The sequence below is a fragment of the Pseudovibrio ascidiaceicola genome, from assembly GCF_900114245.1.
Classification (GTDB): domain Bacteria; phylum Pseudomonadota; class Alphaproteobacteria; order Rhizobiales; family Stappiaceae; genus Pseudovibrio; species Pseudovibrio ascidiaceicola.
Window position 1 is genome coordinate 56,828 of record NZ_FOSK01000002.1, and the last position, 57,671, is coordinate 114,498.

Annotated in this window: 49 protein-coding genes and 2 tRNA genes (2 of these 51 running past the window's edge); 21 read left to right on the plus strand and 30 right to left on the minus strand. The window is 51.2% G+C overall.

Annotated elements, in window-relative coordinates; all coding sequences use genetic code 11:
* From hisD to BM231_RS04525, 4 genes are all read right to left on the minus strand, one after another.
* Positions 1-1,159 carry the 5' portion of a histidinol dehydrogenase gene (gene hisD / locus BM231_RS04510; protein WP_093517169.1) on the minus strand. It extends 137 nt beyond the left edge of the window, so only the first 1,159 of its 1,296 coding nucleotides appear in the window; it begins with the start codon at positions 1,157-1,159; its stop codon lies beyond the left edge, outside the window.
* 126 nt (positions 1,160-1,285) lie between these two features.
* Positions 1,286-1,732: a DUF2948 family protein gene (locus BM231_RS04515; protein WP_057464980.1), complete on the minus strand. Its 447-nt coding sequence runs from the start codon at positions 1,730-1,732 to the stop codon at positions 1,286-1,288.
* Between the two features lie 206 nt (positions 1,733-1,938).
* A complete protein-coding gene (gene murA / locus BM231_RS04520; protein WP_063310018.1) occupies positions 1,939-3,228 on the minus strand; it encodes a UDP-N-acetylglucosamine 1-carboxyvinyltransferase in 1,290 nt (429 codons plus the stop codon).
* Between the two features lie 304 nt (positions 3,229-3,532).
* Positions 3,533-3,748: a hypothetical protein gene (locus BM231_RS04525; RefSeq protein WP_093517170.1), complete on the minus strand. Its 216-nt coding sequence runs from the start codon at positions 3,746-3,748 to the stop codon at positions 3,533-3,535.
* 190 nt (positions 3,749-3,938) lie between these two features.
* Between BM231_RS04525 and BM231_RS04530 the strand changes: the two genes are divergently transcribed.
* The 3 genes from BM231_RS04530 (at position 3,939) to BM231_RS04545 (ending at position 4,821) form a co-directional block, all read left to right on the plus strand.
* Positions 3,939-4,013, plus strand: a tRNA-Thr gene (locus BM231_RS04530).
* 32 nt (positions 4,014-4,045) lie between these two features.
* Positions 4,046-4,120: transfer RNA gene (locus tag BM231_RS04535), tRNA-Thr, on the plus strand.
* A 518-nt stretch (positions 4,121-4,638) separates the two neighbouring features.
* Positions 4,639-4,821 carry a hypothetical protein gene (locus BM231_RS04545; protein ID WP_057464977.1) on the plus strand — a complete coding sequence of 61 codons (183 nt, stop codon included), beginning with the start codon at positions 4,639-4,641 and terminating at the stop codon, positions 4,819-4,821.
* Positions 4,822-4,899: 78 nt separating this feature from the next.
* On the opposite strand, the gene BM231_RS04550 is transcribed toward BM231_RS04545, so the two are convergent.
* On the minus strand, positions 4,900-5,409 hold the full coding sequence (locus BM231_RS04550; protein WP_084403607.1) for a response regulator: 510 nt from the start codon (positions 5,407-5,409) through the stop codon (positions 4,900-4,902).
* A gap of 301 nt (positions 5,410-5,710) precedes the next feature.
* On the opposite strand from BM231_RS04550, the gene hemA reads away from it, so the two are divergent.
* Complete coding sequence (gene hemA, locus BM231_RS04555; protein ID WP_093517172.1) at positions 5,711-6,988, plus strand: 5-aminolevulinate synthase; 1,278 nt, start codon at positions 5,711-5,713, stop codon at positions 6,986-6,988.
* Positions 6,989-7,145: 157 nt separating this feature from the next.
* Here hemA and ccoS read toward each other — a convergent pair whose 3' ends face one another.
* The 9 genes from ccoS to BM231_RS04600 all read right to left on the minus strand — a co-directional run bounded on the left by ccoS (position 7,146) and on the right by BM231_RS04600 (position 16,710).
* Positions 7,146-7,334 (minus strand): cbb3-type cytochrome oxidase assembly protein CcoS, encoded by a 189-nt coding sequence (gene ccoS, locus BM231_RS04560; RefSeq protein WP_063295663.1) that lies wholly within the window; start codon positions 7,332-7,334, stop codon positions 7,146-7,148.
* Positions 7,335-7,342: 8 nt separating this feature from the next.
* The gene (locus tag BM231_RS04565; protein WP_093517173.1) at positions 7,343-9,562 is read right to left on the minus strand and encodes a cation-translocating P-type ATPase; all 2,220 of its coding nucleotides are present in this window, start codon (positions 9,560-9,562) and stop codon (positions 7,343-7,345) included.
* A gap of 12 nt (positions 9,563-9,574) precedes the next feature.
* Positions 9,575-10,102 (minus strand): FixH family protein, encoded by a 528-nt coding sequence (locus BM231_RS04570; protein WP_063295661.1) that lies wholly within the window; start codon positions 10,100-10,102, stop codon positions 9,575-9,577.
* A gap of 124 nt (positions 10,103-10,226) precedes the next feature.
* Entirely contained in the window at positions 10,227-11,627 is a 1,401-nt protein-coding gene (gene ccoG, locus BM231_RS04575) for a cytochrome c oxidase accessory protein CcoG (protein WP_093517835.1), read from the minus strand.
* Between the two features lie 171 nt (positions 11,628-11,798).
* Positions 11,799-12,674, minus strand: a complete 876-nt coding sequence (gene ccoP / locus BM231_RS04580; protein WP_093517174.1) for a cytochrome-c oxidase, cbb3-type subunit III — start codon at positions 12,672-12,674, stop codon at positions 11,799-11,801.
* Positions 12,674-12,832 carry a cbb3-type cytochrome c oxidase subunit 3 gene (locus tag BM231_RS04585; protein WP_057464970.1) on the minus strand — a complete coding sequence of 53 codons (159 nt, stop codon included), beginning with the start codon at positions 12,830-12,832 and terminating at the stop codon, positions 12,674-12,676. Before BM231_RS04585 ends, ccoP begins: the two co-directional genes overlap by 1 nt.
* 10 nt (positions 12,833-12,842) lie before the next feature.
* Positions 12,843-13,577 carry a cytochrome-c oxidase, cbb3-type subunit II gene (gene ccoO / locus BM231_RS04590; RefSeq protein ID WP_093517175.1) on the minus strand — a complete coding sequence of 245 codons (735 nt, stop codon included), beginning with the start codon at positions 13,575-13,577 and terminating at the stop codon, positions 12,843-12,845.
* A 14-nt stretch (positions 13,578-13,591) separates the two neighbouring features.
* Positions 13,592-15,238, minus strand: coding sequence for a cytochrome-c oxidase, cbb3-type subunit I (gene ccoN / locus BM231_RS04595; RefSeq protein ID WP_093517176.1), 1,647 nt, complete (start codon positions 15,236-15,238; stop codon positions 13,592-13,594).
* Between the two features lie 359 nt (positions 15,239-15,597).
* On the minus strand, positions 15,598-16,710 hold the full coding sequence (locus BM231_RS04600; protein WP_093517177.1) for an AbrB family transcriptional regulator: 1,113 nt from the start codon (positions 16,708-16,710) through the stop codon (positions 15,598-15,600).
* 215 nt (positions 16,711-16,925) lie between these two features.
* Here BM231_RS04600 and hemN point away from each other — a divergent pair, with 215 nt between their 5' ends.
* The gene (hemN, locus tag BM231_RS04605) at positions 16,926-18,275 is read left to right on the plus strand and encodes an oxygen-independent coproporphyrinogen III oxidase (RefSeq protein ID WP_093517178.1); all 1,350 of its coding nucleotides are present in this window, start codon (positions 16,926-16,928) and stop codon (positions 18,273-18,275) included.
* A gap of 151 nt (positions 18,276-18,426) precedes the next feature.
* On the opposite strand, the gene BM231_RS04610 is transcribed toward hemN, so the two are convergent.
* The 5 genes from BM231_RS04610 to BM231_RS04630 all read right to left on the minus strand — a co-directional run bounded on the left by BM231_RS04610 (position 18,427) and on the right by BM231_RS04630 (position 22,910).
* Positions 18,427-19,146, minus strand: a complete 720-nt coding sequence (locus tag BM231_RS04610; RefSeq protein ID WP_057464965.1) for a Crp/Fnr family transcriptional regulator — start codon at positions 19,144-19,146, stop codon at positions 18,427-18,429.
* Positions 19,147-19,381: 235 nt separating this feature from the next.
* The gene (locus BM231_RS04615) at positions 19,382-19,717 is read right to left on the minus strand and encodes a response regulator (protein ID WP_057464964.1); all 336 of its coding nucleotides are present in this window, start codon (positions 19,715-19,717) and stop codon (positions 19,382-19,384) included.
* Positions 19,718-19,889: 172 nt separating this feature from the next.
* On the minus strand, positions 19,890-20,492 hold the full coding sequence (locus tag BM231_RS04620; protein WP_181952038.1) for a response regulator transcription factor: 603 nt from the start codon (positions 20,490-20,492) through the stop codon (positions 19,890-19,892).
* Positions 20,493-20,544: 52 nt separating this feature from the next.
* A complete protein-coding gene (locus BM231_RS04625) occupies positions 20,545-21,651 on the minus strand; it encodes a two-component system sensor histidine kinase NtrB (RefSeq protein WP_093517179.1) in 1,107 nt (368 codons plus the stop codon).
* 533 nt (positions 21,652-22,184) lie between these two features.
* Complete coding sequence (locus tag BM231_RS04630) at positions 22,185-22,910, minus strand: hypothetical protein (RefSeq protein WP_093517180.1); 726 nt, start codon at positions 22,908-22,910, stop codon at positions 22,185-22,187.
* Between the two features lie 160 nt (positions 22,911-23,070).
* Between BM231_RS04630 and BM231_RS04635 the strand changes: the two genes are divergently transcribed.
* Positions 23,071-26,604 carry a PAS domain-containing hybrid sensor histidine kinase/response regulator gene (locus BM231_RS04635; protein WP_208860088.1) on the plus strand — a complete coding sequence of 1,178 codons (3,534 nt, stop codon included), beginning with the start codon at positions 23,071-23,073 and terminating at the stop codon, positions 26,602-26,604.
* A gap of 85 nt (positions 26,605-26,689) precedes the next feature.
* On the opposite strand, the gene BM231_RS04640 is transcribed toward BM231_RS04635, so the two are convergent.
* Positions 26,690-27,364, minus strand: a complete 675-nt coding sequence (locus BM231_RS04640; RefSeq protein WP_014284470.1) for a response regulator — start codon at positions 27,362-27,364, stop codon at positions 26,690-26,692.
* A 473-nt stretch (positions 27,365-27,837) separates the two neighbouring features.
* On the opposite strand from BM231_RS04640, the gene BM231_RS04645 reads away from it, so the two are divergent.
* The 3 genes from BM231_RS04645 (at position 27,838) to BM231_RS04655 (ending at position 30,353) form a co-directional block, all read left to right on the plus strand.
* Positions 27,838-28,134: a hypothetical protein gene (locus BM231_RS04645; protein WP_208860089.1), complete on the plus strand. Its 297-nt coding sequence runs from the start codon at positions 27,838-27,840 to the stop codon at positions 28,132-28,134.
* The gene (locus BM231_RS04650; RefSeq protein ID WP_093517181.1) at positions 28,131-29,843 is read left to right on the plus strand and encodes a sodium:solute symporter family transporter; all 1,713 of its coding nucleotides are present in this window, start codon (positions 28,131-28,133) and stop codon (positions 29,841-29,843) included. Before BM231_RS04645 ends, BM231_RS04650 begins: the two co-directional genes overlap by 4 nt.
* Positions 29,844-29,990: 147 nt before the next feature.
* Positions 29,991-30,353: a hypothetical protein gene (locus tag BM231_RS04655; RefSeq protein WP_063310005.1), complete on the plus strand. Its 363-nt coding sequence runs from the start codon at positions 29,991-29,993 to the stop codon at positions 30,351-30,353.
* A gap of 13 nt (positions 30,354-30,366) precedes the next feature.
* On the opposite strand, the gene BM231_RS04660 is transcribed toward BM231_RS04655, so the two are convergent.
* The gene (locus tag BM231_RS04660; RefSeq protein WP_208860132.1) at positions 30,367-30,771 is read right to left on the minus strand and encodes a secondary thiamine-phosphate synthase enzyme YjbQ; all 405 of its coding nucleotides are present in this window, start codon (positions 30,769-30,771) and stop codon (positions 30,367-30,369) included.
* 204 nt (positions 30,772-30,975) lie between these two features.
* Between BM231_RS04660 and BM231_RS04665 the strand changes: the two genes are divergently transcribed.
* Together BM231_RS04665 and BM231_RS04670 are read left to right on the plus strand one after the other, a co-directional pair.
* Positions 30,976-31,941, plus strand: a complete 966-nt coding sequence (locus BM231_RS04665) for an alpha/beta hydrolase (RefSeq protein WP_167550267.1) — start codon at positions 30,976-30,978, stop codon at positions 31,939-31,941.
* A 69-nt stretch (positions 31,942-32,010) separates the two neighbouring features.
* Positions 32,011-32,880: an acyl-CoA thioesterase gene (locus tag BM231_RS04670; RefSeq protein ID WP_093517184.1), complete on the plus strand. Its 870-nt coding sequence runs from the start codon at positions 32,011-32,013 to the stop codon at positions 32,878-32,880.
* A 61-nt stretch (positions 32,881-32,941) separates the two neighbouring features.
* Here the strand turns inward: BM231_RS04670 and BM231_RS04675 are convergent, their stop codons facing one another.
* The 3 genes from BM231_RS04675 to BM231_RS04685 form a co-directional block, all read right to left on the minus strand.
* Complete coding sequence (locus BM231_RS04675; RefSeq protein WP_093517185.1) at positions 32,942-33,466, minus strand: hypothetical protein; 525 nt, start codon at positions 33,464-33,466, stop codon at positions 32,942-32,944.
* A gap of 143 nt (positions 33,467-33,609) precedes the next feature.
* A complete protein-coding gene (locus tag BM231_RS04680) occupies positions 33,610-34,233 on the minus strand; it encodes a 2-hydroxychromene-2-carboxylate isomerase (protein WP_093517186.1) in 624 nt (207 codons plus the stop codon).
* Between the two features lie 300 nt (positions 34,234-34,533).
* Positions 34,534-34,926 carry a DUF4440 domain-containing protein gene (locus tag BM231_RS04685; protein WP_057464953.1) on the minus strand — a complete coding sequence of 131 codons (393 nt, stop codon included), beginning with the start codon at positions 34,924-34,926 and terminating at the stop codon, positions 34,534-34,536.
* Positions 34,927-35,276: 350 nt separating this feature from the next.
* On the opposite strand from BM231_RS04685, the gene BM231_RS04690 reads away from it, so the two are divergent.
* Together BM231_RS04690 and pdeM are read left to right on the plus strand one after the other, a co-directional pair.
* Positions 35,277-37,805 (plus strand): ligase-associated DNA damage response DEXH box helicase, encoded by a 2,529-nt coding sequence (locus BM231_RS04690; protein ID WP_093517187.1) that lies wholly within the window; start codon positions 35,277-35,279, stop codon positions 37,803-37,805.
* A 68-nt stretch (positions 37,806-37,873) separates the two neighbouring features.
* Entirely contained in the window at positions 37,874-38,545 is a 672-nt protein-coding gene (gene pdeM / locus BM231_RS04695) for a ligase-associated DNA damage response endonuclease PdeM (protein ID WP_181952037.1), read from the plus strand.
* Positions 38,546-38,606: 61 nt separating this feature from the next.
* Here pdeM and BM231_RS04700 read toward each other — a convergent pair whose 3' ends face one another.
* From BM231_RS04700 to BM231_RS04710, 3 genes are all read right to left on the minus strand, one after another.
* Positions 38,607-39,392 carry a TIGR02186 family protein gene (locus BM231_RS04700; RefSeq protein ID WP_093517188.1) on the minus strand — a complete coding sequence of 262 codons (786 nt, stop codon included), beginning with the start codon at positions 39,390-39,392 and terminating at the stop codon, positions 38,607-38,609.
* Complete coding sequence (locus tag BM231_RS04705) at positions 39,389-40,318, minus strand: sulfite exporter TauE/SafE family protein (RefSeq protein ID WP_057465030.1); 930 nt, start codon at positions 40,316-40,318, stop codon at positions 39,389-39,391. Before BM231_RS04705 ends, BM231_RS04700 begins: the two co-directional genes overlap by 4 nt.
* A 157-nt stretch (positions 40,319-40,475) precedes the next feature.
* Complete coding sequence (locus BM231_RS04710; protein WP_093517189.1) at positions 40,476-45,059, minus strand: peptidoglycan-binding protein; 4,584 nt, start codon at positions 45,057-45,059, stop codon at positions 40,476-40,478.
* 477 nt (positions 45,060-45,536) lie between these two features.
* On the opposite strand from BM231_RS04710, the gene BM231_RS04715 reads away from it, so the two are divergent.
* On the plus strand, positions 45,537-45,983 hold the full coding sequence (locus BM231_RS04715; RefSeq protein ID WP_063309998.1) for a MerR family transcriptional regulator: 447 nt from the start codon (positions 45,537-45,539) through the stop codon (positions 45,981-45,983).
* A gap of 140 nt (positions 45,984-46,123) precedes the next feature.
* Here BM231_RS04715 and BM231_RS04720 read toward each other — a convergent pair whose 3' ends face one another.
* Entirely contained in the window at positions 46,124-46,432 is a 309-nt protein-coding gene (locus tag BM231_RS04720; RefSeq protein ID WP_063309997.1) for an antibiotic biosynthesis monooxygenase family protein, read from the minus strand.
* 29 nt (positions 46,433-46,461) lie between these two features.
* Positions 46,462-46,782, minus strand: a complete 321-nt coding sequence (locus tag BM231_RS04725; protein ID WP_063287326.1) for an NIPSNAP family protein — start codon at positions 46,780-46,782, stop codon at positions 46,462-46,464.
* A gap of 135 nt (positions 46,783-46,917) precedes the next feature.
* Here BM231_RS04725 and BM231_RS04730 point away from each other — a divergent pair, with 135 nt between their 5' ends.
* The 6 genes from BM231_RS04730 to BM231_RS04755 all read left to right on the plus strand — a co-directional run bounded on the left by BM231_RS04730 (position 46,918) and on the right by BM231_RS04755 (position 55,511).
* Positions 46,918-47,598 carry an ArsR/SmtB family transcription factor gene (locus BM231_RS04730; protein ID WP_167550268.1) on the plus strand — a complete coding sequence of 227 codons (681 nt, stop codon included), beginning with the start codon at positions 46,918-46,920 and terminating at the stop codon, positions 47,596-47,598.
* A gap of 245 nt (positions 47,599-47,843) precedes the next feature.
* Complete coding sequence (locus BM231_RS04735) at positions 47,844-49,640, plus strand: acyl-CoA dehydrogenase C-terminal domain-containing protein (RefSeq protein WP_093517191.1); 1,797 nt, start codon at positions 47,844-47,846, stop codon at positions 49,638-49,640.
* 100 nt (positions 49,641-49,740) lie between these two features.
* Positions 49,741-50,379 (plus strand): glutathione S-transferase family protein, encoded by a 639-nt coding sequence (locus BM231_RS04740; protein ID WP_057464945.1) that lies wholly within the window; start codon positions 49,741-49,743, stop codon positions 50,377-50,379.
* A gap of 21 nt (positions 50,380-50,400) precedes the next feature.
* Entirely contained in the window at positions 50,401-51,609 is a 1,209-nt protein-coding gene (locus BM231_RS04745; RefSeq protein ID WP_093517192.1) for an acetyl-CoA C-acetyltransferase, read from the plus strand.
* Between the two features lie 14 nt (positions 51,610-51,623).
* A complete protein-coding gene (locus BM231_RS04750) occupies positions 51,624-53,837 on the plus strand; it encodes a 3-hydroxyacyl-CoA dehydrogenase NAD-binding domain-containing protein (RefSeq protein ID WP_093517193.1) in 2,214 nt (737 codons plus the stop codon).
* A gap of 165 nt (positions 53,838-54,002) precedes the next feature.
* A complete protein-coding gene (locus BM231_RS04755) occupies positions 54,003-55,511 on the plus strand; it encodes a DUF1963 domain-containing protein (RefSeq protein WP_159437950.1) in 1,509 nt (502 codons plus the stop codon).
* 56 nt (positions 55,512-55,567) lie between these two features.
* Here the strand turns inward: BM231_RS04755 and BM231_RS04760 are convergent, their stop codons facing one another.
* Entirely contained in the window at positions 55,568-57,343 is a 1,776-nt protein-coding gene (locus BM231_RS04760) for a GNAT family N-acetyltransferase (RefSeq protein WP_208860090.1), read from the minus strand.
* A gap of 209 nt (positions 57,344-57,552) precedes the next feature.
* Between BM231_RS04760 and BM231_RS04765 the strand changes: the two genes are divergently transcribed.
* Positions 57,553-57,671: the 5' portion of a DUF6460 domain-containing protein gene (locus BM231_RS04765; RefSeq protein ID WP_063295637.1), read on the plus strand. The gene runs 154 nt beyond the window's last position; the window shows 119 of its 273 coding nt (coding positions 1-119); it begins with the start codon at positions 57,553-57,555; its stop codon lies off the right edge, out of view.

Sequence of the window (57,671 nt, forward strand, 5' to 3'; positions counted from 1 at the left end):
CCAGCGTAGAAAGGCCAGAGGAGAAACGGGCCGAGCGAGCTGTCGGCAGCACATGGTTTGAACCGCCCACATAATCGCCGATCGCTTCTGGAGTGTAACGCCCAACAAAGACAGCACCAGCATTTCTCATTTTTGGCAGCAGCGCATCAGGGTCATCAACACACAGTTCAAGATGTTCCGGTGCAAAACGGTTGGAGAGCACCATAGCGTCATCCAAATTGTCGACGGTGATGATCGCGCCGAAATCATTCCAGCTCTGACGCGCAACATCTGCACGTGGCAGCGTGGTGAGCTGACGCTCAACGGCCTCTTCTACAGCTCCCGCCAACTCTTCGCTATCCGTGATGAGAATGGACTGTGCCACCGGATCATGCTCTGCCTGAGAGAGCAGATCGACGGCGACCCAGTCCGGGTTGTTATCTTTGTCAGCTACAACGAGGATTTCGGATGGGCCGGCGATCATGTCGATGCCGACAGTTCCGAATACACGGCGCTTTGCTGCTGAAACGTATGCGTTGCCAGGGCCAACAATCTTGGAGACCGGTGCAATCGTTTCTGTGCCGTATGCCAGTGCACCAACAGCCTGAGCGCCGCCTACGCGGTAGATCTCGGAGACGCCGGACATCTTAGCTGCAGCCAACACGAGTGGGTTGAGCACATCATCAGGGCTTGGAACCACCATTACGATCCGTTCAACGCCAGCCACTTTCGCAGGGACAACGTTCATAAGGACGGAGGATGGATAGCTGGCAAGACCACCGGGGACATAAACACCAACGGCTTCCACTGCAGTCCAGATGGCACCCAGCTCTACGCCGATGGCGTCTTTGTAGGTGTAGCTTTCAGGCAGCTGCTTTTGATGGTGGGAACGAATACGATCATGGGCAAGCTGCAAGGCTTCCAGTGTTTCAGCAGGGATTTGCGCAACAGCTGCCTCAATCTCTGCTTCAGTTACTTTCAGCTCGTCCATAGATTTGGCCGACATGCGGTCAAATTTATTGGTGTACTCGAGCACAGCCGCATCACCGCGCAACTCAACATCCCGCAGGATGTCGCGCACGATATGATCCACATCCTCTGAAGTTTCCCGCTTGCTTCCAAGCAGGGCACGGATTTCTTCTTCGAAACCTTCAGACTTTGAGGAGAGCTTAATCGCCACGTTATCGTTCCCAATTTACTATAGTTCCCGGGACTGTTTTTCCCGAGATGATGTCAGATTTTTAGAGATGCAGTCCAAGCCTTCAGGTTGTGTCGGGATTTTACGAAACTATCCCGCGCTTTCCAACTAGCCTTCTAGGTCATGTTCAGGTCTGCTTTCAGTTTCCCAAACGGAGCCCAGATCTGCCAGTTGTGCTTCGATGCACTCAATATTTGCTGCAATAGCAGCCCCACCGGAAAACTCAAGCTTCAACTGACCCGCTGGTGCATTTGTCTCTTCAAACAGCACACAGAGCAAAGACAGGACCATGTCTTTGTTTGTCTGGTTGATTTTCTGAGCTTTGACTGCATCAACCCGAGAAACAGAAAGAACGGAGCGTGCGCGCATTCTTCTTTTCTGGTTGTTTTCGTCTGTTTCCCAAAGGTATCGGTTCATAGTCAGCACCAGGCGGCGCTCGGCAGGTAAGTACTTGATATCTGCGAGTTTCAGAACACTGTCCTGCACCATGGAAGAGATGATCTGCAAATCTTCCTGATCCAGCGCCATCAGCTTCATTGGTTTTACCTGTTCCATATTGATCCCTTGCAGATTTTCCTAGCCTCGCGCACCGTATATAGCGCAAGACATCCTTACTATTACAACAATTTACAGAAAAACATCTATGAATGAACGGAGCAGATTTCAAGCATGAAGGTGTGATCCAGTTTCTTTGAGAAAATCTCCATGAAAAAACCCGGACTGAAAAACAGACCGGGTTTAAATCTTTTGCTTCAGTTTTGTTAGGCCGAGATACGCTCGATCACGGCACCGCAGCGCGACAGCTTCTCTTCCAGCCGTTCAAAGCCGCGATCAAGGTGATAGACACGGCTGACCGTCGTTTCGCCTTCTGCTGCCAAACCAGCGATGACGAGAGAAACAGATGCGCGAAGGTCTGTTGCCATGACCTGAGCGCCGCGCAGGGTTTCAACACCCTCAACAGAAGCCACCTGCCCGTCCAGTGTGATCTTGGCGCCAAGACGTGCCAGTTCCTGAACGTGCATGAAACGGTTTTCGAAGATGTTCTCAGTGATCTTGCTCACACCTTTGGAGCGGGTCATGAGCGCCATGAACTGTGCTTGCAAATCTGTTGGGAAACCCGGGAAAGGCTCAGTGGAAACGTCTACCGGGCTGATACCAGCTCCGTTACGTTTAATTTTGAGACCCATATTGGTTTCAGTGATTTCTGTGCCGGTCTGGCGCAGGACATCCAATGCACCTTCGAGAAGATCGCCGCGTGCGCCTTCCAGAGTTACTTCACCGCCCGTCATCGCCACGGCCATGGCATAGGTGCCGGTTTCGATGCGGTCAGGAATAACTGGATGGCGGTGTGCACCCAGACTGTCTACGCCCTGAATATGGATCGTATCCGTGCCTGCGCCTTCGATCTTTGCGCCCATACCGATCAGACAGTTTGCAAGATCTGTGACTTCTGGTTCCTGAGCGGCGTTTTCAATCACGCTTTCGCCCTTGGCCAATGTCGCAGCCATCATGACTGTATGTGTTGCACCTACAGAGATTTTCGGGAAGACAACCCGGCCACCCTTCAGACCGCCTTTGGCATCTGCCTGAACATAGCCGCGATCCATCTCAATATCAGCGCCAAGTGCTTTCAGACCATCGATAAAGAAGTCAACCGGACGGGTACCGATTGCACAACCGCCTGGCAGAGACACACGAGCTGTATGCATACGTGCGAGCAGTGGACCGATGACCCAGAAGCTTGCACGCATTTTGGACACGAGCTCATATGGAGCAGTTGTGTCGACGATGTTGCTGGCATTCAGGTGAACAGTTTGACCGGTCATTGTATCCTGACCAGCCCGTTTCCCGTCGACCGAATAGTCTACTCCGTGGTTGGAGAGAATCTGAGTGAGAAGTGCGACATCACGCAAGCGGGGCACATTCTCAAGGGTCAACGTATCTTCGCAGAGCAGTGACGCGATCATCAAAGGCAGCGCAGCATTCTTCGCGCCTGAGATCGGAATAACACCATTAAGCTGATTGCCACCAACAATACGAATTTTGTCCATACTTCTATAACCCCAATAAAGCCCGCGGCGGGAAACACAAATTTGAAGAAGAATTGATCGTGTCCACTAACATCAGGGCTGTGGCATAAGCAAGGCAGCGCTTCTGCCTAGTTTCTTCCCCAACGGTTTTCCCCAATAGATCCTGCTGATATTTCGCATTAGCAAGACTTACAAGGACCGCAATATCCTACTCCGCCCAAAACCTGCAGTTTTCGGCGAGATTTCCATATATTTCCAATTTAGCGATAAATGCTAGATTTTTACTTAACGCCCTCGCTATTGGGTAGAGCGCATACAGCAATCTCTAGTCTTCGTCAGTGCTCTTCTTAGCAGCCTGTTTTCTACGACGTAGGTTGGCACGTAAGGCTTCGGCCAAACGATCTGCTTTTGGGTCGCTTTTTGGCTTTGCTGCGGACTTTAACTGGTTGCCCGTCGTTTCGGTTTTCTTTGAATCTGTCATGCTCAACAGGTACACGAGGACGGGATTGAAGCCAAGTGCCCTAATATACGACAAGTGCATGGCAATGCTCTCATTTCGCTGTGTTATTCAGTTTCCACAGAACTGCCAATAAAACCCCTTGCAGGTTTAAAAGGGTTATGACATAAGCCTCCTCGTTCCGAGGGCACTTCCTGCGGAGCACTTACCTCGTTGCAAAATACGCTGGTTTGGAAGATATGAGAAGCGCTTAAGTGCTTCATATTTATGCGATGCTGCCGTAGCTCAGGGGTAGAGCACTCCCTTGGTAAGGGAGAGGTCGAGAGTTCAAATCTCTCCGGCAGCACCATTCTTCTAACAGCACTGCACAAATTTCGGCGCGCTGCCGTAGCTCAGGGGTAGAGCACTCCCTTGGTAAGGGAGAGGTCGAGAGTTCAAATCTCTCCGGCAGCACCATTCTTCTTCACAATTGATCATTTCACTGAACTGCATCAGGCATATCGCATTCTTGCTGTGAAATCTGATTTTAAAAAATCAAAGAATTTTAGAACAATTTACAACTCTGCCGTGAGCCTTCTCTGTCGCACAGACTTTTCTGAGGGCGAGTAATCGCACTTATCAACGGTAATCCATCGATAATCCAAAGCAGCCGCGAAACAAACAAACTCACCTGAACACATAAATATCAGCTCAATGAAATAAAATTCCACGTCATTGAGCTGAGCCTCACCTGCCCTTGCGGCACTGTGTCTGAGATACAACGTGCCACAATTCGACCAAATTTCATCTTGGAGTTGGTTTACATGTGGCGGGAGTCCTGCGACGTTTCTGTGGTCTTGGGGGCGTATTGGGGTAGTTTTCCAACCAACCGTTTTGCGGATCGGGGAAGAGGGTATGCCGCCCAAGCGCACCTGCATGAGCTCTCGTGCAAGTGTCCGCTGATATTCATTTTGTTGGAGTTTCAGGAGGTAAAAATGGATCAGGCAGTCATCGACGCAGATGTCCCAACAGCAGCACACGGAAAGTTTTCCGAAGCAGAGTTACAGATGCTTCGCTATCAACTTGAAGAAGCAGAGTTCGCCAAACTCATCCGATTGGTATCCAGTCTTCCATCAGAAAAATGGGACCAGGCAATCAAGGCCCTCTCCGCTCTGTAGGCGTCACGGGTGATCCACCTTGGGGGCAGCTCGACGCTTCCAAGGAGGTATTGCATGTTTGATTACGGATAAGAGAGCTCAGACCATGGTGGCTGAGTTTGCTTCGCCAATCATGCTATTTCCGTCCCAGTTCTTCTTGTGTCCGCGGACTTCACGCGGTGCGGGGCCGAAGTAACCTGCTGTTTTCACAAAATCTCTTGGCTGAAGAATAATTGAGGCAATGCGCTGATAGAGCGACTTGGCGGAGATTGGCTTACACAGCAACTCGTGAATGCCCAATTTTCTGGCCTCAATAATGCGACTGCGCTCAGTATGAGCTGTGACCATAATAATTGGGATATAAGCGTACGGATTATTCTGGGTACGGATCATGCGTACCATGTCTGCACCATCGAGAATTGGCATAACCCAGTCGAGAATCAGGATATCCGGATTAGCGCGATCCATCGCTTCCAGACCAGAAGCCCCGTCTTCCGCTTCGACGATTTTCCGGGCCCCAAAACTCTGAAGCATTGTACGCAGGATTGTGCGCATGTAAGCGCTGTCTTCAACCACCAAAAACGATAAGGATGAGAGGTCTATACTCACGCAGTCATGCCCCGGTCACTTGACGTAACCCAATTAAATTAGAACAGAAATTCAGTTATTAGTTACAAGGTGTGGCAGAGAACAAAACAAATTGCAAGACTGCCCAATTATAGTTCTATGTCAAAGACTATGTCTGCGATATATATAGGCTGATATGCGTTAGGTGAAAATATCCTTTGATAAATCCGCAATTCCATGGACCGCGTCAATGTGTCCTTCGACAGGGATAAGGATTATCGCTAAGTTTAGGCTAACTCTAAAGTATCGCCAAATAATACCGCCGCAATATAAGGGGCAAAAAATGGACTACCAAAATATCTTCAATGAAGCGATTGCTTCTTTGAAGGATGAAAAACGGTACCGCGTATTTGCTAATCTCGAACGCATTGCAGGGCGTCACCCACACGCTCTCTGGCGTAAAGAAAATCAAAACCTCCGTGAAATCGTCATTTGGTGTTCAAACGACTACCTCGGGATGGGCCAACACCCTAAAGTTATTGATGCCATGACGGAAACCGTTCAGCGTATGGGAGCAGGCGCAGGCGGCACGCGTAACATCTCAGGCACGAACTACCCTCTGGTACAGCTTGAAGAAGAACTTGCTGATTTGCATGGCAAAGAAGGTGCCCTCGTCTTTTCCAGCGGTTTTGTTTCCAACGAAGCGTCCATTTCAACAATTGCAAAATTGCTTCCTGATTGCCTGATCCTGTCTGACCAGCTGAACCACGCTTCCATGATTGCGGGTGTTCGCGGCGCAGGAACTTCCAAGCAAGTATGGCGACATAATGATCTTGAGCACCTTGAAGACCTGCTCAAATCTGCTGGAAACGACCGCGCAAAACTGATCGTGTTTGAATCCGTGTACTCCATGGATGGCGATATCGCACCGATCGAGCGCATTTGTGATCTTGCCGACAAGTACAATGCAATGACCTACATCGATGAAGTGCATGCTGTTGGCATGTACGGTCCACGCGGCGCAGGTATTGCTGAGCGCGATAATGTTATGGATCGCATCGACATCATTGAAGGTACTCTAGCGAAAGCATTTGGTGTGATGGGCGGTTACATCACCGCTTCTCAGACCATCATTGATGCGGTTCGCTCTTATGCTCCGGGCTTTATCTTCACAACTGCTATTCCGCCAGGACTTGCTGCGGCTGCAACAGCTTCCATCAAGCACCTAAAAGAATCCGGCGTAGAGCGTGAAGGCCAACAACGTCAGGCACAGCGCACGAAAGACGTGTTGAAAGCGGCAGGTCTTCCTGTGATGCCTTCTGACACGCACATCATTCCGGTGCTTGTTGCTGATCCTGATCTGTGTAAGCAGGCAACCGACCTTTTGCTGGATAAGCATGGCATTTACATTCAGCCAATCAACTATCCAACAGTTCCACGCGGTACAGAACGTTTGCGCATCACTCCGGGTCCAGTTCACAACGATGCTCTGATTGACCACCTGCGTGATGCTCTGGTGGATGTATGGCAGACGCTTGAGTTGCCATTCACCGATGCTCCAGCTGAAGAAGATCTGGATGCTGCGCAAGGTCAGGCTGTTTATCAGTTTGCAGGCGGCTAAAAACCACTTCAATTCATTGCAAAAAGGCCGGCATATTTGCCGGCCTTTTTTGTTAGCTACATTGGCGCATAGAAAAAGGCTTGAAGCGGATCGCTTACAAGCCTCTCATCTCGTTATGCTTTTCGCTAAATACAACTAGTAACGACCAGATATCTACTCAGGAAACCTTGCGTTTCGCAGCTTCTACAGGTGCACTATTTTCCTGCAAGTCACCATCATCCAGGATGCGCCATTTAGGCCCTTCCATGTCATCATACTGGCCAGAACGCAAGGACCACAAGAACGCTACCAAACCTGCGCCACCAAGAAACAACGCAATCGGAATGAGGTAGATTAAGACTTCCATAGTTCTGTTCAGGCCTCCGAATTGGGCTGAGTAGATGAGCCTGCGAGCATTCTCAGGCGTACAGCATTGAGCGTAACAATAATGGAAGAACCCGACATAGCCAAGGCTGCAACAAGAGGTGTGACAAAACCTAGCACCGCAAACGGTACTGCAATCATATTATAGACAACAGAAATGGCGAGATTTTGATTCATCACCCAGCGCGCTTTCTTCGAGATTGTCAGCGCACTCATGACAGGCGCAAGGCTATCTCCAAGGAAAACGGCATCTGCTGCTGCCTGACTGACGTGAACAGCAGAGACAGGTGAGATGGATACGTTTGCTGCGGCGAGCGATGGCGCATCATTGAGACCATCACCAACCATCAGAACCTTCTTGCCTTGTGCTTTCAGTTCTTCGATATGGTCGATCTTGTCTTGAGGCTTCATAGCAGCTTGCCAGGTTTCAACGCCAAGTACCCGTGCTGCATGTTCTACGGCGCCTTTATGGTCACCACTGAAGATTTCAATTGTGAAGCCCGCAGTTTTGAGCTTCTGGATCGTGTCAGTTGCCCCTTCCCTCATAAATTGGCCAACAGGCAGCAACTGTGCTGCTTTATCTCCCGATTGGAAGGCCACAAAGGAAGCATCGGGTTGTAGTATTTTCGCCTGCTCAAGCTGCTCGTCAGAAACACCGCAAAACGCCGGAGAACCTAGCTTAGCAGGCACGCCATCAATGATAGCTTCAACCCCTTTGCCCGCACTCTCCTTTGCATCCAGCAACGCTTGTTGTGCGCCGGTGGCTCTTGCTATGGCCTGCGACAGTGGATGTGACGAGGACAGAGCAAGACGACCAGCCAGCTCCAGTTGGTCTGCTGAAAGGTCATGTTTTTCTGAGAGTGAGGTTTCTGGCAGTGTCAGTGTGCCAGTTTTGTCGAACACGATGGTATCAACTGTCGCCAGACGCTCAATCGCATCACCAGCATTCAGCAGAACTCTCTCGTTAAAGAACAAACCACTTGCAACAACTTGAACTGCGGGTATCGCCAGTCCCAGAGCACATGGGCATGTGATGATGAGTACAGAGATTGCGATGACCAAAGCTGGTTGCCATGCCATACCAAGCATGATCCAGCCCACGAGTGTCAGAAGCGCAGCGGCGTGAACAACTGGCGCGTAAAGCTGTGAGGCGCGATCTGCTATATGAACGTACTTGGAGCGACCTTCCATGGCCGTTTCCAGAAGTCTGTTCACTTCATCAAGCAATGTGCCTTTGGCTGCGGCTGTTACCTCAATCTCCAACACGCCGTAGGTGTTCATGGTACCTGCGTAGACAAGGTCCCCTTCCCCAACGGGCTGCAAGAGGGTTTCACCTGTCACCAAACTCTGATCGACTTCTGATGTGCCCGTCGAGATTTTGCCATCAACGGAAATGCGTTCACCGGCTCTGACCAAAACGCGATCACCGACGGACAACTTTGACAGAGGTACATCGAGTGCACTGCCGTCCTCTTGTATCTTTGCAGCGCTCTCAGCTTTCAAAGTCGCGAGGTTTTCAGCAAAAGAACGCGTTTTTCTGCGCATGAGATGATCGCAATAACGCCCGACAAGCAGGAAGAACAGCAGCATCACCGCGCTATCAAAATAAGCGTGTTCGGCTTCCTGAACAGTTTGCCACATGGACAGACCAGTTGCGAGCAACACACCGATCGTGATCGGCACGTCCATGTTCAAACGACCTGTTTTCACTGCCATATAGGCACTGCGAAAGAAAATGCGGCCAGAGTAAACGACGGTCGGCAATGCAATGAGTGCGGAAATCCAGTGGAAGAAAGACCGGGTCTCTGGATCAATATCCGATGCGTTACCAGACCAGATTGAGATGGATAGCAGCATGATATTCATTGCTGCAAAGCCAGAAATAGCCAGCGCCCGCAAGATCTCCTTGCCGACGGCATCGCCACGCGACTTCACCTGCGCAGGATCAAAAGGATACGCTTTATAGCCCAGCCTTTGGAGAAGATCGACAATAGGAGATGGGTTGGTCTTTTCGCCATCCCAGTCAACTGAGAGACGATGGGATGATAGGTTCACGCGTGCTTTTTCTACGCCATCCAACTTCTGGAGGCCGCGCTCAATTTCGTACATACATGCAGCACACGTAATACCGTCAACGGCAAGGTCCATATGAGCCTTGCCATCGTCGGTGTTTGTTACGAATGCCGCCCAATCCCTTTCAGGCGCAGACATGCTATTACCGCCTTACTCAGCGAAGAAAATCTTGTTTTTGGAACGGAAAATCGGAAGCGTCTTATCGCTTCGATCCGCGATTTCTACGACCACGTTCCAGTTGCCAGCCCCAATACCAGATGCATTGGCTACATATTCACCTGCGGAGCGCTCAGACAATATAAGATCCTGATCAGCTGCGGTGATTGTTGGGCGGTGCAGTTTAACGGTTACCATTTCACCGGTGATCGGAGCACCGGCTTTATCTTTTGCCAAAACGCGCACATGAGCAGAACCGTCGCCATTGCGTTCAATGGCAGCATTTACGCTCCAGTTAAGAGCGGCCTGAGCATTCGCGTTGGCGATTTCTTTGTTGTATCGCTGGCTTACCTTATAGGAACTATCGACTTCCAGTCCTGGGAAGGTGTCAATTGCGATATAGACCATAACAGCATTCATTGCAGCGATAGCGCCGAAGAACGCAATGAGGCTGAACAGAACCGTGCGGCCGGTAATCTGCCGAGGTTTACGCGGAGACTTGTGGTCTACAGCCATTGTCATATCCTAGCTCCTTTTTGGCGGCTCATAAGATGGGGGTGAGCTTCGCCTTTTTGATCGTTTAAGTGATAAGGGGCGTACCCCTTATCACGCAAGTTGAATTAGGTGTTTTTACAGCCTGTGACGACTATTTGCCGGGTGCCCGGAAGAAGTCGCTGATCACTGTTGTTTCACCAGTCTCTGTGTCCACCAGCTTAAAGCTCATAGGCAGAGAACTTGGCATTTCGACACCAGCTGGAGAGAACACGAGTGCTCGTACAGAACGAGTAGTGTCAGCATCTACCGACAAACTCAGTTGAGTATCCTTTGTCACGTCAGCCGCATTCTTGTGAATGCCCACAACTTCAAGGGTCGCCCCTTTAGGCATGTCCTCAACACTCAGCGTAAAGGATTGCTCGTTGTTGTGTTTGTTCAGCAGGCGAAGCGAGTAGCCGTTTCTGAAGGACCCGTCACTTTGTTGAACGTAGAGCGGGTTCCGGTCATGAACGACAGACAGATCCGTCATGGAACGGTTGAGCTGTGCGTACAACATCACACCCGCAATCAACGCAATGATTGCTGTATAGACAACAGTACGAGGACGGATCAGACGATAAACTGATGCCTCACCTCTTTCGCGGCGCTCAATGTTGTCGTCCGTGTCATACGCGATCAGACCCGTTGGCTTGCCAACCTTAGTCATGATCGAGTCACAGGCATCGATACACAAGCCACACTGGATGCAATCGAGCTGCGCGCCTTTACGAATATCGACACCTGTCGGACATGCATAGAAACACTGGTTACAGTCGATACAGTCACCCGCAGGCAAGCCATCTGCGATGCGTTTTTTGCTCTCTTTCAAGTGACCACGAGGTTCACCACGGTCATAACGATAGGTTACGTTTAGAGCGTGCTCGTCAGTGAGAGCTGCCTGAATACGTGGCCAAGGACACATATACACACAGACCTGCTCACGCATATGACCAGCCAGCGAGTAGGTGGTGAACGTCAGGATTCCAATCCAGACGTAAGCAGAGAATGCAGCTTGCCCTGTTGCAAGATCATATACAAGGGTTGGTGCATCCGCGAAGTAAAGAACCCACGCCCCTCCGGTCCACCAGGCAATCATTAGCCAAAGAAAATGCTTTGTTCCCTTTTTGAGAATTTTTTCTGCATTCCAAGGCTGTTTGTCCAGCGTAATCCGTTTGCGGCGATCGCCTTCAATCATGCTTTCTACGCGAAAGAACAGGTCTGTCCAAACTGTCTGCGGGCAAAGATAACCGCACCATAGGCGACCTGCGATCGCGTTCATCAAAAACAGAGCTACCGATGCAATGATGAGCAAACCGGCAAGGTAGTAGACTTCCTGCGGCCAAATTTCGAGAAAGAAGAAGTAACCTCTTTTTCTCTCAAAATCGACGAGAACAGCCTGATCAGGGAGCAAAGGCCCTCTGTCCCAACGAATGAAGGGAGTAAAGTAATAAATTCCAAGGGTAATAAAAAGGATTGCCCATTTGATTTTCCGAAAACGGCCTTTTACCTCCATGGGGTAAACTTTAGCCGCTGACGCGAACCAGGCTTCGTCCTCTTCTTTATCGATGGGTTCAACTTGGCTAGACATAATGTCTTCCTCAGTTGGCGATGTGCTTTGTGCAAGTGAAGCGAGGGCACTTACGCGTCCTCGCTTATGTCGTCATCTCAAAAATATTCAGAGATCTTATTGACCGCCACCGAGAGAGTGAACGTACACAGCCAGTGATTTAACTGTGGTCTCACCCAGACGGTCGATCCATGCAGGCATCACACCGTGACGTGGTGCATTCACCTGCGCGATGATGTCTTCTACAGACTTGCCATAGAGATAGGTTGGTGCTGTCAGGTTCGGAGAACCTGTTTCCAAGTCGCCCTTGGCGTTTTCCATATGGCAGGCAGCACAGTTCTCTTCATAGATCACTTTGCCCGCTTCCAGATCAACGCCTTCTTGCGTTGGCAGACCAGCTACAGAACCGACATAGTTTGCAACCTGAATAATCTCTTCTTTTTCAAGCAGCTCATCACGACCGAATGCAGGCATTTCCGCATACCGGGTTTCGTCATGCTCCGCACGAACACCATAAGAGATAGTGGTTGACAGGGTGTCCAAATCGCCACCCCAGATCCAGCTGTCGTCCTGAAGGTTTGGATAGCCCTCAAAGCCTGTCGCACCAGTTCCATGACAAGGTGCACAGTTGTCACCAAATGCCACTTCACCCTGAGCCATAGCAAACTCGAGCAGTGCCGGAGTGTCACGAATTTCTTCGAGAGATGCTTCGAGAAGCATCTTGCCGGTTTCTGCACGTTCTGCTGCTGCTACATCAAAATTCTCCGTCGCTACCGCACGCTGGCTGTAATTCAGAAGGCCTTTTGTGTAGCCATTGACCAATGGCCAGCTTGGCATGAGGATCCAGTAGATCACGGACCATACGATGGTGCCGTAGAACATGTAGAGCCACCACTTAGGGAGCGGGTGATTGAGTTCCTTCAGGCCATCCCATTCGTGACCAGTGGTTTCAACACCTGTTACCTGGTCGATTTCCTTTTTGTGCTCAGCCATTAATCGTCCTCCCGAAGCGGGATCTGTGAAGCATCGTTAAAGCGCTCCCCATTACTTGGCCAGCAAGCGTAAAGAACTACGCCTGCAAAGATTGCCATGAAATAGAGCAGGCCACCAGTTTGCGCGAAGTGTGCAAGAGCGGTGTAAGTCGCGTCCATCATCTTCTCCTTAGCGCAAGTTGGCTTTTTCGTCGTAGAGGCTAAAGTCTACGAGTGTGCCAAGCATCTGCAGGTAAGCCACAAGTGCATCCATCTCAGTCACATCTTTGGCGTTGCCGTCGAAGTCACGGATGAGAACATCAGGATAACGTTCTTCGAACCCTTCTGCTGCATCGCTGTCAGGCTCGGCCTGAGCGAGAAGATCCACTTTAGCGTTTGCAATCTGTTCCTCAGAGTAAGGAACGCCATACAATGCATTCACTTTCAGATGGTTCTCGATCTCGATTGTGGAGAGCTTGGCATCCATCAGGAATGGATAGCCGGGCATCACAGAGGTCGGAGACACTGAACGTGGGTTGATCAGGTGATCACGCTGCCACTCATCAGAGTACTTACCGCCCACACGAGCAAGGTCAGGACCGGTACGCTTAGAGCCCCACTGGAATGGGCGGTCATACATAGATTCCGCTGCCAGTGAGTAGTTACCGTAACGCTCCAGCTCGTCGCGCATCGGACGGATCTGCTGTGAGTGACAGGCATAGCAGCCTTCACGTACGTAGATGTTACGTCCAACAAGCTCAAGCGGGGTGTAAGGGCGCATACCCTCAGTTTTTTCGATCGTGCTCTTCAGGTAAAAAAGAGGCACGATTTCTACGAGACCGCCGATTGAGATCATGATGACGATGCCAACAATCAGGATCAGCGAGTTTTTCTCGAAGATTTGGTGTTTTTTCCAAGCAGACATTCGTGATCTCCCGATTATTCCGCTGGCGCCAGGGCAGACTGATCTGCACTTTCAACCGCTTCACCGGCACGAACAGTCATCACAAGGTTGTAAACCATGATGAATGCACCTGCGAGGAACAGAAGACCGCCGAATGCGCGCATTACATAGAACGGGTACATCGCATCTACTGTTTCGATGAAGGAGTACTCAAGGAAGCCGAGGCTGTCGTATGCACGCCACATCAGGCCCTGCATAATACCGGATACCCACATTGAACAGATATAGAACACGATTCCCAGTGTTGAGACCCAGAAGTGCCAGTTAACCAAGCGCAAAGAGTACAAAGACTTATTGTAAAGCCAAGGAACCAGACAATACAGAGCACCGAAGGAGATGTAACCAACCCAACCGAGCGCACCAGCGTGTACGTGACCAATAGTCCAGTCAGTGTAGTGTGACAGACCATTCACAGCACGGATGGACATCAAAGGCCCTTCGAAGGTCGCCATACCGTAGAATGCAACGGAAACAACCATCATGCGCAGAACAGGGTCAGTCCGCAGCTTGTCCCAAGCACCGGAGAGCGTCATCAGACCGTTGATCATACCACCCCAGGATGGCATCCAGAGGATGATGGAGAAGGTCATGCCGAGCGTACCTGCCCACTGAGGCAGAGACGTGTAGTGCAAGTGGTGAGGACCGGCCCAGATGTATAGGAAGATCAGCGCCCAAAAGTGCACGATTGACAGGCGGTAAGAATACACCGGACGTTCAGCACGTTTTGGAATGAAGTAGTACATGATTGCCAGGAAGCCAGCAGTCAGGAAGAAGCCAACAGCGTTGTGACCGTACCACCACTGCACCATCGCATCCTGAACGCCACCCCAAACAATGTAGGATTTGGTGGAGTAGATGCTGACAGGAATAGACGCGTTGTTAAACAGATGCAGAACTGCAATTGTCACGATAAACGCAAGGTAGAACCAGTTGGCTACGTAGATGTGAGCTTCTTTACGGCGCCAGATTGGGCCCAAGAATGTCAAAAGATAAGCCACCCAGACAATAGTCAGCAGCAAATCTGCATACCATTCTGGTTCAGCGTATTCTTTACTCTGTGTAACACCAAGCAGGTAGCCGGTACCTGCAACAACGATAAACAGATTATAGCCAAGAACAACAAACCAAGGCGAAATCGCACCCATCAAACGGGCCTGACACGTGCGCTGCACAACGTAGAACGATGTTGCAATCAACACGTTGCCGCCGAAGGCGAAAATCACGGCTGAAGTATGGAGAGGACGGAGACGTCCAAAATTAGTCCAAGGCAGATCAAAGTTCAGCGCTGGGAATGCCAACTGCGAAGCGATAATCACACCGACTGAAAAGCCAGCGATACCCCAAAAAACAGAAGCCCACGTAGCAAATTTTACGGGCCCCATATTATAGTTCGGCTTGCCGTTAATTTCTAACGGTGCCGGACTGTTGTTTCCGTCGAAGTATCGGCGAAAAATATAAAAGATACCTGCCAGTGATGCTAATGCTATCAAAGCGGTATGAAATGCCAAGACCTGATCCCAGGTTTTCCCTGCAATGATCAGACAGAAAATCGCTGCTACCAAAAGAAGTACGGAGTAACCGCCTTCTTCAAGCGACAGATATCTGACTTTCCGCTCACCCATGATGTTCGCCCCATATAAAGTAAACAAGTTCGTCCAGATAGGACTACCTGACCGTAGTTCTATGGGTGGCAAATTGCCCCGCCCTTGATACATGTCAAAAAGAACTCGAACAAAAAAAATAAAATTACTCTAATTCGCAACTACACCCCCCATTATTGGGTTTTCGTCATATATTACATGATTTTAGGCCAAGATGCGTTGTTTTGGCGCAGCCTGAAGCGAGTTTCAGCAGTTCCCGCAAAGATTAGCGTAATTTGATAGGTAGAGCGGTGGGAGCACGCATATATAGAATCATGATTAGCTAGATAAGTTCTCTTGATGATACCGCAGCGCACAAAACTTTCGTGGTGTCACTTCACCTAGGTCGCGACTGGGTTTTCCGTGGCATCTGTTTTTTGCGCGGATGCAGGGCCCAACACGTATCTAGTCACAATCGGCATGAATGCTAAAAGCCCCATAAAGCGAGCCAATTGGTGTGTGGCCACGAACACCGGATCGATGTCCAGCAGGATGGATATAAGAAGCATTGCTTCCATACCTCCGGGAGCAAAGGCCAGAAAAACTTTATCGAATGAGATGTCCAGAACCCAAGAGATCATCAGTGCCCCTGTTAGCGCGACTGACAGGCTGATCACAAACACCACAAGAGACGTGCTAAGCATGGGTTTGAGGGTGCTGCTGTCCATCTTTCCGATGTAGAGGCCAACATTGGTTCCCATTATGATGTAGCAAGGCGTTGCAAGCCATATTGGCAAAGCAAACTCCAACAGCCCCGTTGAGTTAAGAGCCGCACTGGCAAAGAATGCTCCGGTGAGCAGTCCTGCAGGCGCTTTGAGCTTCTGGGCAAGAACCGCAAAGATCGCGCATATTAGAAGAGCAGTCATAAGTTCTATAACAGCCGCCAAACTTAACGTCGCCTCGACATCTTGAGCCGCCACGTCAACCGACCCGTTTGGATCGACCATATTTGTGACAATCAAAGGCAGGACAGCAATCAGAAGAAACAGGCGTACGAGCTGCACGATCATAATCCGATCCATAGGCGCCCCTCTTTCCTGCGCAAGTGCGGCTGTCATTCCAAGTGCGCCCGGCAAACCCGCGAAGAATGCCTCATCCCTTCCCCACTTGCATTTTTTGTAGGCGTAAAGATAGACCGCTGTGGTGATGCCACCGACAACAGCAACCAGTGCCAACATCGACAAAGGCCACAAAGAAGCACCTTCCCAAAAATCAGGAGAGACCGCAGATCCCATAGCAGCGCCGATGAAGATGTAATTGGTGGACGTTAGCATTGTAGGAAACGTGAAGTCCTGGTCGCCGATCAATGGCAGAGAAAGAGACTTTACCAGAACCAAGGCAACCATTGGCCCTGCCAGAAAACCAGCGGGGAGAGACAATAGTTCAAAGACAGCAGCTCCTGCTCCTCCAAGCGCAAGAACTCCAATTAAAGTCAGAATGTCTTTTCCGCTCACGGCGTTACCTCCTCAGGTCATAACGACACAAGAAGTACGAATTGAAATTCATATGATCAATCTTGATAGAACCAATCAATATATAATTTCAATCAGAGAGTTTAGAACTGTTCGCAAACAGCCGCGAATTGTTTGAAGGGACTTGAGTTTTTTAAAAACTCAGTGTTGTTGACAGGGATCAAAGTTCAATTAGTCCATTTGCGTATGGTAGCGTCATGACCGATCTAGAGCAAAAATATGCGTCCCTGAACGTACCCCGTTATACCTCCTACCCCACGGCTCCTCACTTCAGTGAAGCCGTGACACCGTCTCTCTATGGTGACTGGCTGGAGAGTATTCCTCATGACACTCCTTTGTCGCTTTATCTGCACGTGCCGTTTTGTCAGGAAATGTGCCATTACTGCGGATGTAACACCAAGGCGACACGCAAGATAGCGCCGGTGCTTGCGTATGTGGAGTTGATGCTCAAAGAGATCGACCTTGTGCTGAAGCGCCTTGGTACAGGCCGCTTGGTGCACCACATCCATTGGGGTGGCGGCACACCGAGTCTCGTTCCGCGCGAAGCCTTTTTGAAGATTGTCGAAAAGCTGAAGGACAACTTCGTTTTCTCCGAGGACATTGAGCACGCGATCGAGCTCGATCCGAGAACCGTTGGTGATTATCTGGCCGAGACACTTAAGATGGCTGGCATCACACGGACCAGCTTGGGCGTTCAGGACTTTGATGAAGACGTTCAGAAACAGATTGGCCGCATTCAGCCCTACAAAACAGTGATGAAGGCTGTTACCGCTCTTCGTAATGTTGGATTGAACGATATCAACTTTGACTTGATGTACGGGTTGCCGGGACAATCTGAGCAGACAATTCGCGAGACAGTTGAGTACACCAAAGAACTTGCGCCGGGCCGTGTTGCTCTGTTCGGTTACGCGCATGTACCTTGGTTCAAGAAACACCAACAGTTGATCAAAGAAGAGAACCTGCCAGGCGCGAACGAGCGTATCCGCCTTTCGGACGTTTCTCGTGATGCACTCGTCGATGCTGGTTATGAAGTGATCGGTCTTGACCACTTTGCTCTACCAACTGACGAGATGGCAATCGCCCTGAAAGAAGGCCGCCTACGCCGGAACTTCCAAGGGTACACGACAGATACAGCTGACACTCTGATCGGCTTCGGTTGTAGCTCCATTGGTTTCTTGCCACAGGGCTATGTACAAACAACACCATCGGCTCGCGAATGGGAGCGCATGGTTGTCGATGACGTGCTGCCGATCAAGAAAGGCATTGCCGTTGACAAAGTTGATCTGTGCCGCGCTGAAATCATCATGCAGCTGATGACCTACTATGAGGTCGATTACGCAGCCACTGCAGAAAAGCACGGATTGCCAGTCAGTGAGTTTGACAGCATTCCAGCTGAGATGCAGGAGATGATTGATGATGGTGTTGCGACCCTAGAGGGCACCGTTGTTGGCGTGACTGATGCAGGCCGGCGCTATGTACGCGTTGTAGCAGCTGCGTTTGATACTTATCTTGCAACTCAGCAAGCACGCCACTCTGTTGCGGTATAATCGCGACCTGATCCAATGATGAAAGAAGCGGCCTTTATGGGCCGCTTTTCTTTTGTCCGGACAACAAAAAAGGCGCTGAGTTTTCAGCGCCTGTTTCATTCATGTACTATGGATGCCTTAGTCGGGCATCTTTGATCTTACAGCGAGCTTCTTAGTGCATACCGGTCAGCTGACAGATGCCGCAGATGTTGGTGATGTGGATGCTGTCCTGCTTTTCAACCTTGATCAGACCACGACGCTTCAACTGAGAAATCACGCGGCTTACGGTTTCAATGGTCAGACCGAGATAGTCGGCAATTTCCTGACGAGTCATGGACAGTGCAACAGTCTTGGTATCTGGTCGACCTTCTTCATTTGGGCCTGAACAGCCGTGTCCGCCACGATTTGGCACCAAGCTCATCAGGAAGGTAGAAACGCGCTCCAGTGCTGATTTACGGCCCAGCAGAACTGTATGTTCGTGAAGGATCTCCATCTGGGAGAGCAAGCAACGATTTACATAGTGCTGCATCATCGGAGATGTAGAGATCTCGCGGCTTTCAAAAACCTGCAGTTCAACTTCGGTCAACGCCTCTGCCGTGCAGTCAAAGAAGTCACGGTTGGAAAAACCAAGCATATCGCCTTCACGCAGAATATAGACCACCTGGCGGCGACCGTCCGGAAGCAGCTTGTAGAGCATCATAACCCCACGCACGACTTCATAGAGGCGCTCTGCCTTGTCACCTTCGTAGAAAAGCACGTCATGCGCAGACAAACGCTGCTTACGACCAAGATGCTTTCCCGCGGCTTCTGGCTGCTTGAAGTTTTCCTGACAACCGCTGAATGGTGCCTGGCCATCAAGGTCGCTAAGCTTTGTCAATGTGGCCGATACCATAATCCCTCCTCGCGGATATCTCCGCAAACATCGTGCCTAGGCAAGTAGCGAGAACTATTCGTCTATTCTCTAAATGCCGCTTGGCCATGGCAAACATCCGTCATTGCTTGCCTGACCTGTTGATGCAGATTTACTGATTAGAATGCAACGTCAAAATACGCATTAAAACTTATAGAGCAGGTTCATATCTCAGTAATTTGATCTGAAACAACCGAAATTTTGCGTTAGATCAAGTTTACACGTATACCAATAAATCCTGTTCTTTCAATGGCTTACGAACAACAGGCGTTGTGGTGATTTTTGGTAAATCTCGCGTAATCTTCCAGAGAGGCTGGCCGCTGATTGCGACAATTTGTGGCGCCTCATCCAAAGCAGCAACCTTCTCAATGAGATCAGATCCCGCTAATCCGGGAAGGTGCAGATCAACAAAGACAGTGTCATCTATACGAGGTGAAGCATCTGAGAGAAACGATTCTCCATCTGCAAAAGCGGCGCATGAAAGTTCGAGGCTCTCAAACATCCTAGCAATTGCATCTCGCACAGATACATCATCTTCGACAATATAGATCACAACAAACCCCAGCGTTGTTCTCGTAGCTCATGAGACAAAGCACAAAGGTGCAGCACTTTGTCTCACCAGTCACCATAACCAAGCGCTGGGGTCTTGTAATGCGTAGTAACACTCGGGAATAACAAGATTGGCCGAAAGTATAGCCAGTCATTCCCTATGAAGTTGCGCTACATCAAGCAGCTGGTGGCTCACCTGTGAGGACGATGCGGACGAGATCCGCAGCATTACGTGCACCAAGTTTTTCCATGATGCGCGCGCGGTGAACTTCAACAGTACGTGGAGAGATCTTGAGGTTTCTACCAGCTTCCTTGTTGGAAGAGCCAGCAGTGATCTCAGTCAGCACCTGACGCTCGCGTGGTGTCAAAGTTTCTGCGCCAGGGAATGTCAGTGTGTTTGCACCACTTGCCTGCGCGTTTCTGGAAACAGCTTCACGTACACGGGAGATGATGGATTCAACGTCGAACGGCTTTTCAATGAAGTCGTAAGCGCCTGATTTGATCGCTTCAACAGCCATTGGGATATCGCCCTGACCGGAAATGATAAAGATTGGTGCAGGGAAGTTCTCACCATTCAGACTTTTCAGAATATCAATGCCTGAGCGTCCTGGCATATGAACGTCAAGAAGAACACAGTTCGGTGTTTCTTCTTCTACCCCACCAAGAAACTCTTCAGCATTCGCAAAGGATTTTACGCGAAACCCTTCTGTTTCAAACAGCAGAGAAAGCGCGTCGCGAACCGCTGGGTCATCGTCAACAATATGGATCACAGACGGCATGGTCATGATTGCTCAGGTCCTTATTCTTGTTGTTCTAAACAACAGCTTCAGCTTAGCTCGTTGCTTTTGAGTTTACCGGGAGCCTCAAAGTGAAGGTTGCACCTTTACCTTCCTCATATGGCTCTACAAGTAAATCGCCACCATGGTTTTGGGCTATACTCCGAGAAATCGCAAGTCCAATACCTAAACCGCGCCGCTTTGTCCCAGTAAAGGCCTTGAAAAGGTGCGACACTGCTTCCTCATCCAGCCCCGGTCCAGTGTCCATAACCTTAACAAACACATTGTCATCGTCGCGTTCGACGGAGACAATTACTTGCTTAACAGGTTGATCCTTTACGGCTTCGCCTGCATTTCGGATCAAGTTTACAAGAATCTGTTGTATTTGTACGGAGTCCAACTCAAGCTGGTAGTTATAGTCCACGAAAGTAGAGATAAACTCGACATCATCCGCTTCGTGCCCTACCCGGACGAGCTCAAGACAATCGTCAATGAGCGTTGCCAGGCCTGTTCCGATGCATTGCGGAGCTTGCCGTTCAACAAAATTACGCATCCGCTGGATGATATGGCCAGCACGTTCAGCTTCCACCACAGCCTTATCCATCAGGCTGATCATAGGATCATCAGGCTGATCAGCAGCTCTTGCACGGCGCGCTGCCGTTTGCAGATAGAGCATCAGAGCAGTGAGTGGCTGATTAACCTCGTGCGCAATCGCAGCGCCCATTTCGTCCAGCGCATTCACTCGGGTCATCGTCACCAGGTTAGATTGCAACACACGAAGGCGTTCTTCATATTCCTTGGTTGCCCGAAGATCTTTCAGGACGCCAATGAACTGGTGGCCACTTTCGGTCTGAGCTTCACCAACGGACAGCTCTATTGGAATTTCGGTTCCATCTTTATGGCGACCGACGACTTCGCGGCCAATGCCGACAACTTTTGGGTCTCCGGATTTCAGATAGTTCCGAATGAACTGGTCATGCTGCTTAGCTATGGCGCTCGGCATCAATGTGTTGACATTCTTGCCAACGACTTCGGCGCTCTTGTAGCCAAACATGTTCTCGCAAGCACGGTTATAGATCAGGATAGTTCCGTTATCATCTATGACGATGATGCCATTAACGGCTGTATCCAGAACACTGTGCAAGCATGAAGAGGAGACCATAGTAGTTTCCTAGTTGTTGTAGGCGTACCCGTACGCTTATCTAAACGGGTATCTAGATGGGTATTTTGACTAATCAGCTATCCCATGGCCCGAGCTAGGTCAATCACCTAGCCTGCGACTGATTTAACGATTAATTCCCGCTAATTCATTGATATATTACGTAGGAGACGAGCGTTCTCTAAACCTGAGCGTGTAAATTTGAAGTTTGAAGACATTGATAGCGAGATGAACCCCCGCCTAGATAATGCACTTACCTATTGCAAAACCCAGAGAACCCTTAGGTTAGTTTATGTAAAATATTATTTTACGAGTTTTAGGTGGTGACGCAAAATCATTGCGTAATTTGGAATAAGACTAAGTAGAGTAAACCAAAAGTAGTAAGCGTGTTCACCTATACGGCGCGTATATGTCGCAGGATACATCATGCCCTGAACCCATGTTTTCCACCGAAGCACAACGTTTTCGGCTCTTTGGCTCCGTTATCGAAGCTTCTCTTTGAGTCGTGTTTGCCAATTGAAATTTTATTTCGCCGCTTACAAGTCGGGATCAGGAGATCGGATTTGATGGTTTTGCGCCAACTCAGTGAGCGCTTTGAAATTGGCACGTATTGAGAACTCATGCTGCAACTGCAAAAGGTTCAACCTCAATCCGTTGAGAAGTAACAGCTCATCGTGACCATGCAGACGTTTGTGAACCGGCAGACTTCCAAAGATCTTTGAGACCTGTGTAGCTGCAATGTCGGCAACACTTCGAGTTGGTACCAAAGCATCAGTGCGCATTTTGGTTGGCATGTTCTGAGCCGCAGATGTCCATTCCTGCACTGAGCAAACGGAAGCTTCCTGATGTTCGACTAAGATTTCTTTGAGGAGTTGTCCGATCATGCCTGCAAGATCCTGCGGATCCATTCTCGTTTTTTGTCGCAACACAATGAGAGCCATTTCACCAACAAGCTCAACCGTGATGGAGAAAGAGTTCCAACGGGAGGCTTCCAGCGCCTGCTGAAAATCTTCCTCATCGAGTAATGTCTTCCAATGGACACCAGCCCGAGAGCGGGAGTATTCCTGCACATTCTTATAAGTCAGATAGGCCGCACTGCGCCCAAGATACCCTTTTAACTTAGCAAGGGTATCCAAGTCGGATCTATAAAAGAAGAAAGCATAGATGCGCTTCAGCCAGCTTGGACTGTCGAGAGATACATTCTCGATATTTTCAAAGGCACCCAGCAGGTTCTCTTTGGTAGAATTGCGTTGCTGTCCCAACTCATAGCCTTTCGTCGCGGTCGGAAAAATCTACAGTTACAAAGACGCAATAACTCGTATTGAACTCTTGCCTTTCACAAAAGATCGGTCAACTGTGCAACATTGAGAGACAAAAAACATTTAATGGAAGTAACGGACCTACCAGTCCGGCGGGGGAAGCATGCTTCAAGGTTGGATCGTAGTCCTTGTCGCTTTGGCATATATACTGCTCTTATTTGTTATCGCGAGTTACGGTGACAAAGTCGCCAAGAACCGCGTTAAGAAGACAAGAGGGCGGCCACTCATCTATGCCCTCTCACTCTCCGTTTACTGCACATCATGGACATTTTTTGGATCTGTTGGATCTGCTTCGAGAAATGGTTTCGAGTTTATTGCCATTTACCTCGGGCCTATTCTTGTGTTCGCCTTTGGGTTTCCGCTGATCCTGCGAGTGATCCAACTTGCGAAGGCGGAGAAAATTACATCCGTTGCCGACTTTATTGCTGCCAGGTATGGCAAAAACCCTATGGTTGGCGCGATTGTAACGTTGATCGCCTTTATCGGCATGATCCCTTACATCGCACTTCAACTGAAGGCACTGGATCTGTCTGTCGGCACAATTGTACTGCATCCATTATTGTCTCTTGATGATGCGGAGATCTCGATCTTCGGTGATGAAACACTGATGATCGCCATTTTCATGGCAGTGTTTACATGGTTGTTCGGCACTCGTCATATTGATGCGACCGAGCACCAAGAAGGCTTGATGCTGTCCATCGCTACTGAAGCCGTCGTTAAGCTCATTGCTTTCCTCGCGATCGGTATCTGGGTCACCTTCATGTTGTTTGATGGCCCTTGGGATCTCCTTCACGCTTCCTTTGCCAACACCAACAGTTCGCAGGATCTGTTCACGAATATCAACGCGAGCAAGTGGGCCGTTATTACGCTTCTCTCTTTATTCTCTATTGTGCTTCTGCCGCGCCAGTTCCATGTGACCGTGACGGAATACAACAGTGAAGCAGAGTTGAAACGGGCGACATGGCTGTTCCCGAGTTACCTGATCGCTATCAACCTGTTTGTCGTACCAATTGCCCTTGCAGGTCTGACGATTTTAGGAAACACGGTTGATCCAGACATGTTCGTGCTGGCGCTGCCGCGTGCTTATGATGCTGACTGGCTGACCTTACTGGTGTTTATTGGTGGCCTTTCCGCCGCTACAGCCATGGTGATTGTGACCACCGTTGCGCTTTCCATCATGGTTTCCAATGATCTGGTGATGCCGATCATTCTGCGCCGGCGTAGTGAAGACGAGATTATCTCGACTTCAGGCGAAGACATGAGCCAGCTTGTGTTGGGCATTCGGCGCATGTCAATCTTCCTCGTCATTCTGGGAAGCTATGTCTACTATCGCGTTGCAGGTGATAGCGCGGCTCTTTCAAGCATCGGTCTCCTCTCATTTGCAGCAATTGCGCAGTTCGCTCCAGCCTTTATCGGTGGCTTGATCTGGCGCAGAGCAACGGCGCGCGGCGCGATTGCTAGTATGACCGCTGGATTTGCTGTCTGGTTCTACACGCTACTGCTTCCTGTCTTTGCACGTGAGAGCATCTTTGGCTCAAACATCCTGAATGATGGGCCGTTCGGCATAGAGATCCTGAAGCCTGAAGCACTGCTGTATCTTGATATGGATCCGTTTGTGCATGGTGTACTTTGGAGCCTTTTATCAGGACTGTTGTTCTATGTGGTCTTCTCACTCACGCGGCATCCAACTGCGATTGAGCGTATACAGGCAAACACTTTTGTGCCCACCGGGATTGCGCAGGCCCCTGCTCTAAGGAAGCTGCGAACAACAGTGACGATCGGAGATCTACAAGCAACGATTTCTCGCTATGTTGGAGAAGAGCGGACACAACGCTCCTTTGATACTTATGCTGCGGAGCATCGCATCACGATTGACAGCAGCGAAGAAGCCGATGCCGTGATCCTGCGTTTTTCCGAGCAACTGCTTGCCAGTGCAATCGGTTCAGCCTCCGCACGACTGGTGCTTTCCCTTTTGCTCAAACGGCGAGACCCGGGCACTCAGGAAGCGATCAAGCTGCTGGATGATGCGACTGAGGCTATTCAGTATAACCGTGATCTTTTGCAGATCGCGCTAGACCAAGTGCGGCAGGGTATTTCGGTTTATGATAAGGATCTGCGTCTGATCTGCTGGAACCGACAGTATCGCGAAATGCTTATGTTGCCGGCCAAATTTGGACAAGTTGGCACTTCGCTTGAAGAGATGATCCGCCATATTGCGGAGGCAGGCGAGTTTGGTGATGGCGACGTTGACGAGATTGTCGGCCTGCGCATGCACAACTTCATCAATCGCCAAGAGACCTATCAGGAACATCTGGTCAGCACCGGCACGGTGTTGGAAGTGCGTACAAGCCCGATGCCTTATGGTGGTCTGGTCACCAGCTACACCGATATTACAGAGCGTGTCTTTGCAGAGGAAGCTCTGGCGCGCGCCAATGAGAATCTGGAGCAGCGGGTTCGTGACCGGACCGAAGAGCTGACAAAGGTGAATGAGCAGCTTGAGGCTGCAAAGAAGACAGCTGAGCTGGCTTATCAGGACAAGACGCGGTTCCTGGCAGCTGCAAGCCATGACATTTTGCAGCCTTTGAATGCGGCGCGGCTTTATTCTTCTACCCTTACAGACCGCTTCATGGACGGAGACCCGGAAGACCGTAAACTGGTCAGCAATATCGAGGCCTCGCTGGAGTCTGTGGAGGAGATCATTGGTGCCGTTCTCGATATCTCTCGTCTGGATACGCGTGCGTTCAAAGCAGAGATTTCGACGTTCCGCCTTGATGACATTCTTAATCCGCTGCGCGTGGAGTTCACTCCAATTGCCAAGGAAAAAGGGCTTAAGCTCAAAATCCGCAGCACTGATGTGTGCGTACGCTCAGATCGGCGTCTCTTGCGGCGTTTGCTGCAGAACCTCATTTCGAATGGGCTGAAGTACACCACAAAAGGTGGTGTGGTTGTTGGCGTTCGCAAAACGAAGAACAACATGGCGAATATTGAGGTCTACGATAGCGGGATCGGCATTCCAGAGAAGCAACAGGAGCTGATTTTCAAGGAATTCCGTCGCCTTGATGATGGAGCACGCATTGCCTCCGGGCTTGGGCTTGGCCTTTCTATCGTAGAACGCATCAGTAAGGTGTTGGCGCTCAACGTGGCACTCAAGTCTCAGGATGGGAAAGGCTCTCGCTTCTCTCTTGCCATTAAAGAGGCCATGAGCGTGCCGGTTGCCGCGAAGCAAGCTCAACCTAGCGCTATCGTCAGCCAGCTGGCTGGTCTCAATGTGCTGGCCATCGACAACGAACCTCAGATTCTGGAAGGCATGGAGTCTTTGTTGCGGACATGGAAATGCAACGTGCTGACCGCCCCAAATGCACAGGATGCTGCCAAGGCGATCTATGCCAGCAAGACACAGCCAGACATTATTCTGGCAGACTACCACCTGGATCAGGGCACTGGCATTGAAGCGGTTGTTCACTTGCGCTGGAAGTTTGGTGTCCATTTCCCCGCTATGCTTATTACTGCAGACCGAACAGCTGAGGTACGGGCAGAAGCCTCTGACAAAGATATGGAGATGATCCATAAACCGCTGAAGCCAGCTGTGCTCAGAGCACATCTGATGCGTTGTAAGGCAGCTCTCGGAGATACGTGATCTTTCAGCAGACATTTATTTGGCATTGCCAACAAAAAAGGCGCTCCAAAGAGCGCCTTTTTTCGTAGATCATCTCGAAGAATGCCTAGCCAGCAATGCTTTGCCACTGACCAGCTTCGATTTTTGCCGCTGCAATGACTGCCTGTGTCCGACTTTCAACGCCCAGCTTCTGCAAAATAGCAGAAACGTGCGCCTTTACAGTCGCTTCAGATACAGACAACTCATAAGCGATCTGCTTATTCAGCAAACCTTGCGAAAGCATCATCAACACACGCACTTGCTGCGGTGTTAAAGACGCGAGACGCTGAGCCATTTTGGTTGCTTCATCAACGGTGTTCAGGTCAATGTCTGGTGGAATCCAAACGCCTCCCTCCAGAACTACTGAAACACCATCCTGAATGACATCGATACCAAGTGACTTTGGAATATACCCGGACGCGCCAAACTCAATGGCACTGCGAATTGTAGTCGGATCTTCTGTTCCGGAAACGACAACAATTGGCACACCCACATATTGAGCACGCAAGTACATTAATCCAGAGAACCCTCGCATGCCCGGCATGGACAGATCCAGAAGGATCATGTCTACGTCTTCCTCCCGATCGAGAGCAGCGGTGACTTCATCAAGGCTCCCAGCCTCGATAATCTTTACCGATGCGAACTGTTTCTCGATTGTTTGACGCATTGCACCACGGAACAGCGGGTGGTCATCAGCGATAATAAAGCGGTGGACCGCGTTGTGCACGCTGTGCTCCTCCATTTCTTGTCGTGGACTGCCTCCAATGATCTTCGATCCGTCTCGTCGAAATAAGATCATCAGATTTGCAGTTTTCGACGCCTCGGGAGCATAAACGAGAATTTCGCAGCTCTCCCAAAACGCCACGATAGATATTTTACAACCTTAGAACTCCGCGGAGTTTCAACCGGTCGCATCCCCCTATACAAAAGCATTATGCGAAACAGGGAGGTGCTGGCAAGCATGAAGTTGATTGTTTTCACTCATCTCACGTACTTTTACCACAAAACCGTCAGTAATCATTAAGATATTGCAAGAAGGCATGCAGAGAACTCAAGAGTTGCTCCCAAAGTATGGGCTACCTAAATCGTGCGTTTTTCTGTTTTGTGCACTTCAAGGATTGGGGATTAGTATTAGGTAGTAGAATTTTAGTCTAGCGGTTCGCTTAGGGGACTGTAGAGTATGTATACGTTGGGTAATCATTACTGGAGGTGGGAGTGCGTACACCAAATAGAGTCGCCTACTGGACCAAAACACGTGCGCTCATGGCTGCAACGCTCATTCTCTGGCTCATCTTCTTTGGCGTCGCTATCTTTTATGGAGCACCCGGCTCTGATCCCAATGCCCCTCAAAATGATTTGAGTGGGCTTTTCGGTTCTCTTTCAAACAGTTATGTGTGGGGATGCCTCCTGTTTTTCGTCGCAAGTATCCTGATCTCATGGTTTTGCGGTGCACAGGACAGGCTTGATGAAGGCAGCACTGGTTCATCTCAGCGACGGGGGAGCACATCATGACACTCTCCAGTCTCGATCCTCATCCTTCGCAATATAAAGGCCTTCCGCTTGCGCTTTCTCTGTTTACGCTCGCACTCTTTTTGCTGACTGGCTTACTTGCAGTTATGGAGAAAGCTGGTGTTGTTGTCGTGCTCATTGAAGCGTTGATGGCTTTGCTGCCATTGCTGGTATTCGCCATGGTAGGTGTTCTGGCGCGGACCATGAAGCTCTCCGAGTATCATTGGGGCGGTAAGAGCGTGCCTGCAGGTTTGACAGGCGTGACCTTGGCTGCATGCTTTGTTGGTGGCAGCTTCTTTCCGCTGTTTCTCTCTGTCATTTTCCTGCCAGAATACATCAGCTTCCCAATTGTTTTGGGATGGGTGAGCAGTCTTGTCTTGTGTGCAGTGCTATTTGCCTCCCCTCTCCGGAAGTTTGGTTCAGCGACGGTTCCTGAGTTTTTGGGTGTCCGTTTGCAGAGTAATTTGGTTCGGTTGATCGCCAGCGGATTGGTTATTCTTGTTGGCATTCCTCTCCTATGCACCGAGATGTTGATTGGCGGTCAGGTACTGGCAACATCTCTCAGCGCGACCTCTACGACAGGTATTCTGCTCTTTTCTATGGTGTTGCTCATTTCTGTTGTGCTTGGCGGTGTCAGCAGTGCTGTGTGGACCCAGGCTCTACAAGGCGTGCTGATGGTGTTTGCCTGTCTTTCGCCAGTCATCTTGCTAGGGTTAGACCAGCTGACATCACCTATGATCACTGAAAATGCCGGTTTCACCAGCGTTGTCAGCACCTCGCTCACAGAGCAACTCACTGCAATCATTGATCTTGAGAATACGAGTATCGGTTGGTTCTTAATGCAAAGTCCATATGCTGGTGGGCTCTGGCCGTTGATTGGAACAGCTCTTTTCTTTGCCATTGGCATGGCTAGCCTTCCCCACCTTCTCAGCAAATTTTTGGGTACTGGTAGTTCGTCGTCTTCTCGTCGTGCGGCCGGGTATTCTCTTTCCTTCCTTTTACTCCTGATGGTCGTTGGTTCGGCTTATTTCCTATTGCTGGCAGATGAGCGGCTTCAGAGCTTGCTTGGTCCGAACGCATTGGATCAAGGTCATCAAAGCGGTCTCATTGCCGCGCTGATCAGGTCCGGGATTGTTGCAGCAGCACTTGCGGCAAGTTCGGCCCTCTTAATGGCACTTTCAACAAGCGTTTCGCGAGATCTCATTGAGGCTTTGGTGCTGCCGCGTGCTTCACTCAACCAGAAGATCGTGCTGGCACGTGTTGTGGTGCTGCTGATTTGTGCCTTTGTCACGTACCTGGCCTATAGCGAGAGCTTGTTGTTTCTGGACATGTTGACATTGTCGCTCTCCCTTGCAGCAGCAGCCTTCTTTCCTGTGCTTGTACTTTCATGCTGGTGGAGCAGGTTTCACGCAACTGCGGCTTACAGCGCAATGCTTGCAGGCAGCCTGGCGACTTTGTTTTACGCTCTTGCGGTGACCAGTGGCTCTACCGGTTTCTGGTTTGGGTTTCCTGCGGAGATGGGCGGGCTGCTCGGTGTGTTCCTTGGGTTTGCCGTCGGAATTTCACTTTCGTACGTTACTTTTTCCGAGGACGAGCGGCATTTTCATCTGGCAAGTCTACTAGAGCAACCAGGTGAACGTGACCTCTCGATAGATCCACCTGATACTTCTGACAAGGATGAACCAGAAGAACTCATAGAGATTAAGACGTAATTTTCAGAAAGTTGTAAGTAAACCCTTACAAACACCAAAGGTCGTTTGCAGTCCATTTACGCCGATTCAAATTTACAACTTCCGCTAAGTCGAATTCAATAGAGCTGCGTCTATAGTTTATCTCCAATAGAAGCCTAGGAGAAACCTATGGACGCTTTACAACGTGCTGCCCGTGCCAGCGTTGCTCGTATCTGCGGATTTTATTGCCTCGGCGTGCTCCTCATTATGGCAGCGCTCAGCTTTGATCCAGCCAGTTCCTTTCGCACAGGTGCCATGCTCGCAATCGCTCTGAGTGCTGTGCTGGTTTACAAGGCCTGGATCATGCCAAACGGCAACCATGAAGGCGATGATGCGTGGGCCTTGATCAAGGGGCAGGATAGCAGTGGGCAAGATCCAAACAGGATGCAAAGCGACGCGCTACGCACCGCCTATCACGAGTACTCCAAACGTGCGATGGTTGTCGCTCTGGGGCTCTGGTTCGTAAGTGTTGTGGCTAGTATTTCTGACTGACGTTCACTAGCGGTCAGGAACCAAGATAATGCAGGGTCATGGAGCGTCTATGCGGCGCTCTTCTATGCTCGATCAGGTAGATACCCTGCCAGGTCCCCAAATCCAACTCCCCGTCGACCACCGGTATTTGCAAGGACACTCCTGTGAGCATCGTTTTGATGTGGGCAGGCATATCATCCGGACCTTCATAAGAATGGAGCCACCCACCATTTTCAGGTGCGACATTTACCAGGGCCTTTTGCAGGTCCTGCAAAACAGTTGGGTCGGCATTTTCCTGGATGGTGACAGAGGCCGAGGTATGGCGAACGAACAATGTGAGCAGTCCGTCTTTCAATTGAAGCGACTTGGCCCATTCCCGGATCTCTTTGGTAACTTCATAAAAGCCCAAACCTTCCGTCATGAACACCAGTCGTCCCATAGATTGAGAGAGTTGCGTCTGACCACTATCGATGGTCCAGACTTCGCAGCTGTTCTTCGTTTTTGACCAACCCGACATGTTCGAAATCCATCCCCTTATTATTCGTTAATTAAGATCGTGTCGTTGTCATTGACGCGAGATTGCGCGACAACTTCTATAATAAACATCTTGGCAACATCTTATTGTCGCTTCCGGAGAAACTGCATGTCCGAGAATTTCGCTCCTCTGTCGATAAGTCAAGAGGCCGTCGCTGAAGCAAAGGCATTTAACAAGGAAATGACGGAACAGCTGCGCGCGCTTCCTGATCCATGGAGTTTCCCCCCAACTGTCACCCGTGAACGCCGGTTACAGGGGCTTGGTGCGTTTCCTATCCCCACTTATTCGGAGCAGGCTGAAGATCTGGAGATTGAGGGACAGCACGGTTCTATCACTCTGCGGTTCTTCAAAGCTGACAATAACTCATCAAAAGGTGTGATTATTCATTTCCATGGTGGAGGCTTTGTCTTCGGCTCTGCCTCTTTTCAGGATCCTTACCTAGAGAGCATGGCGAAGACTATAGGGTTAGATGTAATCTCAGTTGAGTACCGGCTTGCTCCAGAACATCCCTTCCCTCAAGGACCTGATGATTGTGAAGCGGCTTGTCATTGGATCTTGAATGAAGGTGCAAGTAAGTATGGTTGGAACTCCTTCGCTCTGACCGGGGAGAGTGCGGGGGCAACGCTGGCTTTGACGACCGCCCTACGGTTACGTGACAAGCATGGGATGATCCCCTTTAAGGCCTTGGTTTTACTATCAGGTTGGTATGACATCGGCCTTACACCGTCTGCTCGCCTTTGGGGTGAGGAGGTGCTTTTTCCAACAACCCGCGACCTTCAAATGTTCAGCCGGCATTTTCTGCTGGGAGAGGAAAATACGGACAATCCGGCTGTTTCCCCTTTGTATGCACGACTAGAAGGATTGCCGCCAACGCTGCTAAGTGTAGGTACAGAAGATCCACTACTGGATGATACTTGTTTTCTCGCGTCCAGGTTGAAATCTGCCAGGGTGGAGACTTCACTTGAGGTTTATCCCCATGGATGTCATGTTTTTCAAAGTTTTGATCTTGCTCTTGCCAAGCTGAGCACCCAAAGGATAGATAGTTTTTTTCGGACGAAATTCGGTTCGACCTAACCTAATTATTAATAATTAGTGAGGTATCGCAGTAGCGCTTATGGACCGAGGCTGCACAAAGGGTTGGATATGGCAAGCTTAGAAACACTTCTCTCGTTTGTGAATACATGGGAATGCGACGAGAACGACCATTTGAACGTGCAGTTTTACTTCTCCAAATTTGAAGAAGCTGACCGTCAATTCAGAATGATGACCGGATTTAGCGAAGCATTGGTTGGTGCGCGCCGTGTTCGGCACGTGCGTTACCATGCAGAGCTGGTTGCTGCATCCCTGATTACCGTGAAGTCTTATGTGGCCTTTGATGGGCCGCACATGCTCTCTGTTGTGCATGAAATGATTGAAGGCTCCACCGGGGAAATTTGTGCAACAGCTATCGACGGATATACGCCAAATCCTAGTTCTGCAAAGCAGTTGCGTGCGCGCTTCAAAGATGTTGAGGAGAATATCTCCAAGCCAGCTGTCCCGCGCGGTATCTCTCCAAGCCCGTTCTCCGGCAAACCGACCATTGATGATTTACTCAAGAGCGGTGCGCAGATTACTGGCCGCTCAACAGTTCTGCCACGTCATCTGAATGCTGAACAGAAAGCTGAAGACGCGTTTGCTCTTGCCTGCTTCTCTGATGCAGCAGCACATGTGTGGGAGCGGACTCCGATGAACACAGCGTGGCTGGATGAGAATGAATATGGCCGGGTTGCGCTGGAGCAGAAGCTTTCCTGGATCAGCCCGCTGAAGCTGGGGGATATGGGTCTGGTGATTTCTACGCTGACCAGCGTTCAGGAAAACACCTTTACGATCCGCCATCATTTGTTTGAATCTCGCACCAAGCGTTTGGCGGCGGTGTGTGATCAGGTGTCTATCAGCATGGATCTGAACAGTCGTAAGACTGTTCCTCTGACCGCAGATTTCCGCACAGCACTGGTCGCCTTACAAACACAGTAAGCTTTGCGATCAACGCGTTAAGAACCGCCTTCCTTGGAAGGCGGTTTTTTTATGCCCGCTGTTACTGTGCTGGCTGTTCGTTTTCGGCTTTTTGGAAATCGTCTTTCATTTCTTCAACAACAGAGAAGAAACGGCGCATGGCGTTCTCGGTGAACTCCAGTGCTTCTTCCAGTTTTTGCTCTTCCTCGTCGCCGAACCAGCCTTCTTCCTGTTGTTTGGTGATGGAGAGGTCGAGGCCTGCTTCGGGTTTGATTGCGGCGATGCTGGCGTCTTCGGTCAGGGTAGCAAGTGCCTCTGAGATGCGTCTAAGTTCCTGACGCATCTTGTCATTTTCTGCTTCCAGACGGGTAATTTCGTCCTCGTAGACCATGATGCCGTCGAGGGAGGGCTGGCAGACGAGTTTTTCGGCCTTGGTGGCGCAGAGTGAGACTATCCCCGTGCGGGTATCGAGGCGAACCAGCCCTTTATCCGTCTGCTGCATTTCAAAGCGAACGGGCACATCCTGCTCAGTTTGGGCAAATGCGCTTTGTCCGCTCATCGCAAAGATGACCGCGAGAATTCCACTGGCCAGATAAGACTGTTTCACGATTTCTTCCCATCTCTGTTTCAAATCAACGATTTAGAGCAGCTGGAGATTGCAGCGCCATACCTGCTGGCAGATATGGCTTTCAGTTTAGCAGCAATCAGAGCGCCTTGACCATCCGATCAGACATAGGTGTGAAATGGGGACTACTCGAGGCTTTGATAAGGGCCGCGGCCACTTTTCAACGCATCTTCCAGCAGGTCAAGACGGTCTTGTCCCCAAAATGGCTCGGAGTTGAGCAGGTAGGTTGGTGAACCGACGGCATTTGCCGTTTCAGCCATGCGGGAGTTGACGGTGTAGGCTTCCAGCATCTCATCAGACTTTCCAGCTGCGATGAGGTTATCCGCGTCCAGACCGAGTTCATTCAGGATGGCTGTCAGGACGTTTTCATCGGCTGCGTTCAGGTCTTTTTGCCAGACAGCTTCGAAGACTTTCTGGGAATAAGTGCCAACCGGGCCGCCCTGCTCCTGCAGACGAATTGCGATGGAATCTGCCAGTGCGATGTCCGTCGGGAAATGGGCTGGCTTGTAGCTCATTGAAACGCCGCGCTTTTCTGCCCAGCGCTGGAGTTCAATAAACCGATACTTCTGGCGGGCCGGATGGCGTTTGCCCAGAGGCAGTCCGCCCGTCAGCGGGAACAAGACGGCAAGATTGACTGGCCGAAAAGTTACTGTGACATCATATTTATCCGCGATGCGCAGAAATTCCTGATGGCCCAGATACGCCCATGGTGACAGGTGCGTATAGAAGTAATCGATCTGTGCAGTCATGATTGTTCCCCAATGTATACACTCAGTCTATCCTCTTGCAAAAACAGACAGATTTCAATGAGAAAGCCCTGCGCGGGCGTTCACAAAAACGCGCAGACCGTATGAGCAGCTATAAAGATTTGTTTTTGTGGGAGTTTATGCAAAATGCAGCCCATTTCGAACGGGATGAGGTCGTCAAAACCCCTTTGCGTTCTTTTGTGCGTTGGTTTGCGTTAAAGGCGTTCTTTGTGCGTTGGATACAAAAAAGCCCCCAAACTTCGCAGTCGGGAGCTTCATTCTTCATTGCTGAGCCAAATTCAATCAGGCAGGCTCGTTCACGATGCTTGCAATCTTCCACCGGCCTTCGATGTTGATGAGCAGGTAGTGGCAGGTGAAATCGAAGACCGCTTCGCCTTCGTCATCTTCCTGCTGCCAGTCGAGGCTGACGCTCGCGGTAGAGCCGGAGATGTGAGAGGACACCACTTCGTAGATGGAAGAGGTTACATAATGCTCGCGGTGCACTTCAAGGAGTGCTTCGATGTTCTCGCAAAGCTCAGCCTTGTCGTTGAAGACATGGCCTTCTTCCAGCTGCCAGATTACACAGGGAAACGCGAAGCAATCTGCAATCAGCCCGGCGTCATAATCCTCATAGGCATCTGCATAGCTATCAAACAACTCGGAGAGCATTAGTTCTGTTTCGTCCTGAACACTCATAGTGACTGCCCCTTTTCCCAGCTTATTGATGTGCCAGCATTTTTCACGAAGGTAAGGCTTCTGGAGCCCGTTTTCCCTTATATGCCGTGGATAGGGCTCAGTTTGCCAGTCCTTTTTTCAGAAGGAAACAAATTTCATGGGTATTTTCCGCTTTTTGTGCCGATATCCCGACCACCTCACAGAATAAATCTCATGGTTTGACACCAATGGGTTGAGTGAGATCGGTTTATCCCCCTCCCTTCTCCTCTTTGCTAAAATGTTCTTGGTTTGCCCCATTTCTGATTGGCACATGTGATCATTGGTGGCAAAGTGCGCTCAACTGTTTTCAGGATCGGACCTTTTCGTCGTTTATGACAGATACCTCTCACCTTCCCTCAGTCTTTGACGATTGGTTTGGCAGCCGTGGTTGGGCACCGCGTGCCCACCAGCTGGAACTGTTTGACAAGGTGACCTCTGGCAATTCCGCCCTTCTGATCGCTCCAACCGGTGGCGGTAAGACACTGGCGGGCTTTTTACCCTCGCTGGTGGACCTGCATCAAAAACGTGAGGTGGACAAGCGCAAGGCCGGAGAAGCGAAGGCTGCTGGAACAGGCGGTCTGCACACGCTTTACATGTCTCCCCTCAAAGCTCTGGCGACGGATATTCACCGGAACCTTGAGGTGCCAATTGAGGAGATGGGGCTTTCCATCAAGCTGGAGACACGCTCCGGCGATACGCCCAGCCACAAGAAGCAGCGCCAGAAACGTCTTCCACCCGATATTTTGCTGACTACACCAGAGCAAATCTCGCTTCTGCTTTCTGACAAGAATGCCGAGCGGCTGTTTGCTGATCTGCACTACGTCATTTTGGATGAGTTGCACGAGCTGGTGACATCCAAGCGCGGGGATCTGCTTGCACTGGCTCTGACCCGCTTGCGCAAGCTGGCGCCTAACCTGCGCTGTATCGGGCTTTCGGCCACAATTGCTCACCCTGATGATCTGCGCGCCTATCTGGTAGAGCAACCTCTGTCACAAGACGTTCGCCATGCTGAGATTGTGCAGGCCAAAGGTGGAGCCAAGCCTCATATCACCATTTTAGAAACGCAGGAGCGTCTTCCATGGTCTGGTCATTCCTGCATCTATGCTTTGCCGGAGATCTACGAGGAGATTAAAGCCCACAACACTACGCTGGTGTTTGTAAACACGCGCTCACAAGCAGAGCGGTTGTTTCAGGAACTTTGGCGCATCAATGAGGATACGCTGCCCATTGCGCTTCACCATGGTTCGCTGGATGTGGGGCAACGCCGCAAGGTGGAAGCGCATATGGCCGCGGGCCAGCTGAAAGCTGTGGTGTGTACCTCCTCGCTGGATCTGGGCATCGACTGGGGCGATATCGATCTGGTGATTAATGTGGGTGCTCCTAAAGGAGCAAGCCGACTGGCACAGCGCATCGGGCGCGCCAATCACCGCATGAATGAAGCCTCCAAGGCCATTTTGGTACCCTCCAACCGGTTTGAGGTGTTGGAATGTCAGGCAGCCCTGGAAGCCTCTGAAGCAGGAGAGCAAGATACCCCTCCTCTTCGTGAGGGCGGGCTGGATGTTTTGGCCCAGCACATTATGTGCGTTGCCTGTGCTGCGCCGTTTGAGCCTGAACAGCTTTATGAAGAGGTGATCAGCAGTCAGTCCTACAGGCATCTGGGTTATGATCTGTTTGTAAAAGCTGTAGAGTTTGTGGCAACTGGTGGCTATGCCCTGAAAGCCTATGACAGATACGCCAAGTTGCGCCCAACCAAAGAGGGCTTGTTTCGCGTATCCCACCCACAGTTTGCCCAGCAGTATCGCCTGAACTCCGGCACAATTTTAGATGCAGCAACCCTTAAAGTACGACAGGTGAAACCACGGGGAGCCAACAGCAAGCGGCCTCTTGGGTTTGGCGGCAAGATGCTGGGAGAGATTGAAGAGTGGTTTATTGAACAGCTTGCTGTTGGTGACACCTTTGTGTTTGCTGGTCAGGTGCTGAAGTTTGAGGGCCTTAAGGAGAGCGAGGCCTATGTATCTCGCAGCGCTTCACAAGACCCGAAGATCCCAAGTTATCAGGGGGGTAAGTTTCCGCTCAGCACCTATCTTGCTGAAGGTGTACGCAACTTTGCCTCTGATCCAAACAGTTGGTCTTCTTTGCCAGGTCAGGTTCGTGAATGGTTGGAATTACAAAAAGAGAAATCACAGTTACCAGATTATGAACGTCTTCTGGTAGAGACCTTTCCGCGGAACGATAAGCACTACCTTGTGTGCTACCCGTTTGAAGGCAGATTGGCTCACCAAACGCTGGGAATGCTGCTGACACGCCGTCTTGAGCGCGCTGGTCTGCATCCTCTGGGGTTTGTGGCAACTGAGTATTCACTGGCCCTGTGGGGGCTGACAGATCTGGGTACCGCCATCAAAAGCGGGCGCCTGCAACTGGATGAACTGTTCGAAGAAGATATGCTTGGTGATGACCTTGAAGCGTGGCTTGCTGAAAGTAGTTTGATGAAACGTACCTTTAGAAATTGCGCTATGATCTCTGGTCTTGTAGAGCGAAGGCACCCTGGCAAAGAGAAAACCGGGCGGCAGATAACTATAAATACGGATCTTATTTATAACGTACTGCACGAACACGAGCCCGATCACCTGCTTTTACAAGCAACTTGGACGGATGCCGCTACAGGACTTCTGGATATCTCTCGGTTAGGTCACTTTCTTTCTCGTATCGACAAAAGAATCACGCATAGTGCTTTGGGTCGCGTTTCCCCTTTGGCTGTTCCGGTTCTTCTTGAAATTGGAAAAGAGCCTATCTTCGGAAGTGCGACTGAAGAACTGCTGGCGGACGCAGCAGATGATTTAATACTGGAGGCCCAATTGTGAGACTTAACAGTCAGTTGCAGCCACGAGTAGAACCGAGTTATCGTCAACCTATTCCTGTATGCCATGACTTGTCTCTCGCAAGAGAACTTGTTGGCCTTCACGACAGTGGAGCCCTATGGTGGCCAGAAGAGCGGACCCTTGTGGTTTCCGATCTCCATCTGGAAAAAGCAGCCAGCATTGCCAAGAGCAAAGGCCTGATGCTGCCTCCTTATGATACAGCTACCACACTGGAAAAGCTCTCCGCCCTGATCGATCTGTTCGATCCGCGCCGCGTGATCTGCCTTGGTGACAGTTTCCACGACTGCGAAAGCTCCGAGCGCATGCCAGCAGCGTATCTTGCCATGTTGGCAACCATGCAGCTGGGGCGTGAGTGGATCTGGATCACCGGCAACCATGACCCTGAGATTGCCGGACACATTTGCGGTGAGCGCTATGAAGAGCTGTCCATCAAATCCCTCAGTTTCCGGCATGAGCCGATTGAAGGCGCCGAGCGCGGCGAAATTTGCGGGCATTTGCATCCAGCAGCCAAAGTGCGCCGCATGGGCCGTACTATTCGCAGAGCCTGTTTTGCGACCAATGGCAACCGCCTTGTGCTGCCAGCGTTTGGCGCGCTTACAGGTGGCCTGAATGTGATGGACAGAGCTTTTTCTGATGTGTTTGCCGAGAAGCGGTTCTCGGTGTTCATGCTGGGCAACGGGCGATTGTTCCCATTCACTGCCTCTAAGCTCCTAAGCGAATAACAAAAAAGGCCCTTCTGATTTGAGGGCCTTTTCTTTTATCTGTACGTCAGAACTTTACTTCCTAATCTTTCTTGAAGATCACGCCTGCGAGCCAACCGGTGAACAGAGCCAGAATAATGGCCAGTGCGCCGTAGACTGCCGGATGTTGCCGGGACAGGTTGAACGTCACCTGCTCAAAGCCTGTTTTCGCCACGGTCAGCACTTGCTCCTGCTGGTCCAGCAGCACGCCGCCGCTGAAGAGAAAGGTCGTGACCTTGTAGTCGCCCGTCGGGATTGTGGCTGGAAGGTCCACTGTGGTGGAGAACAGGGTTGGGCTCAGGAAGTTGATGGACTTGGACATCTGCGAGTAAAGGCCGTTCTGAACACGAGAGCGCAGAAACGCTGCCTTGAATGCATTGCGCTCTAACGCTGGCGCGCGGGTGCCCAAGGCTGCAAGCGGCAAGTGTTCCAGGCCAATGCGGTACTGTTTGAGCCAGTCGTCTGATGCGATGTTGCGCAGGTCATCGGTTGCGTGGACGGCGTAGAAACTTGGGACAGCGATATAGGTTTGCGAGGTGGCGTTGATCCAGAGGCCAACGATACGGTCCTTGCGCCATGTGGTGACGCGCTCCAGCGGACCTTCCACAACGACAACCACATCCTGATTACCGGTTCTGGAGACGGTTTCTGCGTCTCGCGCAATCTCTCCGTAAACAAGAATCTCCGTTCCGGTGAAGTTGGAGGTGATGGCCACGTGAGAGGATGAGACGGCAGACACGAGCTTTTCAGCCAGAGCGGGCGCCCCAGAGATGAGTGCCAGAAAGAAGACCGTCAGCAGCGTTGTGAGTGAGTGCATCGCTTGTCTCATTTGACAGGCTCCTCAATCACGCTGACGGAATAGAGGTCTTCCGGTTCTACAATAAGGTTGAACGCAAAGCGCAGGCCGACGAGCAGCACCAGCAGGCCGAGGCCGAGGCGCAGGTGCTCACCGCGCATGCCCTGCCCCACTTGAGCGCCGAACTGGGCGCCAATCACGCCGCCGATCATGAGCGTCAGGGCGAGCACGATATCAACGGACTGGGTGTTGATGGCATGCAGGAAGGTTGCCACAGCCATAGTGCCGAGGATTTGCAGCAGCGAGGTGCCGATGACGATGTTGGCCGGTACACGCAGCAGGTAGATGAGCGCTGGTACCATCATGAAGCCGCCACCGATGCCGAGAACGGAGCCGAGGAACCCGATGGAGCTGCCGATGCCGAAGATCGGGATGACGCTCACATAGAGTTTGGACCTGCGGAAGCGGACCTTGAACGGCAGGCCATGCACCCAGTTGTGTTGTCCGGGTTTGCGGCCAGCAGGTGCTTTCCCGCTTTTGCGGCGCATGATGGCCTTCATGGATTCACCCAGCATCAGCACGCCGATGGTGCCGAGGAAGGTGACATAGGCCAGCGAGATCACCAGATCCAGCTGCCCGAGGCTGCGCAGGATGCCGAAGATCCAGACACCGATTGCCGAGCCCACAATACCAGAACACAGCAGAACTCCAGCGAGTTTGAAGTCAATGCCCGCTTTGCGCCAGTATGACAGCACACCAGAAGCCGAAGAAGCAACGATCTGTGTGGTGACGGTTGCAACGGAGACGGCTGGCGGAATTCCGGAGAAAATGAGCAGTGGCGTGAGCAGGAATCCGCCGCCAATGCCGAAAAGCCCTGAGAGGAACCCGACGGTTCCGCCCATGGCGAAGATCATGAAGACATTAATCGGCAGTTCTGCGATGGGTAGATAGATCTGCAAAATGGCACCGCGGGTCACTCAGATGACCTGACAGTGCGCCCCGAGTCACCTTTTATCCAACAACATTGTAGAGTGTTAAGCGCCATTCCGGACGCTCTGTCAATCTACGCGGAGCAGCAAGTGCAAATCTAACCAGAAATCCCCTAGTAACGTGAAATTATATGGTCTGAGAGGCCAGCGCCGTCATCAGACGCCGATCAGGTTCACCCGTTGCTTCCATTCCCAGGCGCGCTTGCAAACTCTTGATTGCGCGCCGTGTATTAGGTCCCATTACACCATCTGGGTTGCCTGGATCATACCCCATATCGAGCAAGGCTTGCTGTATTTTTTTCACAGATGGGGAACCAGATTGTGAAACTGTGGTTTTCGGCTTGCCGGACCACTTGGTGTCGATCATGACTTTGTTGGCTGCAGGGTCGACTGGCTTCATCTGATAGGTCGCGACTGCTTCCAGAGCCTGTCCGTGCTGGCGCTTGGTCAGGCTGGCGGCAACTTCGTCGCGTTTTCCGGCGGCGTCATCGTCGCCTTGCAGGGCTGCGAGGGCGAACCACTTGTAGCTTTCAACCAAATCCTGCTTCATGCCAAGGCCACGCGCTGCAAGGATGGCAAGGTTGAACTTGCTGTCCGCTACGCCATGGTCAGCGGCGATGCGGAACCATTTGACGGCGGAGGTGTAGTCCGGTTTGCCATCGATGCCCTCTACGAAGAGAACAGCGAGGTTGTGCATGGCTTTGATGTTGCCTTGCGCGGCTGCCAGTGAATACCAGTCGCGTGCCTGTGCCAGATCTTTCTCAACACCACGGCCTTTTTCATAGAAACTGCCGAGGCGGTACTGCGCTGGCGCCAGACCTTGGGCTGCTGCTTTGCGGTACCAGTCCGCTGCGGCTCCCAGATTGGCCGGAACCAGATTGCCTTCGGTGTAGCGACGGGCCACTTCAAACTGGGCGGCGGCTTCGCCAGTGGCGGCGGCTGTGCGCAGATCAATCGGACCGATTGCATACGGCAGATCGTAAGCTGACTGTTTTGGCGCAACTTGCTGAACTGGCTGCTGCGGAATGATTGGTGTCACCTGCTCGCCAAACCCAGAGGCAGTTGCCTGTGTGGTTGGGACGCTTGCCGTTGTGATCGGATCAGCGGCTCCATTGGAAGCAACTCTTTGAGCTGGCTGTGCTTTGCTATTTGCCCCGCCAATGTCAGTTGCCTGACCAAAGATCAACTCTTTGGTCGGCTCGGACGGTGCAGTGGCGGAGCCAGATTGCCAGATGCTTGTGGAACTGACGGGTGATGGTAACTCTGCACCAGAGGGCATGGAGGATACACGGCTCACAACATCAGGAGCAGCAATCGCGTCTACACCACCGCTCAGCAACGAGGAATTATCTTTGCCCGGCATTGGCGCATCTGGTGCCATGATGCTTGGCGGTGTGTCAGACCCTGCTGTGTCAACGCTGTCTGAGCTGGAAAACAGACCTGTGTCGTACACTTTCAACGCGCCGATGGTCAGAAGAAGAGCTGCGGCTGCCAGCATGATTGCGCGGCGGCGGCTGGATTTGCTTTCTTTCTTCTTCCCTTTTGTTTCTGTTTCAACCTTGCCCAGTTCAACTGGTGCAGCAGACAGATTGATCGGCTCTTTCACCGCAGTTTCTGTCTCGCTTACGATGTCTTCTGAGCTTAAAGAAATAGGTTCTTCGGCCACCTGAAGTTTGCTGAGAACCTCAGCCGTTGCAGCTGCCTTTTTGGCACGCAGGTTTTCAGGAACCTCAATGTTCTTGGTCCGGTTCGGGCTGATGTAGTCGCGCAGACGACGTGCCCGCTCTGGTGCTTTGCTTGTACCAGATGCAGGTTTTTCTTCTTCCTGCTTGGCTGTTTTCGCTTCTTTGGCCGCTGCTTTCGCAGCACGGCGGGCCGCTGCAATAAAGTCAGCCTTCCGGTTGCGTGGACCTTCCGGTTCAGCTGCCAAAGCGGCCTGATCAGCCGAGTTACCCTTACGCCCCATTGTGAAGGCGCCCAGAATGCTGCTGATCTGCGTGTCGCCAACCAGCTTCTGGTGTTCGTTGGAGATCTCTGTGTTGCCGATGGCGTGGCGGATGCTTTCCAGATTTTCCAGACGATGGGAAATGGTGCCCAGAACATCACGCACATCTTGCAGAGCATGCTGATCTACATCGTCTTTCGGGCCAGATGCTTCCAGCAGAGATTGCAGGTCGAGGCGCAGTGCGGAGATTGCAGCTTCAACAGCTTCGCCCTGCTCTGCACCATTGCCCAGAGCCAGATTGTCTGTTGCGGCCTTTACTGCGTCCTGTGCGATCTGCTGTGCCTTATCCACCATATCGGTGTGAAGGCCTTTGATTTCTTGCTCGATGGTCCCGAAGCTGTTTTCCAGATTACCGATCGCGCCAAACTGGGTCTGAGACATATCCAGTTTGTGAGAAAGGTCCGCAATCTGTTGTTCCAGACGGTCAATCTCAACATCAGAGGACAGACCAGACGGGCTGGAGATGGTTGCAGCCAGCTCCTGCAGTTGGGATTCAATGTCGCCAGAGGTTGCCAATGCGCCGATGTGGCCGCGCAATTCCGCGATCTCGGCGCGGATCATGGACATCGCTTTGTCGGAGGATCCAGCGTGCGCGCTGTCTTCAACCATCTGGGTCAGCGTCATTACACGCTGTTCAAGACGGGCAAGAGCCGCACTTTCATTCTCATTCAGAGCAACTTCGAAAGAGGTTTCCGCCAGACGAACTTCGATGCCATCCACTTTATTGCAGAGATGGTCGAGGCGTCCTTCGATGGAAGAGAAAGCCTGATCGAAGCCAGTTGAGGCCTCCGGGCTTTTCTCCATGCGGTCCAGTTTCTGGCCGATATCGGAAAGGCGATCTTCCAAGCGGTTCAGCTGATCGTTGTTACCTGCTTTTTCCGGGCCTTCAGCCAAAATGTTGGAGATGGAGTCCAGACGGCCATGCAAGCGGTCAATCACTTCACCATCCGGCATGCGTGTTTCAACACTGCTGAGGCGAGACTGGATATCGCGTTGGATGGCAGAGAAGTGGTCCAGCTCATCCATGCGGGCTGTCAGGAACCGGATGCGCTGATCCACATCATGGATCATGCGGCCTGAGTCCAGACGGTCGATTACTTGTCTCAGCTGAGCAACTTCATCGCGGACGACTTCCAGACCAGCGGTGCCGGAGCGCAGCAAAACATCTTCCAGACGGTCCCCCATGGAGGACAGGCGGTTTTCCAGCGAGTTGAGTTGATCAACGCGAGGCAGCTGGCGGATTTGGTTTTCCACCTCGGCCATACGCTCAGACAGGCTCTCGTAGATCGCCGGGTCAACATTCTTTTCTGCCAGTTCCTGCAAGCGAGACTGGATGGATGCGTGCGCCATACCCAGAGCGTTCAGGCTATCCTCAATGTCAGAGCGGGACAGCGCAGATTTCATCTGCTCCAGTTCGTGGCGCAGTTCTTTCAGCAACAGGCCGTTGCCCTCTTCATCGCGCAGGCGACCAATAATCTCGGAGAGCTGCGAGCGATTGTCTGAGGTGCGATCCATCATTTCATCGCGCAGGCTGTTGAGCTGTGTCTGCATGCCATCATGCAGTTGCTCAAAGCGTGCTTCATCTGGCTCACGCAATGTATCCAGTTGACTGGCCAGCTGCTTGAAGTGGCCATCAATCATTGTGTTGAGCTCAGAATACTCCGCAGTTTGTGATGGCTGCGGAGCTGCTGGTCTCTGGCTTTGCCGTGCTTCTACACCGTGTGGCATTGCGCCTGCGTTGAAGCGAGGCTCCATCTGAGTGACGGGAGGATGAGCATAGTCTTGTGCGGCAGGTGCCCAGTTTTGCTCCACAGGTGCAGGCTTTGGCTCCTGCATAGGCGCAGCATTTTCAGCTTTAGGCGGAACACCCTTCCCTTTTTCATTTTCATTATGAGCCAGGGAGTTCAAGCGTTCATCCAAGGCATTCAAGGCATCTAACACAGAGCTGATACGCTTTACCTTGGAATTTTCCGCGTTGGACTCTTCTTCCTGTCTGGCCACTGGCGCAGCCCATTCCGGCTTTTCCGCCTGTATAGGGGCTGCCGGATGAGCTGATGGCTGGTGCGTGCGCGGCTGCATTGGTGCGGGCTCAGCATATGACTGGGCATGGCGCTGCGGCGCATAAGCTTCGGGAGCCTGTGGTAAAGGAGCCTGTTCCTGTCTGCGCATCACTGGTGGGCGTGGGTGCATGAGCGGATCACGCGAAATTCCAGCGCGCGCATAAGAATATTGATCGGCAGATGGGTTGTACTGATCCTCATAGGCATGCGGGCTTGTTGAATGGTCCAGACCGGATCTCAGGTCAGAGCGGTGCCATGGGTCACGCATATGGGGATCACGCACATGGGGTTCACGAATGTGGGCATCACGCTCATGCGGTGCCTGCATGTGTGGAGCATGAGCGCGTGGCTGTGGCTCTGCATGTGCGGGGGGCGTACGGCCTTCAGACTGCATCAGGCGGCTTAATGCCTGCGCAACTTCATTCATCGCAGCTTCCTGAGACGTGGGATGGGGTTGTCCGTAGGGTTGCTGTGCCGCTGTGCCAAAATCATCAGAATAGGGAGAATGGGCCGCATGCCTTGCTGCTGCAGGATTTTGTTGGGCCATTCCACTTTCCTCCAACCACTTTACGTGGTCTGCATCCAGCCCTTCACCAAAGGACTTGTCTGAAGCGGATTTTCCAAATTCTGGTTTATTCCAAGACATGCCTGAAGGGCCTCATAAAACTGTCCGGACCGCGCCATGTCATCTTTCCCTGCTCAAATCACATTATAAAAATAAACGTCAACCACTTTACGTGGTCTGTGACTGGGTCAAGAAACGAATCACTTTGCGGTTTTGCACCGGTCTTAAAACTCGTAGGACTAGTTTTTTACTCGTTAGGGTAAATAGCGGGTTAATAGCTCGAATTCTGCGTGAAGAGCCCTTAAGGAATGTGAATTACGGCCCTAATCGTGCAGATACCCTGCAATTTCAGGGAGTACGGAACAAACTCATGAAAATAATTCGTGTCCCGATTTACTCGAATTAAGGGTTATCGAGCCGCGCACGCTGGACCTACGTGTTCTTGCCAATGTATAAACTTGATAGAAATTGCGCGGTGCATCATTTAGCATGTACTTAAGTACGGGTGTCGTACATTAGAGACAGCGTCGTGAGAGCAAAGAAGAACAGGTCAAGCAGATGAGCGAAGCCCTACATATCAATGAGATGATTGTTGATGTTGTTGCCAATGAGCTGGGTAAGGGAAAGAAGACACAGTTTACCATTGGCGACCTGGCAAAAGAATTTGATGTTACCCTCCGCACTCTTCGGTTTTACGAGGACAAAGGCCTCTTGAATCCTAAGCGTGACGGGCTTAATCGCATTTACAACCGTCGGGATCGGGCGCGCCTGAAGCTGGTTTTGATGGGAAAACGTGTCGGTTTTTCTCTCACTGAAATCCGCAGTATGCTGGATCTTTATGATCTGCGTGACGGCCAGGTCACACAGCTTGAAGTGGCACTGAGCCGCTTTCAGGAGCAGATTAAAGTGCTTGAAGGTCAGCGCGCCAACATTGATGAAGCGGTCGAAGACCTGCAGAGAACCGTCACTATTGTTGAGGGTATGCTGCGTGAGAAACGTGGCTGATTTCTAGCTCGATCAGGTGGGGCATTTACCCCACCTTTTTTTGTTCTAGTGGCTCAGTAGGTGCTCGAATTTATTCCTGAGGAATACGTTCAATATTTTTCACCTATAGGATGACCTCGAACTTTCCGAATTGTCTTAATTTAATTGTTATCCAAACCATAATCTCGCAAAATGCTTGCCACGCGGATGCGATACTTCTGGAAATACTCATTTTTTCCCAGTTGCTGCGCCTCCTGATGCTTTTCCTGAGTACGCCAGCGCTTCACGGCTTCCTCATCCTCAAAAAATGACAGTGACAAAATTTTCTCAGGATTGGTGAGACTCTGAAATCGCTCCACCGAGATAAACCCCGGGATCTTCTCCAGTTCAGGCTTAATTGAGGCGGCCATATCCAGATAGCTGGCTTTGTGGTTTGCGAAGGGTTCAACTTCAAAAATAACGGCAATCATGCTGGGAACTCTCATGGCTTGTAAGGCGATTACGGCTTTGCATGCGGCGTGGATGCAAGAGTGAGAAATGTTCGGTCTTCTTTCAGGATGAACTTCTCTCTCATAGCGAACTCATAGTTTTCGCGTCCAAGTGGGTCATTTGCAAGAGTGGCTCTGTATTCTTCATAGTGAGCCAAGCTTTGCACATTGTAGATGCCATAGGCTAATGTGGTGGAACCTTCATGAGGGGCATAATAGCCAATCAGGTCTGCTCCACAGCGTGGGATCGCCTGCCCCCAATTGCGTGCATATTGTTGAAATTCTGCCTTTTTCGTTGGGTCTATCTGGTAGCGGATGACACAGGTGAGCATCACAAATCTCCGGTTCAAGTTTTCGATGTCCCCGGTGTAGCAAGCTGGTCTGCGCAATTGTTTCGATCGTGATCGAACAATCAATTCTGCGTGTGTGCTATAGTCATCCAGTACGTTTTAAGGATGGAACCCCACATGAAAGAAGGTCCGAATATTGCCGGGATTGCCGCGCTCATTGGAGATCCGGCACGGGCGAACATGTTGCAGGCTCTTATGACCGGCGTGGCGTTGACGGCCAGTGAACTGGCTCAAGAGGCTGGTGTCACGCCTCAGACCTCCAGTTTTCATCTGGGACGGCTAGCGGAGGCCGGTTTGGTTACCCTGCGCAGACAAGGACGGCACAAATATTACAATCTGGCAGATGCTGATGTTGCGGCTTTGCTGGAAGCCATGAGCGGGATTGCCATGCGCGCTGGTATGACCCGTGTGCGGACGGGACCGAAGGAGCCTGCCCTGCGCAAAGCCCGAGTTTGCTACAACCATCTGGCTGGAGAATACGGGGTGCAGGCCTATGACAGTCTGCTGGCACGAGCGTTTTTGGTGGAGGACGGCGAGCAGCTTCATCTGACCGGCGACGGGCGATCCTTCCTCAGTGAACTGGGCGTGGTGCTACCGGACAAAGAGAGCAAGCGCCGCCCTTTGTGTAAATCCTGTCTGGATTGGAGTGCTCGGCGCTCGCATCTGGCAGGAATTGCGGGAACCTCCCTGCTCTCGTTTTTTCTGGAGCGAGGCTGGGCCAAGCGTGTGGACGGAAGCCGCATTATCGAGTTTTCCAAAAGCGGCGATTCTCACTTTCACGCCATATTCTCCCTTTAAAATTGAGGGGCAGACAAAGCTTACACGTCACTTTCATAGTGCCAGAGGCAGGGCACACTAAGATTTCACAGGGAAGTTATGAGGTACAAACCCGCGGGTTTCCGCGGATACGTACCTACCCCTAAGAAATTACACTTGGGTATAACTTGCCGCAGGCGCGAGGGCGCTCTATATTCCGTCACAAGTTGACGTTTACGCAAACGTTAAAGCCATGCCTCAAGGGTTGGTCGGAAGGAAAAATTGCTATGCCGAGTTATAGTGCTCCCGTCGAAGACACTCTCTTTTTGCTCAAAGATGTTTTGGGTTACGAAAAACATTCCAACTTGCCTGGGTTCTCCGAGGCAACGCCGGATCTAGTTGAAGCCATCTTGAAAGAAGGCGCAAAGTTCTCTGAGGAGATCGTGCAGCCGCTGAACCATTCTGGCGATAAAGCTGGTTGTATCCGCCATGATGATGGCTCTGTGACAACGCCTCCAGGCTTTAAAGAAGCCTACAATGCGTATGTTGAAGCTGGTTGGGGTGGTTTGTCCGTTCCTGAGCAGTATGGCGGTCAGGGTCTTCCATCGATCTTCTCCGGCATTGTGAATGAGTACATCTGTTCGGCCAATATGGCGTTTGCCATGTATCCGGGTCTGACAGCTGGCGCGATGGCTGCTCTGCACACTCATGCAAGTGACGAGATCAAGGACACCTACCTGCCTAAGATGGCAACGGGTGAGTGGACTGGCACCATGAACCTGACCGAGCCACATTGTGGTACGGATCTGGGCATGCTGCGCACCAAGGCTGTTCCTCAGGCGGATGGCTCCTACAAGATTTCCGGTACAAAGATCTTCATCTCTGCAGGTGACAACGATCTTTCCGAGAACATCATTCACCTCGTTCTGGCTCGCATCGAAGGCGCTCCTGCTGGCACCAAGGGTATTTCCCTGTTTGTTGTGCCGAAGAAGTCGCTCGATGCAGACGGCAATCCGGGTGAAATGAACGGCGTTTCCTGTGGTTCCATTGAAGAGAAGATGGGTATTCACGGCAATGCGACCTGTGTCATGAACTATGACGATGCGACTGGTTTCCTCGTTGGTGAGGAAAACAAAGGTCTACGCGCCATGTTCGTGATGATGAACGAAGCGCGTCTTGGCGTTGGTATTCAGGGTCTGTCCCAGTCAGAAGTGGCTTACCAGAACGCGGTTATCTACGCGAAGGATCGCCTGCAGGGTCGTTCCCTGACCGGCCCTAAGGCACCAGATAAACCAGCTGATCCAATCATCGTGCACCCGGATGTGCGCCGCGTGTTGATGACTATCCGCTCCTTTAACGAAGCGGCACGTGCTCTTTACATGTGGACTGGCCTGCATGGTGATGTGTCTCATCTTTCCGAGGATGAAGCTGAAAGACAGTCTTCTGACGACATCATGGGTCTTCTGACCCCAGTGATCAAAGGCGTTATCACCGATAAGGGCTTTGACAACGCTGTGATGGCTCAGCAGCTTTACGGTGGCCACGGTTACATTCAGGAATGGGGTATGGAGCAGTTCGTTCGCGACGCTCGTATCGCCATGATCTATGAAGGTGCCAACGGCATTCAGGCGCTTGACCTTGTTGGCCGTAAGCTGCCAGCAAACGGTGGCCGCGCTATTCAGGCATGGTTTAAAGAAGTTGGTGCGTTCATCAAAGAGCATGAAGGCGATGAAGAGCTGAGCGTTTACACCACAGCGCTGAAGCAGTCTTTGAAGGACCTTCAGGCCGCGACCATGTGGTTTATGCAGAACGCAATGAAGAACCCGGACAATGCGGGTGCCGGATCCAACGACTACATGCACCTGTTTGGCCTTGTTGCTCTTGGTTACATGTGGACCAAGATTGCGATTGCAGCAAAAGGAAAAATTGCTGAAGGCGCAAACGGCAAGGAAGACTGGCTGAACACCAAACTGACCCTTGGTACCTTCTTCATGGAGCGTATCATGCCAGAATCTTCAGCTCATCTGGCTCGCATCTCCACTGGTGCGGACACAATGATGAGCCTGGACGCAGAAGCGTTCTAATCACATTACCGTAACTCGAGGGCCCGGGACCTATCCCGGGCTCTTGTCCTGCCCTATTCTCAATCTGATATATTAAGCTGACAGATTTTAGGAGTGCGATATGGCGGAATATGAACTTCAGTGTTTTGCGCAAAGCGGCAATGCCTACAAGGTTGCGCTGATGCTGGAGCTTTCCCAGGCATCATGGACCCCGACTTGGGTTGATTTTTTCAATGGTGCAACCCGCGATCCTGAGTTCCGCAGTGAGCAGAACGAGATGGGGGAGATTCCCGTGCTGATCCACGGAGAAACACGGCTGACCCAGTCTGCTGTGATACTGGAGTACCTTTCCCAGCAGCTTGGCACGTTTGGCTGGGAGAGCGAGGAAGAACGCCGGGAAATCCTGCGCTGGCTTTTCTGGGACAACCACAAGCTGACCAGCTATGTGGCGACCCTGCGTTATATGCGAGCCATGGTGAAGACCGGTGAAACCGATGTGACCCGCTTTTTTGAAGGCCGGACCATCGCCACTTTGAAGGTGCTGGACCAGCGCCTTGCAAACAGTGACTTCCTTGTTGGAAATCGCCCAACAATCGCAGACCTTTCGGTGTGCGGATACCTATTTTGGCCAGAAGAGATTGGTGTGGACTTCGGCCCTTATTCAAATGTGAATGCATGGCTTGAGCGGATTAAGGCCCTGCCCCATTGGGTAGCCCCTTATGACCTGATGCCCGGCCACCCCTTGCCTACACCAGCCTGACCAATTTTTGCGGAGGACAATATGGCAGACGCCCTTATATTCGATCATGTGCGCACCCCACGCGGGCGCGGCAAGAAAGACGGCTCCTTGCATGAAGTTTCGACAGCGCGCCTTGCAGCGAACGCTCTTGAAGCCATCAGAGACCGTAATGAGCTTGATACGAAGCTTGTAGACGACGTTGTGCTTGGCTGTGTTGACCCAGTGGGTGATGCAGGCTCTGACATTGCACGCGCTGCTGTCTTCGCAGCAGATTATGACCGCTCAGTCCCTGGTATGCAGATCAACCGCTTTTGCGCGTCTGGTCTGGATGCTGTGAACATGGGTGCCTCCCAGATCATGTCCGGTCAGAACCAGCTGGTTATTTCCGGCGGTGTTGAAGCAATGAGCCGTGTTGGTCTTGGTGCATCGGGCGGTCCTTGGCCTGCAGACCCGCAGGTGGCTATTCCTGCCTACTTCATGCCGCAGGGCGTTTCTGCTGACCTGATCTCCACCAAATACGGTTTTTCCCGTGATGACGTGGATGCATACTCCGTGGAAAGCCAGCGTCGTGCAAAACAGGCATGGGATGAAGGCCGCTTCAAGAACTCAGTTGTTCCTGTGCGCGACATCAATGGACTGACCATTCTGGACCATGACGAGCACATGCGCCCACAAACAGACATGCAGTCACTTGCAGGTTTGAACCCATCCTTTGAGATGATGGGCAACATGGGCGGCTTTAATGCTGTTGGTATTCAGGCACATCCTGAGATCGAAAAGATCAACCACATGCACCATGCTGGTAACTCCTCCGGTATCGTGGATGGTGCTGCGGCTGTTTTGATGGGCACGAAAGAGGCTGGTGAGGCTTATGGCCTGAAAGCACGTGCACGCATTAAAGCGTTTGCAAACATTGGTTCTGACCCGGCACTCATGCTGACAGGTCCGGTTGATGTGACCGAGAAGCTTTTGAAAAACGCTGGCATGGAAATTGGCGACATCGACCTGTTTGAGCTGAACGAAGCCTTTGCTGCTGTTGTTCTGCGCTACATGCAGGCGTTTGAGATTGACCACGCCAACATGAACGTAAACGGCGGTGCAATTGCAATGGGTCACCCACTTGGTGCAACCGGCGCAATGATCCTTGGTACAGTTCTTGATGAACTGGAGCGTCAGGACAAAAACACTGCTCTTGTTACGCTGTGTATTGGTGCTGGCATGGGCACAGCAACCATCATTGAGCGCGTTTAAGGGGAGAGACGAACATGACTTACACACACTTTACCCTTGAAACCGATGCAGACGGCTTTGCAGTTCTGAAATGGGACTCGCCTGAAAAGCCGATGAACGTGTTTGACGAGTCCGTCATTAACGAGCTGGACACAATCATCGACGACATCACCGCTGATGACGCCATCAAAGGTGTTGTGGTTGCGTCTGGCAAGAAAGCGTTTTCCGCTGGTGCTGACCTTTCCATGATTGGCAAGGCTCTTGCCGGCTTTAAAAAGCGTCAGAGCGTTGACCCGGAAGGTGCTGCGAAAGAGCTGTTTGAAGGCACTCGCAAGCTTTCACTCGTGTTCCGTAAAATGGAAACCTCCGGCAAGCCATATGTGGCTGCAATCAACGGCGTTTCCATGGGTGGTGGCACTGAGCTGGCGCTTGCCTGTCACAAGCGCATCGGCGCTGAGGAAAGCCTGAAGATGGCTCTTCCTGAAGTGAAGGTTGGCCTGTTCCCAGGTGCTGGTGGCACTCAGCGTGTTATGCGTTTGGTTGGTGACCTTCAGGGTGGCCTGCAGTTCTTGCTGATGGGCCAGAACCTTGATGCGAAAAAGGCCATGCGCCTGAAGCTGATTGACGCCGTTGCACCTGAAGCTGAGCTGGTTTCTGCTGCCAAGAAGATGCTCGCAGAGGGCGTTGACCCAGTTGCGCCTTGGGACAAGAAGGGCTTCAAAATCCCAACCGGTAAGGTTTACTCCCCATCCGGTATGCAATTCTGGCCTGCTGCAAATGCGATTTACCGTCAGAACACCTATGACAACTATCCGGGCGCACGCTACATGCTGCACTCTGTTGTTGAAGGCCTGATGGTGCCAATGGACACTGGCCTGACCATTGAGAGCCGCTACTTTGCCCATGTTCTGCAGAGCAAAGAAGCTGCCGCTATGGTTCGCTCCCTGTTTGGTTCCATGCAGGAGCTGAACAAAGGGGCTCGCCGTCCAGCTGGTGTGCCTGAGACACAACTGAAGAAGGTTGGTGTGCTTGGCGCTGGCATGATGGGTGCAGGCATTGCTTATGTCACAGCAAAAGCTGGTCTTGAGGTTGTTCTGATCGACCAGTCTCAGGAAGCTGCTGACAAAGGCAAAGCTTACTCTGAAGGCCTTTTGGACAAAGCAATCAAGCGCAGCAAGTCTACTCCTGAGAAAAAAGAGAAGCTGCTGAGCCTGATCACTGCAACCACCGATTACAACGCATTGAGCGATGTGGACCTGGTGATTGAAGCTGTGTTCGAAGACCGCGAAGTGAAGCGTGTTGTGACTGAAAAAGCTGAAGCAGCTATGCCAGCTTCCGCAGTTTATGCGTCCAACACCTCTACTCTTCCGATCACATCACTGGCAGAAGCGTCATCCCGTCCAGCTGACTTCATCGGCATTCACTTCTTCTCTCCAGTCGACAAGATGATGCTTGTTGAGATCATTTTGGGTGAGAAGACCGAGGACAAGGCAACAGCTGTTGCTCTGGACTACGTGAAAGCCATCAAGAAGACCCCGATTGTTGTGAATGACAGCCGAGGTTTTTACACCTCCCGCGTGGTTGGCACTTACGTTCGCGAAGGCATCATGATGCTTTCCGATGGTGTACCGGCAGCCATGATCGAGAACGCTGGCAAGATGGCAGGCATGCCTGTTGGCCCGCTGTCTCTGGGTGATGAAGTTGCTCTGGACCTTGCCTGGAAGATTAAGGAAGCGACCAAGAAAGACCTTGGCGATGCTTATCCTAACAGCGGTTTTGACACCATTTTGGATGCAATGGTTGTTAAGAATGAGCGTTTTGGCCGTAAGAACACCAAGGGCTTTTACGACTACAAAGGCAAAGACAAGGCTCTGTGGCCTGGCATTACAGACATCACAGGCCCATCCAAGTCTGCCGATGAGTTCGACGTTGAAGAACTGAAGGATCGTCTGCTCGGCATTCAGGCTCTTGAAACCGCTCGCGTGTTTGAAGAGAACTGCCTGACAGACGTTCGTGAAGCAGACGTTGGCTCTATCCTCGGCTTTGGCTTTGCACCGTTCTCCGGTGGCACGCTGTCCTACATCGACGGCATTGGCACCAAAGAGTTCGTAGAGCGCTGTGACAAGCTGGCTGCCAAATGGGGCGACCGCTTCGCACCAAACAAACAGCTGCGCGCAATGGCAGACGCTGGCGAGACCTACTACGGTAAGTTCTCCCCTGCCGAGGCTGTCGCAGAAGCTGCTGAGTAAGACAGGCCAGGCTGAGCTTTATTGCTCAGCAGTCTGGTTTGAGATTGAAGCGCCGGTGGGAGAAATCTCGCCGGCGTTTTTTGTTGGCCTACATTACGGAGTTCAGCTTGGAAACTTTTCTAGATGGTACCTTAATCGTTCTGTTTTCTGGTTGGAGCGCCAATGATGACCGTAACTGAAGACGCATTTGAGAGTTTCATTGCACAAAATACGCATACTGCAATTGCGCTCGAACTCAGGTTACCCAAAGGTAAAACGACCAGCTATTTCGGCGGAAAACCTCTGGCTTCGCCTGATTTTAAATGGCCAAACGATGATGGTAAGCTTGGGCAGTTCGCTGACATGTTTCTGGGGCAAATTAACATTGGTGAGTTGCCTTGGCTTCCAGAAGGTATGGTAAGAAGCGGTATTCTCTACTTTTTCATCAACGTGGGTGCCGCCGAAGACGGAGATGCAGATGCGGCTACAGTGATCTATCATCCTATAAGTGATAATCTGATCAAACATATTCCTCAGCACAGCCCGCTCTACTCAAACGCAAGTAATTTCATGCACCACTCTCGTGGGCGCTCCATTACCGGAGAGTTTGATGAAGGCTACCTGCGTAAAGTTGAATACGATCCTATTGCCTTCAATACGTTTCGGTCTCCTGATTACTTTGAGATCGATAAGTTGCCAGACAGGACACATGAACGGATTGATAGTTTCACAAAGAACTCAAGATATGAAGCGTACTCGTTAGCTTTTGGAAAACAGAAAGCGGATCAGTATTTTTTGGGCGTGCCTGAAACTATTCGACTGTCAGATTTATCGGTGGCTTACAAAACCAAGCTTATGAGCTACGCGAATGGTACAGAGAATGTACTAAACGATCACTTCTGTAAGGCATTTTGTTCTGATTGGCCGCAGAGATGGGGTTTAGTGGATATCTTTTGCCAAGAACTCATTCACGAACTGCACTACCAGCCATTGTCACAAAAACGCAAACGCATGAAATCCAGCCTTTTCGTGGAGTTTCATCAAGAAGTACTTTCCTGGCAGCAACAAGCATTAACTTACTCTCCTCACGCGACTGTTGCAGAATACAAACAGAATGAGTTCCGCAGCTGGTTGATGGAACGCTTTGACGAGTTTGTAAGTCTGGAGGGTGTTAAAAAATCCACAGCTGGCAAAGCGAAGCAAGATCCTTTGAGCAACTTTCTTAGTTCAATCTTGGGCTTGGGCTCGTCGCACTCGCTAAGAGTGCTGTCATCAGCGCAAAGTGACCAAGTCAATCTACCGCGCCTCTTTGATGCCACCAGTTCAAACTCGCTCAATGACATGATAAACGCTGTCAGAAAAGCACTAAGCTCTTGCTTAGGAAGCAAGAGTAAGTCCTTTAAGAGTCTGCTTGATGCAGAACGAGTTAGCTTTTCAGAACTGCCTTCAAGTTGCCTCTCAGCTTTCGAGCAAGTGATCAGGAGTAGAACACCGCATCAGATGTTTGGCATAGGAGCGGACTATCAAGGCCATGTTGAGACTGCTCTTTCAGAGAAAAAACTTCTTCTTCTGCAACTCGAAGATAATAACACAATCGGCTTCTCTTATGGAGCCGGGAACATCCAACTCTGGATTTCACCAGAAGATCTGACTGCCGGAAACTGGGCAGGCGTAACCTTCACCGGTGCTTGTTAAGTCGTACTCGGGAGAAAACTGCTGTCTTAGGTGCTAATGCGTCTACAGTGCGGCAACTAAGCTAAACTACTGTCAGGTGCAAACTTATAGACCGTCTCCTCTTCCCTCTCTTCAACTAGCTCAAATCCTTGGCGGAGATAGAATGCGTTGGCGCGGCTTTTGGGGAGGACTTCGAGGCGGATGGGTTTGGTTTGGGTGGTGGCTTGTTGCTTCAGGAGGTTGAGGATCTTTGCTCCTATACCGCGACCTTGTGCATTCGGGTGGAAGTAAAGACGCTCCAGATAGAGGTGGTTTTGTTTGTCCCACAAAACGTAGAAGCCCAGAACGTCTTCGTTCTCGATGATCTTCCATGTAGAGGCAGGATCAAAGCTGTCTTTGAAGTATTGCCGGTAGAGCTCATGGTCGAACATGCCATTGGCTTCCATATTGTCCTTCATAGCCAGATGGCAGAGGTCTGCGAGCAAGTCGAAGTCAGAGGAGTTTGCAGGTTCTAAGCACCACTTTGAACATTTCGGCGCATACTCATAGTAGTTGTTAACGCCCTCAGAATGTGTGAGGTGGAAGCCGTGGTGCTGGTAGAAGGCGTTGGCGCGGCTGATGCGGAGGGCGTCGAGGCGGATGGGTTTGTTTTGCTCATCCGCTTGATCCTTGATCTGTTGCAGGATCTTCGAGCCGATGCCTAGGCCTTGCGCTTCAGGTAGCAGGTAGAACATATCCAGATACAGGTGATCAGGGTGGTTCAGGACTACATAGAAGCCGATGGTTTTGCCGTTCCTCAGGATTTTCCGGGTCTTCTCAGGGGCGTACTCGCTTAGGAAGATCTCGCGGGCTTTGTCGTGCTGAAACAACCCATTGGCTTCCGCGCTTTCCTTCATGGCCGTATAGCGAATGTGCTGGAGTTCTTCGAAGTTTTCCGGCGCTGCTGTTTCAAATTGGAAAACAGGCTCAGGCGTGAACTGGTAATAATTGTTGAACTCCACATTGTGCGTGAAGTTGAAGCCTTGTGCCTGATAGAACTTATTGGAGTTGCTGACACGAAGCGCACCCAAGCGGATTGGCTTGCTGACTTGAACTGCGTGCTGTTTGATGTTTGCAACAATCTGCGCACCTATGCCCTGCCCTTGTGCCTTCGGGTGCAGGTAGATCATGTCGAGATGGATGTAGTCCTGATATTCATGCACTGCTGTGAAGCCGAGCAATTCTCCGTCTAGCGCAATCTTTAGTGTGGCTTCCGGTTTGTAGTCTTCAAAGAAATGTCTGCGCGCAAGGGCGTAGTCCGTCAGACCGTTGGCTGCCCATTCGTCCTTCATTGCCTCATGTCGCAGGTTTGCAAGCTGTTCGATATCTTCCGGTTCGGCACGTTTCAGAATGAAAACTGGCGGACTTGGCTCGATGCTTTCCAGCGGGAGTTCGTAGTAGTTGTCGAAGTCTTCGCTGTGGGTATGCTGGAAACCGTGACGTTGGTAAAAGGCGTTGGCTTTGCTTTGTTTCAACGCACCAAGGCGGATGGGTTTTCCGTTTGAAACCGCATGTGCCTTGATCCGGGCGATTACTGCAGCTCCGATGCCAGTGCCTTGAGCGCTTGGGTGGAGGTAGAGATGATCCAGCCAGATGTGGTCTGGCCGGTCCCGCAGAACATAAAACCCAAGTATCTGCTGTCCGCTCACGAGCTTGAAAGTGTCTTCGCAGGCAAAGCTTTTCAGGAAACGCTCACGTGCTCTTTCAGGGTCGAAACGACCCAGCGCTTCGAGGCTTTCGCGCATGGCCTGAACACGGATGTTTGCGAGGAGATCTGCGTCGTGTGGTTCCGCAGCGTAGACAATAAACGACACACCAATAACTTTCAGCACTAACCTGAGCGTACAATTTGGATTTGCATCTATGCAATATCCCTCAGGCTTCCTATATAGAAATCAATGTTAAGCAGTATGCACTAAACTTAGAACAGTCAAACTGCTTTAGCCTTTGATTTCAGCGCGTATTCTTATTCCAAAACCGGCTTTGGCTTTTGCGGTGCGCTTTAAAATTTGCGGAGATTTTGATGTCAAACGATAAGTTCAACCGTTTTCTGGGAGACTCGCCGGGGCGCGTTCTCATTCGGCTGATTTTTCTATCTTTGATTGTTGGGATTGTTTTGGCTGCGCTGGACTTTTCACCGCT

Excerpts from the sequence above, each read along its gene's own strand:
- BM231_RS04515 (WP_057464980.1), bottom strand. The coding sequence starts at position 1,732 with ATGGAACAGGTAAAACCAATGAAGCTGATGGCGCTGGATCAGGAAGAT.
- murA (WP_063310018.1), bottom strand. The coding sequence starts at position 3,228 with ATGGACAAAATTCGTATTGTTGGTGGCAATCAGCTTAATGGTGTTATT.
- BM231_RS04525 (WP_093517170.1), bottom strand. The coding sequence starts at position 3,748 with ATGCACTTGTCGTATATTAGGGCACTTGGCTTCAATCCCGTCCTCGTG.
- BM231_RS04545 (WP_057464977.1), top strand. The coding sequence starts at position 4,639 with ATGGATCAGGCAGTCATCGACGCAGATGTCCCAACAGCAGCACACGGA.
- hemA (WP_093517172.1), top strand. The coding sequence starts at position 5,711 with ATGGACTACCAAAATATCTTCAATGAAGCGATTGCTTCTTTGAAGGAT.
- ccoS (WP_063295663.1), bottom strand. The coding sequence starts at position 7,334 with ATGGAAGTCTTAATCTACCTCATTCCGATTGCGTTGTTTCTTGGTGGC.
- BM231_RS04565 (WP_093517173.1), bottom strand. The coding sequence starts at position 9,562 with ATGTCTGCGCCTGAAAGGGATTGGGCGGCATTCGTAACAAACACCGAC.
- BM231_RS04570 (WP_063295661.1), bottom strand. The coding sequence starts at position 10,102 with ATGACAATGGCTGTAGACCACAAGTCTCCGCGTAAACCTCGGCAGATT.
- ccoG (WP_093517835.1), bottom strand. The coding sequence starts at position 11,627 with ATGGAGGTAAAAGGCCGTTTTCGGAAAATCAAATGGGCAATCCTTTTT.
- ccoP (WP_093517174.1), bottom strand. The coding sequence starts at position 12,674 with ATGGCTGAGCACAAAAAGGAAATCGACCAGGTAACAGGTGTTGAAACC.
- BM231_RS04585 (WP_057464970.1), bottom strand. The coding sequence starts at position 12,832 with ATGGACGCGACTTACACCGCTCTTGCACACTTCGCGCAAACTGGTGGC.
- ccoO (WP_093517175.1), bottom strand. The coding sequence starts at position 13,577 with ATGTCTGCTTGGAAAAAACACCAAATCTTCGAGAAAAACTCGCTGATC.
- ccoN (WP_093517176.1), bottom strand. The coding sequence starts at position 15,238 with ATGGGTGAGCGGAAAGTCAGATATCTGTCGCTTGAAGAAGGCGGTTAC.
- hemN (WP_093517178.1), top strand. The coding sequence starts at position 16,926 with ATGACCGATCTAGAGCAAAAATATGCGTCCCTGAACGTACCCCGTTAT.
- BM231_RS04610 (WP_057464965.1), bottom strand. The coding sequence starts at position 19,146 with ATGGTATCGGCCACATTGACAAAGCTTAGCGACCTTGATGGCCAGGCA.
- BM231_RS04620 (WP_181952038.1), bottom strand. The coding sequence starts at position 20,492 with ATGCCGTCTGTGATCCATATTGTTGACGATGACCCAGCGGTTCGCGAC.
- BM231_RS04625 (WP_093517179.1), bottom strand. The coding sequence starts at position 21,651 with ATGGTCTCCTCTTCATGCTTGCACAGTGTTCTGGATACAGCCGTTAAT.
- BM231_RS04635 (WP_208860088.1), top strand. The coding sequence starts at position 23,071 with ATGCTTCAAGGTTGGATCGTAGTCCTTGTCGCTTTGGCATATATACTG.
- BM231_RS04640 (WP_014284470.1), bottom strand. The coding sequence starts at position 27,364 with ATGGAGGAGCACAGCGTGCACAACGCGGTCCACCGCTTTATTATCGCT.
- BM231_RS04650 (WP_093517181.1), top strand. The coding sequence starts at position 28,131 with ATGACACTCTCCAGTCTCGATCCTCATCCTTCGCAATATAAAGGCCTT.
- BM231_RS04655 (WP_063310005.1), top strand. The coding sequence starts at position 29,991 with ATGGACGCTTTACAACGTGCTGCCCGTGCCAGCGTTGCTCGTATCTGC.
- BM231_RS04660 (WP_208860132.1), bottom strand. The coding sequence starts at position 30,771 with ATGGGACGACTGGTGTTCATGACGGAAGGTTTGGGCTTTTATGAAGTT.
- BM231_RS04665 (WP_167550267.1), top strand. The coding sequence starts at position 30,976 with ATGTCCGAGAATTTCGCTCCTCTGTCGATAAGTCAAGAGGCCGTCGCT.
- BM231_RS04670 (WP_093517184.1), top strand. The coding sequence starts at position 32,011 with ATGGCAAGCTTAGAAACACTTCTCTCGTTTGTGAATACATGGGAATGC.
- BM231_RS04680 (WP_093517186.1), bottom strand. The coding sequence starts at position 34,233 with ATGACTGCACAGATCGATTACTTCTATACGCACCTGTCACCATGGGCG.
- BM231_RS04685 (WP_057464953.1), bottom strand. The coding sequence starts at position 34,926 with ATGAGTGTTCAGGACGAAACAGAACTAATGCTCTCCGAGTTGTTTGAT.
- BM231_RS04690 (WP_093517187.1), top strand. The coding sequence starts at position 35,277 with ATGACAGATACCTCTCACCTTCCCTCAGTCTTTGACGATTGGTTTGGC.
- BM231_RS04700 (WP_093517188.1), bottom strand. The coding sequence starts at position 39,392 with ATGAGACAAGCGATGCACTCACTCACAACGCTGCTGACGGTCTTCTTT.
- BM231_RS04710 (WP_093517189.1), bottom strand. The coding sequence starts at position 45,059 with ATGTCTTGGAATAAACCAGAATTTGGAAAATCCGCTTCAGACAAGTCC.
- BM231_RS04715 (WP_063309998.1), top strand. The coding sequence starts at position 45,537 with ATGAGCGAAGCCCTACATATCAATGAGATGATTGTTGATGTTGTTGCC.
- BM231_RS04720 (WP_063309997.1), bottom strand. The coding sequence starts at position 46,432 with ATGATTGCCGTTATTTTTGAAGTTGAACCCTTCGCAAACCACAAAGCC.
- BM231_RS04725 (WP_063287326.1), bottom strand. The coding sequence starts at position 46,782 with ATGCTCACCTGTGTCATCCGCTACCAGATAGACCCAACGAAAAAGGCA.
- BM231_RS04730 (WP_167550268.1), top strand. The coding sequence starts at position 46,918 with ATGAAAGAAGGTCCGAATATTGCCGGGATTGCCGCGCTCATTGGAGAT.
- BM231_RS04735 (WP_093517191.1), top strand. The coding sequence starts at position 47,844 with ATGCCGAGTTATAGTGCTCCCGTCGAAGACACTCTCTTTTTGCTCAAA.
- BM231_RS04740 (WP_057464945.1), top strand. The coding sequence starts at position 49,741 with ATGGCGGAATATGAACTTCAGTGTTTTGCGCAAAGCGGCAATGCCTAC.
- BM231_RS04745 (WP_093517192.1), top strand. The coding sequence starts at position 50,401 with ATGGCAGACGCCCTTATATTCGATCATGTGCGCACCCCACGCGGGCGC.
- BM231_RS04750 (WP_093517193.1), top strand. The coding sequence starts at position 51,624 with ATGACTTACACACACTTTACCCTTGAAACCGATGCAGACGGCTTTGCA.
- BM231_RS04755 (WP_159437950.1), top strand. The coding sequence starts at position 54,003 with ATGACCGTAACTGAAGACGCATTTGAGAGTTTCATTGCACAAAATACG.